Origin of the sequence: Roseivirga sp. UBA1976 (assembly GCF_002336325.1) — a bacterium.
Taxonomy (GTDB): domain Bacteria; phylum Bacteroidota; class Bacteroidia; order Cytophagales; family Cyclobacteriaceae; genus Roseivirga; species Roseivirga thermotolerans.
In genome coordinates, this window is the sequence record NZ_DDDQ01000125.1 from 1 (window position 1) to 46,184 (window position 46,184).

Consider the following 46,184-nt stretch of genomic DNA (forward strand, 5'->3'; position numbering starts at 1 on the left):
GTGCCTGACGGTGCAGCTCCGGTTATACTGCTTATCAGTGCGGAAAGTATTGTGGCATTGTTTACGCTTCCATTGTCTGTGTAGCCTCCCTGATGGTAGGCAAATACTTCCATGGACAGGGTGTCTCCTACCATCACCTGCATTAGCTTGCCGGGCCCTGTCTGCCTGTTGCTGTCATTGCCGCGTAGCCGCACTACTTCATTAGCGTCTATGGTGTTGTCTACGGTGTAGTTGGCTGTGGCGTTGGGCTCTCTTAGGTTTGTATTGAGTAAGGTGTTTTCTTCAAAACTCTGGTACTCTGTTTCCACAGCGGCCAGGCAGACAACTCCCTCGTTTTCAACGGCAAAGGCAACCCTGGCATTGCCCAAGGTGGGACATCTATTTAAAATAATCCTGAAAAGCTAAGTTTTTATTTAAAGACGGATATAAGACAGATACCCTAGAAAGGAAGGCTTTTTTAAATGCATAAAACTCCTTAACAAAGGAATCGAATCTAAACCTTCTCCTTTGAAATATATCCTCGACAATAAGATATTTGTCTTCTTTCTCCAAGTCAATTTCATATAACTGCTCCATTTCATATATAGTATCAACAGGCTTTTCTTGAATCATTAGATCAAGTGCATTCTCAATTTGTAATATAAAATCAAAAACTCTAGCATCACTGAAAAAAGTAGCTCCCGTTTCATAGTCATGAATTAGTACGTCTCCGAAAAAATAATGATATCGAAGCTCTTCAATATCTAAAGAGCTTAAATTATAGTTAAACCCTTCTTCCCATTCTTCAAGAGAGTATCTAAATAAAACTCTTCCCATAAAAAGTTATTTAATAGGGTAATCTATTGTTATCCATCCATTTTTATATATAAATACATGAATCTTTTATGCTGCACTACCATCTCTAGCCACTCCAATAATTCTTTTGAAAACCAATTAAGCACTGCTTCCACCTCTTAAAAATTCTCCGCTGCTGCCAAGACCATCAGCCAACAACTCTTTTATCTTTTCAGGGGATGAAAACTCCTTACTAAATTTACTGACATTAGGGTGTGTAGTCCAATAGCTATGTCTATCCCATATATGCTCTAGGTTTGTCATTCTACCTCATCGCAAATATTTGAATCTTTTACCAAATTTGGGCAATCTTGGAGAAGTCAGAGTAAGGTCATCGTCATCACTAGATTCACCAGGATTCAAACCTAAAGGATCAGTTAACTCCGCTTCAAACATTCCAGACAATCCACGAAGTATTTTTTCTGGAGTATTAGCATCGAAGTGAACTTGATATACTTTGTTGCTATCTCCAGATATCCTAAAAATGGTAACGCCATCATCAGTTCTTATTCTCGCAACAATAGACCCTTCGTTCACTTGATAGTAGTCATGTGTCTTGTTTAAATAACCATATCCTCTAACGAAGTTATTAGTCCTCTCTCTAACGCATTTCTTGAGTTTCATGTCCATTAACTCCACTTCCAAAATCTCTATTCCAGTTTTTGTACTGTTGACTTGTAATCCACTCTTTTGTCACACCATTATACACTTGACCATTTTCATTCTCTTCTCCGTCATGGGGGTTTTCTGAACTCATCCCAGAAGGATCAACTAGACTAATAGGGTTATTATGAGCAAAGTGAAAAGGATTACAACTTTAATACATCATTGCCATTGGATCAATCCGCAAAACCTACCGAGAGCAACATCATACCCTCTGGGATTGAAGTCATAAAGGTTTAGGTCAAAATCCTCAGTCCTTTCCTGCCCCTGGAAGGTGTTGTACTTGTTGGGCTTGGACAATGGGGCACGGCTGTTCAGTGCATTTATCGAGAGTCCGAAAGGATAATAATGATCTTCCTGTAGAATCTTGCTCTTGGTGTGGGTAATCCTCAGGTCATCGAAGTAGACATTGTGATTGATATTGCTTTCATTGGAGAGGTAGATGTAGATGAAGCCAAAGACCAGAAGATACTTCCTCTCGTCCTAATGAGGAAAAAGACTGACTCTGGAGGGTTGTTGATGCACTGCATGGGGTTTTAAAGCTAAACAGGCGTATTCATGAAAAAACCCTCCGAAGAGGGCTTTGTGTTTTTAACAGATAATTGATAGAACTACCTAAAAAATCATTTTCAATAAATGGTGGCTTGTTCTAGAGTAATCATTTTCACATCATATTTTTTTGACTCTCCATTCATTATTTTCACTTGTTGTTCCTTCTCAACATAGCCTCTTTTTTTAATTCTGAAACTAAACATTCCATCATTTATGTTTTTGAACACTGCTATTCCAAAGCTATTTGTTTTTTCTTTGTCAATTATCTCTCCGTTCTGAATAAGCATAACTCTTACTCCTGCAAAGACTTTTATTGTATCTGAATAGGTACAAAGAACCGTAATCTCTCCTTCGCCTGTTGTAGCTACATTGTTTAAAGAAGCACAGCAAACTATGAAAAAACCACTAAAGAGAACTGAAAGTATTTTTAATCTTCTACTCATTTCTTTTTTGACTTATTGAGGCTTTTAATGTGAATAGCCTCGTTTTCATAGGCTTTCTGATGATCTGCATTCGACAAAGGCCTACCAGTGGCCATTGCTTTTTTATCTGTTCCTTGTGTCGCATGTGAAATTTCATAAACACCTACAGCACCGATCTTTTGCTCACTTGTGAGATAGTTTTCATTCCATAATTTTCTTGTCTCTTTGGATTTACTATCCAAATCTGGATAATTATTTGGATCAAGACCTGACAGATCCTTAATACTACCATTGTAGATTGTGACCATAATATCCATTGTCCTATTTCCATCACCATCTGTTTTAACCTTTGTTGCTCGTGTACTCCCTAGTTGCAATGCACCACCTGTACTAGCCGTGGATGAGCTTATTTCTATTGAAATATTGTCACCTGAGTCTAAAGCATCATATATTTTTTCCAGACCTTTTTCAGTCTGTACTGCTTGCGAAATAACCCTACCTGCATTGTTTTTAAATTTACGCATGACTTTTTTACTCGTCCCCTCAGCAAAAGTGTAACTAGCAACTCTATTTCCATCTTCATCTTCCTCAATATCAACAGCAACTTCATTACCATTAGCATCTACTATTTTTCTCCCATCAGGGTCTCTGAAATTCAATGGATTGTTATAAGAATAGTGATACGGTGATTGTTCTAAATATACGTACGCCAAAGGATCAACGTTGAACCATCTTCCCAACTGAGCATCATAATTCCTAGCACCATAATCATACCAGTTTAGATCAAACTCTTCATTAAGCTCCTTCCCATTATACTTGAACTGATTGGGCTTGCTCAATGGCCCTGTGCTGCTCAGTGCACTTATCGAGAGTCCAAAAGGATAATAATGATCTTCCTGTAGTACCTTGCTCTTGGTGTGGGTAATTCTCAGGCCATCGAAGTACACATTGTGATTGGTATTGCTTTCATTGGAGAGGTAGATGTAGATGAAGCCAAAGACCAGAAGATACTTCCTCTCTTCCTAATAAGGAAAAAGACTGACTCTGGAGGGTTGTTGATGCACTGCATGGGGTTTTAAAGCTAAACAGGCGTATTCATGAAAAAACCCTCCGAAGAGGGCTTTATGTTTTAACAGATAATTGATAGCATTATCAAAACACAGTAATCTGAGGATTATTCTATACAGTCATTACATGCAACAAAAGTAAAATCAATATTATTTTGAAGAAGTATTTCATTCGCCCCTTTACAATCAATTTTCACTCTTGGCCCGTTTCCATAAACATAAAAACTAAAGCATTTCTCATGATAACGAAAGTAACTTGTAAGAGTGAGCTTTTTGCCTGTACTATCAATAAACACAAAACTATCACTTTCAGTTTTTGGTTTTTTTCCAGAAAACTGCAACTCTTTTAGAGAATGTTGAGGATAACTCGTGCTTTTACCAACCCAAATTCCAAAAGTCTCTGTTTTTTCAAGCGATTGAGTAATTGGTGGTAATCCAAAATTTGCCCTTTGTTCATTAAACAATGAGCTATTGTAAAAATCTCTTTGTCGTGGCGTAAGGACCAAACGATCTATCCAGTAAAAAATTCCAAAACTTACAAAGAGTAGTATCAGAACTCTAAAAATATATTTATTAGTCATATCATGGATCTCTTTTTATAGAATACGTCAAATCAATAGGAAATGGTCTAACATAATGAGCACCCGAATTCTGGTTTATCAAATAGTTTGCTCTCAATCCTTTGGAGTCTGATACCCCTTGGTAAGAAACCATATTGATCGGACTTTTCCCTGCTAAATCGGTAGAATATGAATTCCCAGCACTCAAAAAATCTTTTCCCAAATAACTACCTATTTTGGTCATTAACGACATACTCTGAAAAGTGGCTCCAAATGATCCGTCTATAACAGACCTATATGGCTTTTGAAACTGAGTTGATAACTCCGCGGTCTTCTTAGAGGTAAACTCTAAATCATTTAAAGCTCCAGGCCCATATTTTTCTTTAAATTCTGTTTGTGATGCTTTACTTGGCGTTATAACTCCATTATCAATTACATTAAAGTCAGAATCCAACTGTTGAGTTTGAGAAGTAATATTTACCTCACCTTCTTCAACCACCCATTTGTAGCTTCCGTCATCATTCTTTACCGCTCTTATACTATTTGTGACTTGAGCAGTTTCGATCGTTCTAGAATAGGTAACATTTCCTTCATCATCCGTTTGCTTCGAAGTTGTAATAACTTCAGTATATGAAGAAACCTGCTGAACACCATCTGGATCTGTATAAAGGTCCACAGAATGTGTTTTTACCACCTCAGTATCTTCAACTTTATCCTCAGGATTCATCCCATCAGGATCAATAAACCTGATAGGGTTATCAAAAGCATAGTTATACGGTGAGTGTCTTCTCATTAAATCTGCCATTGGATCAATGGAGAGGAACCTTCCTAATTGTGGGTCATACTGCCGGGCTAAATAGTCATACCAACCTAAATCAAAATCCGTTTGCTCTTCAAATCCATTGTACTTGAAGTTGTTTGGTTTGCTGAGCGGAGCATTTGAAGACAATGCATTTATGTTCATCCCAAAAGGATAATAATGATCTTCCTGTAGTACCTTGCTCTTGGTGTGGGTAACCCTCAGGTCATCGAAGTAGACATCGTGAGAGGTGTTGCTCTCATTGGAGAGGTAGATGTAGGTGAAGCCGGCTTGTTCTACTGGTTTGGTAATCATTAGCTGCTGATGGACTCCTGAGGTGTTGCCTACCTGCTTATACCCTGCATCTACAAATCTAAAATCTTTAATCCTCGTTACAAACGAGGGTTAGGGGGAGGTTATTGGAAGCACGAAAAAGAAGGAAGGCTGTCACAGGAAGACCTCGCACAGTTTCTGGGAACAAAAGGGTCGGCCATCGGCCGCTATGAGCGTGATGAGATGAAGCCTTCCATAGAGGTAGCTCCGAAGATGGCGGATTACCTGGTGGGCAAGACGGACATAGAGCTCGACCCAAAGACCCTCAGCCGCATTCTGGAGGTGAGCAGGTTCAGTGAACAGGACAGGGAGCATATCCTATACACCCTCGATGCAATGATCAAGTCGGTGAAGCTCAAAAGCCTGTAAATGAAAAAAGCCCCACTAGGGGGCTTTGATTCATGCTATGTCTTAAGGACTAGTAAGGACTATATTGAACTCTGCCAAATGATCGTCTATCATTATACTTGTATACCAAACATGTGATAAACCCCGCAAAGGCACTGGGTTGTGATCCCCGTCATTTAGATCATCCAACATTCTTTGCTTATAGTCACCCTCCATTCCAAAAACAGTTTTTACTTCTAGTTGCTGAATAAACTCAACACAAGCAGACATAGGGTCTTTAGTGTAGAACTGATTTATATATGTTCCTAATCTAAACTCTAGAACAACTGTATATAGATTCATTGTTAGTTTCCTTTTTTCTTTTGACTATGGTTCTCTCCTGAAAAATCAGCCTGCTTTTTTAGAGTCTTCACTTGCTTTTCCTTCTTCGTAATTAACTCTTTCATCTCTGGGGTTTTATTAGGAGTACTTTTCATCTCTTCTCTTCCAACTCCTTTTTAGCCTTTTCATATTTCTCTTTAGCTATCAACTTCCTTTGTTGATTCGCATGCTTGGCATTCTTGCCACCTCCATTCTTTGCTCCTATATTTTAGTAGCAACCATACTCCCTCCTTTAAGCGTAAACTTCCTTGGCTGGGTCAGAACATCATAAACAGGATAGACCGGAGTAAGAGCCCCACTTTGCAATGGCGGAGTTCCCCATTCAACCCTAATAATAGGTCATTGTACTGCTCTTGACACAAATGTTCGAAGACAGGGGATTCATCCATGGAAGCTAATTCAGACCTTCTCTCCTCTGAAATCTCATCTAGATAAGCACTGCGGACAATCTCATTCTGATTGAATACAGTCAATAGGCCTTCTTGTACATGATAATAGTTTTCGCCAATATTTGAACAAGTGACCCCATCAACAGTCGCTGCATTTCCCTCTTGCCATAACACAGATTGGTTACCATTTTCATCGGTAAATCTATACCAATCCTGTCCGGATGGATCAATATTTATAACCGGATTGTTTCCAGCCCAATGATAAGGTGACCATTCATAAAACAGTTCGGCTAATGGGTCATGCGTAAGCGTCTTCCATAACCATGGATCATACATCCTTGCCTCAAAATTCAATAAATTCAGACCAAACTCTGCCTGTTCTTCTTTGCCCTGGTATTTAAAGCGATTTGGCTTGCTTAAAGGAGCGGATGAACTGAGGGCAGATATTGTCGCACCACCAGGATAATAATGATCTTCCTGTAGAATCTTGCTCTTGGTGTGGGTAATCCTCAGGTCATCGAAGTATACATCGTGAGTGGTGTTGCTCTCATTGGAGAGGTAGATGTAGATGAAGCCGGTTTGTTCTCTGGTTTGGTAATCATAAGCTGCTGATGGGCTCCTGAGGTGTTGCCTACCTGGTTATACCCCGCATCTACAAATTTAAAATCTTTATCGAAAAGAATGTAGTTGAGGTAGGCCCGGGGTTGGCTGGAATTGCCACTACTGCCTACAAAAATACTTGTGGCGTTGTTGTTAATGGCCCTGGAAATGTTGCTGGCTTCCGTGCCTGACGGTGCAGCTCCGGTTATACTGCTTATCAGTGTGGAGAGGGCTTAATGTTTTTAACTGATAATTGATAGCACTACCTAGCACTACCCAAATAAGATACTTGGAGTCTTAAATCTTGACACAACTTTTTCCATGTTAGAAGTACCTCTTCTGAAATCTCGATATTGAAATATGGCTTAAAGTTCAAAATCCAATTAGAAAATGTAATAAAACCTTCTTTCTTATTATCCTCTGGTAAATAGTTCCATGGATAAGTAGGGCTAACCTCAAGGTACTTCTTTGACCCCAGATTATAGAAAAACAAATTAGTCTCTCTTGACAAGAAGAGAAACCTAGTCAAATCTTCCAAGTTAGAATCACCTATTTCGATTTGCTCACTATATACTTTATCTCTTTCCAATTGAAAAGAGTAGCTCAGTGATTTTTTCAAAAACTCTGGTTCAGCTTCCAATTTATGTTTAAACAACTCGTCAATAAGCCTTTCTGAATCAACTACGAACTCTAGAATATTTGTTTCACCAACGAAGAGATTCATATTTTTATGATTGATCGTTACCTTAATCACGTCTCTAAAATCCAGATCTTTGATTTCAGGCACAAACTCAAGATTAAGCCTTGTTTCAGAGTCTAAAGGAACACTAATCATTGTCTAGCAATTTTGTCGTGTGGTTTCTCTAATTTATTTCAAATTAAAACATTTCCTTAATGATAATGTAACCCTTCCCAATTAGTCTTGAACCTATGATAAGCCCCTGGAAGATGCTCCATAAAACTACAAACCCGTTACTCTCAATAGCTATTCTTTGACCTTCTTTTCCTGCGACAGAATTATTTAAGGCTAACCGAGGGTTCAAGAAATTCAAGACGGTTCAATCTTTGTTGTTCTTCATGTTCCCATGTGTTATAAACTTTTTGCCCCGAATTAACAGGGGTAAAAACGCCTACAATAGTGGCAAAAAATGCCCCAAACCCAAATCTAACCTCTTTTTTAAAAGTTTGTCCGATAGCCCGATCTTTAATCTCTAAAAGAGTCATGGCAGTTATAAGGGTATTCCCTCCGCATGTCATAATACCCTCTTCATTCTTTGATCTTTGTATTAGATTTTACCAATTATCATATTGTTCTCAAGTCATCCAAGACTTCAAATCTGCACTGTAGATATCTCCCACATCCTGACCATTGGCTTCTATTGCTTTGGCATTGGGAATATTGGGCAAATGGGAGTTGGCTTTGATAAATTCTTCCACCTCACTTAAAGACATCAAGTTATAGTCTATAGCAAATACATAATCAGGAACTGACCCCGGAGTGGCAGTGACTTTTACTTTTTTGGATTCTATATATCCTTTAGCCAAGACATTTCCTCCAACTGATAATTTAAAGTTCGCGGAAGGTGTAACTCCTACACCAAGATTACCATCCTTATTTAATCCCATTCTCTCACTGCTTCTTCCAGCTCGAAATACTAAATCATGGTTGGTAGTAGTTCCCATTCACCCATCAGTACCAGCAAAAACAATTTCATTGTGATCCAGCCCCAAACCAGAGTCAGTGCTTCCAACCAGCAACCAAGCACCTGATAAATTTGGGGCTCCTGCAATGGTCAAGTTGCTACTCAAGTTTAATTGGCCATTGGATGCCTTAGTTACCACTTGTTTCCAATTCTGCCAACTGCCATTGTAATTATACCTCAACCATAAATCCTGTTGATTTAGCCCGAAGGCCAATTGAGCATCGTACCTTACATCTCCAAATTGTGTTTGAAGAATCGACCACCAGTTTTGTTGATTAGGATAATTGTTGGACGCAGGAGGAGCCATAGTGGTATTTATCCAGAACTTGGTGACCGCACCAATTGCATTATTAGCATTGTTAGAAGGTATTCCACGTTCTGTAGTAACATTGGTCTGAGACAAAAGAGTTGAAGAGGTCAATAGCCAAATCAAAGTCATTAATTTTTTATGATTTTTTATGCGTAAAATATCATTCAAAAAATGAAAACCAATATAAAAGCCTCTTCCAGAAATCTGAAAGAGGCTCTAACTTTTAATGCGAACCCAATATTAGGGTTTGAGATTTGAGACTTTAAAGAAACTATTCCCCTTTTAAGGTAGCGTTCAAATACTCCCTGTTCATTCGGGCAATATTCTCAATAGAAATTCCTTTAGGGCATTCCACTTCGCAGGCTCCGGTATTGGAGCAGTTTCCGAAACCTTCTTCGTCCATTACTTTCACCATATTTCTTACCCGCTCCTTGGCTTCTACTCTCCCTTGAGGAAGAAGAGCAAACTGCGATACCTTAGCTGAAACAAAAAGCATGGCTGAGGCATTCTTACATGAAGCCACGCAGGCTCCGCAGCCTATACAAGTGGCCGCATCGAAAGCTTTGTCTGCATTTGCCTTTTCTATAGGAATAGCATTGGCATCTTGTGTATTCCCTGAAGTGTTTACACTTATAAAACCACCGGCAGCCATAATACGATCGAAAGCAGAACGGTCTACTACCAAATCTTTTATGACAGGGAAAGCCTTAGCTCTCCAAGGTTCAATGTAAATGGTATCTCCATTCTTAAACTCTCTCATATGTAACTGACAGGTAGTAATTTCTCTACCCGGCCCATGTGCTTCTCCGTTAATGTACATTGAACAGCTACCACAAATACCCTCACGGCAGTCATGATCGAAGGCTACCGGTTCTTTACCTTCCTCAATAAGCTGCTCGTTCAATATATCCATCATCTCAAGGAAAGAGCTATCTGGTGAAATATCAGAGACCTGATAAGTTTCCATCTGGCCTTTTTCCTTTTGACTTTTCTGTCTCCAGACTTTTAGTGTAAGGTTTAATCCTTTATTGGCTGACATATTTCGTATATCTAGGTTCTAAATAATTATTTGTAGGAACGCGTTTTGAGCTCAATATTCTCATAAACCAATGGTTCCTTATGCAGTACAGCCTCAGAAGGCTCTCCTTTATATTCCCATGCAGAAACATAGGTGAAGTTGGCATCGTCTCTCATGGCTTCTCCATCTTCTGTGCTATACTCTTCTCTGAAGTGACCACCGCACGACTCATTTCTGAGTAGAGCATCTCTGGCAAACAGTTCACCCAATTCCAGGAAATCTGCCACACGGCCTGCTTTTTCAAGCTCCTGATTTATACCATCGGGCGAACCTGGTACTTTCACGTCTTTCCAGAACTCTTCTCGAATTTCCTTTATTTCTTCTATGGCTTCTTTAAGTCCTTTTTCGTTTCTGGCCATACCTACCTTATTCCACATTACCTTTCCGAGTCTCTTGTGGAAGTGATCGACCGACTTAGTGCCTTTGTTGTTTACAAAGAAGTCTATCCTGTCTTTCACAGCCTTTTCAGCTTCATCGAACTCTGGAGTGTCAGTCGGAATTGGACCGGTCCTAATATCATCGGCCAAATAGTCGCCAATGGTATAAGGCAGCACAAAGTAACCATCAGCCAAGCCCTGCATAAGTGCAGAAGCCCCCAAACGGTTGGCTCCGTGATCGGAGAAGTTGGCTTCTCCTATAGCATAGCACCCCGGAATAGTGGTCATCAGATTGTAGTCTACCCAAACGCCTCCCATGGTGTAGTGTACAGCCGGGTAGATCTTCATTGGGGTTTTGTACGGGTTGTCGGCCGTAATCTTCTCATACATCTGGAACAGGTTTCCATATTTCTTTTCAACTACCTGCTCGCCCATTTGTCTTATCTGCTCTTGGCTGGCATCGTGAAGTCCCTTTACATTGGCCTCCTCTTGTCCATAACGCATAATAGCCGAAGAGAAGTCCAAAAACACAGCCTCACCGGTTTCATTGGTACCTACACCATAGCCGGCATCGCATCTTTCTTTGGCAGCTCGCGAAGCCACATCTCTGGGTACAAGGTTACCGAATGAAGGATATCTGCGCTCCAGGTAGTAATCTCTATCTTCCTCAGCTATCTTAGTCGGGTCCAGTTTACCTGCTCTAATCGCCTCTGCGTCTTCCTTCTTCTTAGGCACCCAAATTCTTCCATCGTTTCGTAGCGATTCAGACATAAGGGTTAACTTAGACTGTTGGTCCCCATGCTGGGGTATACAGGTAGGGTGAATTTGTGTAAAGCAAGGGTTAGCGAAAAATGCTCCCTTCTTATGCACCTTCCAGCTGGCCGATACATTAGAACCCATGGCATTGGTGGAGAGGAAAAAAACGTTTCCGTAACCTCCTGAGGCTATTACAACAGCATGAGCCGAATGCCTTTCAATTTCTCCGGTCACCAGATTTCTGGCAATAATTCCCCGGGCTTTTCCATTCACAATCACCAGATCCAGCATTTCATGGCGATTGTACATTTTTATCTTTCCTTTACCAATCTGCCGCGACATGGCCGAATAGCACCCCAACAGCAACTGCTGGCCTGTCTGACCTTTGGCATAAAATGTTCTGGAGACTTGTACTCCACCAAACGATCGGTTGTCCAACAGCCCACCATAATCGCGGGCAAAAGGAACCCCTTGCGCGACACATTGGTCTATAATATTGGTTGAAACTTCGGCCAAACGATACACATTAGCCTCTCTTGAACGATAATCTCCCCCCTTTACCGTGTCGTAGAACAATCGGTATATTGAGTCTCCATCGCCCTGATAGTTTTTAGCGGCATTAATACCTCCCTGAGCAGCAATAGAGTGTGCTCTTCGGGGCGAATCCTGATAGCAAAATGCTTTTACATTGTATCCCAACTCGGCCAAGGTAGCAGAGGCCGATCCTCCGGCCAAACCCGTTCCCACCACTATAACATCAATAAGTCTTTTGTTGGCAGGGTTTACCAGCCTGATATTATTCTTATGCTTGGTCCACTTTTCTGCTAAAGGACCTTCTGGAATTTTTGAATCTAGTTTAGTCATTCTTCCTTACTTAGTGTGAAGTTAAATGATGGAACAAGGCAATGAAGATAAAGCCTGCCGGAATGGCAATAGCATATATATTACCTAATTTCTTTATAGCGGGAGTATATTTGGCGTGTCTTGCTCCCATCGACTGGAAGGCCGAAGCAAAGCCATGTAGCAGATGCATAGAAAGCAACACAAAAGCCACTACATAAATACCCACTCTCACAGGGTCGACAAATTTGTGAACCAGCTCTTCGTAGTAGCGAAAACTACCATCGGCCAGCAAACCAGACATATCGCCCTGAACATATTTTACATTTATTTCCGGAATCCAGAAATCATAAAAATGTAGCCCCAAAAATGCCAGCACCACAGCTCCTGAAACAATCATATTTCTGGAGAACCAGGTCGAATTGGCAGAGCCTTTATTCATGGCATACTTTACTTCTCTGGCGTTACGATTTTTAATTTCCAACACAAAACCCATTACAAAGTGATACACCACCGCAAAAATCAGCACCGGCTGCAGTACAAACTGCACCAGAGCGTTGGTACCCATAAAATGAGATATCTCATTGAAGGTATCTTTGCTCAAAACCGAGATGAAATTGATTGTGAAGTGTTGTAACAAGAAGATCATGAGGAATAGGGCTGAAAGCGCCATGGCAAACTTTCTCCCCACTGAACTACTAAAGGTATTTTTTACCCAACTCATTTAATTTCAATGGTTAAAATTCCGGTCAAAATTACAGTTCAAACGTTACCAAACAAAAGCAAATATGCTTGGAACAATTCTAAATAACAGCAACAACCCGCTAACATAGTGTGATCATACTTTGTTTGCTACTTAAGAAAAAAGTGGAGAGAATTTGCCTTAAAACTTAAGCCTGGTGACATTGCACCCAAAACAAGTGGGGTTAAAGCCTTCCTTAGGTGTGATATTACAACCTAATGACAGTTTTTTGTGTTGGAAGATATAACTTAGTGACCCTGGCGCGTTAAACTTCTTAGGCCAATAGAATCTTATGCTACGAAAAATATTTGTGCTCCTATTGCTCACTTTCCTGGCTACGGAAGCCTGGGCAACTCATATTAGAGCTGGTGAACTAACAGCAGTAAGAATATCACAGTCCAGCTTAAGATATCGCTTTACCCTGGTTATTTACCGCGACACTGAATCGTCCATTCAAGTGGGGTCGAATGGCATAATGAACTTTGGCCAGGGTAGAATTATCAGAGACAAGCCCGCACTCGAAGCCGCCTCGGTAGAAGGCCGGTTCATTATTACGCCCATTGGCCATCAGACCGAAAAAGTTACCATTTCCTGGGAACACACCTTTGATGGACCGGGAGTGTTTGTGGTGAGCTATACCGAAGAAAACCGAAATGGAGGAATCATTAACCTTGGAGGAGCAACCTCCGACAGCATTCCTTTCCACATCGAAACCGTTATCCGTATCGATCCGGGATTGGATGTAAATGGCACCCCGCAACTAACCATTCCGCCAATAGATAGAGGCTGTGTGGGAGCACGATTTATCCACAACCCTGGGGCCTATGACCCGGACGGAGACAGCCTGGCCTACAAAATGGTTGTTCCCCTGCAAGATCGCGGCACGGAGGTTATTCCTTACCTTCCGCTAGACGACCCCAGCATAAGCAAAATCCGAGAAGATGGAGGCACCCCCACCAACTTTAGTATAGACCCAATAACGGGAGATATGATTTGGGATGCACCGGAGTTTGCCGGTGAATACAACATTGCCTTTATCATAGAAGAGTGGAGATATTCTGAACTCACCGGGCGCTACGAATTGCTGGGCTACGTAACCCGAGACATGCAGATTCTCATAGAAGATTGCGACAATGAAAGGCCATTGCTCGAAGTTCCGGCAGACACCTGTATTGAAGCAGGCCAGCTGTTAGAAGCTGTTATTCGTGGAACCGACCCTGACAATAACGACATCCTCGTAGAGTCTTTTGGTGGGCCATTTAGAGTAAATTCATCACCCGCTCAGTTTTTTAACCTGCCCGATATGTCTCAAGACAGAGACTTTAGGCCGCAACCTGCCGAATACCTTTTCAAATGGCAGACTAACCTTTCGCACGTTCGAAGAAGACCATACGAAGTACAGTTTAAAATTACTGACGATCCGTTTGACCCGGATGCCCCAAACCTGACCGACTTTAAACGTTGGAACGTTACTGTGGTGGCACCGGCACCCAAAGGCCTCACTGCCAATATTGTTACCGGGCAGTCTATAGAGTTAAATTGGGACAACTACGTTGGAGGCAACCTAAACCCGAGAATCGAAATTTACCGGAGGGTAGAGAGCTACGACTTTCAGCCCGAACATTGTAACGTGGGCATACCGGCCAATTCCGGCTACGAACTCATTGACGATGTAGCCGTAAGCGAGACTTCGTATCTGGACGACAATGACCTTCGGCCCGGAGTTAATTACTGCTACCGCATTGTGGCAGAATTCCCTTTGCCTGAAGGCGGAACGAGTTACGCCTCTGCAGAAGTGTGTGTAACCATACCGCTCGATGTGCCAACCATAACCAATGTTTCGGTAGAAGCCACAGACAACACCAACGGAGAAATGTATGTGCGCTGGACCTCGCCATTAGAAATAGACCAAACCCTTTTTCCCGGCCCCTATACCTATGAGCTAATCCGCTATACCGGCCAGAATGGAGGCAGCAACAGAACCCTGCTCACTTCTACACAAGACACCGTGTTTACCGACACCGGCTTAAACACCAAAGACCTACCCTATCACTATCAGGTAAGGTTCTATGATGCAGGAAACAACCTGATTGATAGTTCTTCTACGGCCTCTTCCGTATGGCTCGATGCCTTTGGCAATGTAAAATCCATAGACCTCTCCTGGACGGCCGATGTGCCCTGGTCCAATCAGGTGCAAAGCAGCCCCTACCACCTTATTTACAGAAACAGAACAGATGCCGCGGCAGAAGATGTAGACAACTTTGTGCTCATTGACAGCGCTCTGGTTACCTCACAAGGTTTGAAGTACCACGATGATGGCAGCTTTAATGGTATAGAATTAAAAGAAGACCGAGAGTACTGCTATTTTGTGACTACCCGGGGTAGCTACGGAAATCCCATTATTCCGGCTCCCCTCATTAACGACTCTCAAAAAATCTGTGTACAGCCCAATGATGAAGAGGCACCGGAAAAACCAATCATAGACAAAGACCCCGATAATGGCAAAGAAATCATTGGACCGGACGGACCTCTGCTGATTGTTGACAATGAGAACTGCGACAGGCTAAGTACTGAACCTTGTGGTTTTGCCAACTTTACCAATACGCTTAACTGGACTGTTCAAGACACACAAAACGATATTGCCCGCTATAACATTTATTATTCGCCAACCGGTGCCGAAGCCGACTATGAACTGGTGGGAACAAGTACTCAAACCACCTTCCGACACACCGGTCTTAACTCTATAAAAGGCTGTTACAAAATTTCGGCACTAGACCGAAGCAATAACGAAAGCGAACTGAGCGATCCTATTTGTTTTGACAACTGTCCATACTACGAACTACCCAACACCTTCACCCCTAACGGTGATGGTATCAATGATACTTTCAGGGCTTTTGACCAGCCTAATGGCAAATGTCCGCGATTTGTAAGCTCGGTAGAGTTCCGGGTATTCGACCGATGGGGGGGCACAGAAATATTCAATTATACCACCCGCGGAACAGGCGAGCCCAACCTATTTATTGACTGGGATGGACGCGACAAAAACGGTGTGGAACTGCCTAGCGGAACTTACTATTATACCGCCACTGTTACCTTTGACGTATTGGATCCTTCAAAAAGGAAACAAGAGTTTAAAAACTGGGTAAAAATTATTCGATAGTGCAAAAAGACATTCTGCTTTTTGATGGGGTATGCAACCTTTGCAACAGTTCGGTCAATTTCATTATCGACCACGATCCAAAAGGTCATTTTAGGTTTGCCGCACTACAATCAGATTTTGGTCAAAAAAAGCTGAAAGAATTAGGCTATGATCAGGCCGAATTTGATAGCCTTGTGTTGCTCTCAGGTGGCAAGGTTTACAAAAAAAGCTCTGCAGCCTTGCGCATTGCCAAAAAACTATCGGGCCTATATCCTCTGCTCTATATCTTCATAATCATTCCGCCATTTATAAGACACGGGGTTTACGACATAATTGCCAAAAATCGCTATAAATGGTGGGGTAAAAGAGACAGTTGCCGCATGCCCACCCCTGAGCTAAAAGCACGCTTTGTTGAGGCCTAAGGATTTATCCTTAATTTTGTCCCCCAAATTAAATCACAGTATATGAAAGCATATGTTTTCCCAGGTCAGGGAGCACAATTCCCCGGAATGGCGAAAGACTTATACGAGTCTTCTGAAGAAGCTAAGAGACTATTGGAAAAGGCCAACGAAATTCTAGGCTTCAGAATTACCGACATTATGTTTAACGGTACCGATGAAGAACTGAAACAAACCAAGGTAACCCAACCGGCCATTTTCTTACACTCCGTTGTATTGGCCAAAATCTCCGATTCATTTAAGCCCGATATGGTAGCCGGTCACTCTCTGGGAGAGTTTTCGGCACTTGTGGCCAGCGGAGTACTTTCTTTTGAAGACGGCCTAAAGCTGGTGTCGCAAAGAGCCATGGCCATGCAGAAGGCCTGTGAAACAAACCCTTCTACCATGGCGGCCATTCTGGGTCTTGAAGATGCCGTAGTAGAAAAAATATGTAATGATATTGACGAGGTTGTCGTTGCTGCCAACTACAACTGTCCGGGCCAATTGGTGATTTCCGGAAGCCACAAAGGTATAGAGCTAGCTTGTGAAGCGGCCAAAGAAGCAGGGGCAAAAAGAGCCCTTCCTTTACCTGTGGGGGGCGCGTTTCACTCACCCTTAATGGAACCCGCTCGCGAGGAGTTGGAAAAAGCCATCGATTCGACCGTGTTTAATAAAGGAATTTGCCCAATTTATCAGAACGTTACAGCCAAAGCTTCTACAGACATTGATGAGATCAAAGAAAATCTCAAAATTCAGTTGACTGCCCCAGTGCGCTGGACTCAATCTGTTCAGGCAATGGTGGCTGATGGAGCTACCCACTTTATTGAATCGGGACCGGGTAAAGTGCTGCAAGGTCTGGTGAAAAAAATCCACAGAGAGGCTGAGGTAGATAGCATCTAGTTTGACCTTAAGAAAAAAACCAGAGAGGGTGTCACAAAAATCGTTTTAGCTTCATTCTGAAGAGCTGTCAGCCAACCAGCAAATTTTGAATGATGTTTTCTTCGATCTTTGTGTCACCTTTTTTTTGTAAACCAATAGCCTCCCTCTGCCTTTCACTTCTCAAAGGCTTAACAAAAAAATCGGCCGGCTCTGCCCTTCCGCTCATAACATGTCTATTGTGATTGACTTGCCTTTTCTGGAAATTCCTGATCAGCCTGTGTGTTGTTTGTAAGAAAAAACTCCATTGGGAAAAATAGGCCGCATTTGAAGTTTGGCCCTCCCTTACAACGACCTCAGGTAAATCCATCAAAATTAAAACTTATGAAAACGCGCTTCATTATCATCCTCCTTTGCATTGCCGGATGCCTTTCGGCACAAACCGGCAAAGTATTCGACAACCTATCCATGAAAAGTGAAATACTTAAAATGGACCGAAAGTTTGCCATATACCTTCCTCCCGACTACGAAACTTCTGAAAGAAGCTACCCCGTATTGTATCTGCTTCACGGAGCAGGAGACGATCAGACGGGTTGGGTGCAGTTTGGCGAAGTATTGCGAATTACCGATCAGGCCATAAAAGACGGAACTGCCACTCCAATGATTATTGTAATGCCCGATGCAAAAACCGGCCAAATGGGCTACTTCAATGTACCTCAAACCGACTGGCGTTATGAAGATTTCTTTTTTGAAGAACTTATGCCTTATGTAGAAAACAACTATAGAATAAAGAAAGAAAAAAGATACAGGGCTATTTCCGGACTTTCTATGGGAGGCGGAGGCACTTTTATGTATGCGATGCATCGCCCGGACTTGTTCTCTTCTGCAGCACCCCTGAGTGCCTATGTGGGCCCATTATCTATAGAACAGTTTAAAGAGCAGGTAAAACGCATGAACCTCAAAACCTCTGATGAAGAAATAGAGGCCTATTTCAAAAGACACAATGCCATTTCTTTAATAGAAGATGGGGATCCTAAACAAATTAGTTCGGTGCGGTGGTTTATAGACTGTGGTGATGACGACTTTCTTTATGAAGGCAACAGCCTGGTGCACATTGCAATGAAGAAAAAAGAGATACCGCATGAATATAGAGTTCGCGATGGAGGACACACTTGGACCTATTGGCGCGAATCTTTGCCTGTTGTACTTAAGTTCGTTTCAGACGCATTTCATCAGTATTAGACACAAGGTCTTTAATCCTGACAAAACCCAACTTTGCAATGGCCACCCCTCAAATCTAGGATTGAAAGATATCCGATTCGATTCTTTAATTATTGAAAATCAAATGGTTAAACCAAGGCTAAAAAAGTGGCTTCACATCAAGTAGAAGACACTATTGATGCTGAAACACAAACATTTGCTTCAGGTCATAAATTTCAAAAAAAAACTAAATTTAATTTGTTTAATCATATATAGATAGCTAAACTTAAGGATCGGATAAAGGATTAAAACTCATTCTTTAACTGACATTGTTTGCAAACAATAGACGCACCAGGTACACTTTCCATTTTAAAGTGTCATTGTCCACTCAGGAATTCAAGTTATTTACTAAGCTTATTAAGTTAATCACTAGTTGGTAGTTCACACTTTGGCCGATCAGGTTGTACCCAATTGCATGAAGGTTTAACCCTGAAGCTTAGACCCTGAACTACCAACATAGTTAATACTTAAAGTCAAGCAATCTATAATTAAATATCGTTCAATTTTAAATTTAATGTTATGATTAAAAGAATCAAGATGATGTTCCTCATCATTGGAGTAATATCAATTTCAGCAACTACCTCTTATGCCTTCGAGTGTGAAACTGAAGAGTTTGAAGATGGCAGTTATGTCACATATTGTGATAATTACTACATAGTTCACTCCGCTCAAGTACCGGGAGGAGGATGCTATGGCCCCGAATCTGATTGTATCTCCATACATCCATGGTAGCAATTGAACAAATTCATTTACTGGAAGCTGCTAAACACAGCTTCCAGTAATTACGGGTATTCGACCTGCAACATTTACAGAGTATTACCTAAGCATATTTGCATTGAATTATTTAAAGGATTATTTGATTTCAATTACCAGTCCAAATTCAATCCGGAATTTACCAGTTAATCAGAAATTTCAGCCTAAAAACCTAACAGCCTAAGAGGCTTATACAAATGAAGAACATTCCTTTTATTCTTTTGTTGGTCTTTTGTTTTAGTTGCACCGAAAATCAGGGTTCTAAAAAAACAATAATAAAATACAATAGTACTTTAGTAAAGTCAGACTCCCTTTCTCTGAATCTAGATTCACAAACATCTTACGAGTTCTTCAATGTAGTTTATTTCGAAAACGATTCAATAGAAGTACTATTCAACATTAATAGCTCCATAAATGGGTTTAATGTTTACGACTTAAACACAGCAAACCTTATTAGCCAGGTATCAATACCTTTCGATGGACCATTCTCAGTCAGAGACATTCAAGGCATCACAGTAAAAAGCTTGGATTCCATTTACATTTTTGGGAAAAGAGAACTAAGAAAAATTGCAGTAATTGATTATTTAGGAAACTTCAAAAGGCAATTCTCTTCAAATCACATTATTAAACTAGATGGCACTTCAGAAGAAATATTGTTCATAAATCACCAATCAATAACCAGTGCTCCAACAATACTATTTGATAATAAACTCTTCTTTACGAAGTATGGACTATTCAATTATTATTTCAAGACCAATATCAACTCGTCATATTCCGAGGAATTCTTTCTTGATTTAAATTCTTTTGAATTGAAGGAGTTGCCTATCGGGTTTCCTAAATGGTTATTAGGAAAGAGTATGCATATGTATAAAATGACTAACAAAAAAACCATCAATAATAATGGAGAGATTGTCTTTGCTCTTGCTGGTGGTGACTCAATAAGGGTTTTCAATCCTAAGGATTATTCTTTTAAAGCATATTTTGCAAAATACGATCAAGACAATAAAGAGGATGAGTTTTATTCAAAACAGCCTTCTCAAGATAAAGCACTCGAGGATGGTTTAGGTAGCTACATTTATACTCAATTAATCTATGATAAATATCGAAATGTTTATTACCGGATTCTGGAACGGCCTATAAGGTATGACCCGAATATTCATAAGAATTATTTTTCCTACTACTACAAACCCGTTTCTTGCGTCATATTGAACTCGAAATTCGATAAAATAGGCGAGTTCGACTTTGAAGAAGATGTTCACAGAGCTTATGGTCTATTTGTAGGCCGTAAAGGTTTATATGTACCAAAACTCCATGCCAATTATAAAAATCTATCGGAAGACAGGGTTGAGTATTCAATTTATTCACTGGTATCAAAATGAAAGGTAAGCTATTCTCTTTTAAATTCTGGATTGTAGTACTGTTTCTCTTTGGCTGCAGTAATGATAGTGAACAGAAACAATTGAGCGACTTCCTTTCCAACTTTGGTAAAGACATATCCAACTATCAACAAATTATTATTGTTAATGTAGATGTTTGTAATTCATGTGATAACATAGTCAGAGACTTTCTGTATTTGAATCAGGATAATGACAAACTTCTCATTATCCTCTCCTCAAACTCACAAAAGAAGATCGATATAATTATTGACCAGTATGATAATCCCAATATCCTTAAGGATGGAAAACAAGATGCAATGATAAAATACGGTCTTATAGTCAACAAACCCGTGAGTTTCACATTACAAGATAGCAAGTTCACGAAACAAACTCTGATACTAAGTGATCTCGGAAAAGTATTCTAGTAAAGCAAAATACAACCAACATCTTTCACAGACAGACTCAGCTTAAAAATGGCCTCTACAAAATTTGCAAGAATAGTAATTCTCTTACTAGTAATTCTAGGGTGTAGTACAAAAAAAAAGGTCGACCCTTCTCTGCTCAAACTGATTAATTCACCTGATCTTGTTTATGATACTTTGGCACTAAAAACTAACGATCAGGTTTTTATTGACGCTGCCAAAGTAAGAATGAACAGCACATATATTGGATTATTAAACCCACTGTCAGCATCTTTTTCACTCTACGATCAAGAAGGGAATAAATTGAATTACTTCAACACTAACAAGGTTGAAAAAAGAGGAAGCAGCAGTTATATTATTGGAGGTCAACCGGTTGATTTTATGTTCTATAATGATACTTCAGTATCATTTTTCGAAAACTCTAATAGCAAAATCACTACCTATACCCTTTCTGGTAAAGAAATAGATAGAACTGAATTTTCGGATGATGGTCAAAACGTCAGTATACCTATCCAATCTTTACTTAATACATTCTCATTTGACACCAAACAATATTTTTTCTCAAAAAATGGAATCTCCATCAATTCAGGAAGAGATAGTATCCGATATAAAGATGCTACAGGTATTCTATATTCACTTGACAAAGGGACGGGATCGCTAAAAAAACTAATGACAATAAATGACGTCATTAAACATTTGACTGAGGAAAAATTGACCTTTTTTCAAATTGGAGTTTTTGAGGGTTATCAATACCTAATTTTCAACAATGACCCTACCATATATATTTTTGATGGAAAAAATAAGTTTGAGAACGCCATTAACTTAAACATTCCCGAAATCTCATTCATCAAGAGCCTAACACTAAGACAACAATCACAAGGCTTCGGAATATCAAACTTTAGTATCTCGGAGGCCGGCTTTCGCCTTTTTTTAAACGTTCCAGAAAAGCAAGGCATGGGACCTAGGGCATTAGTAATTGACATCGATCAGTCATTTACTGAATATAAATTATTCGAAGGCCCAATTAACTTTAAGTATGTAATCAGCGATTACTCCACTGACTTAGCGTTTTATGGAATGACAGATGATGATGTTATGGAAGTCCTCATAGGCCGGATTGAATAATCCCTTGTTGAATTTGTGATCTTTTCCTCTTGAAAAAATTCCAAGCACATTTGTTCGCGTTACTTTGTTCAGCCCACAAGGGTCACAAGTAAACCCTACACAAAACATAAAATAAGAATAGCCTGAATTAAACTTCCTGATGTTCGTAAACCTCCACGGCCAGAGCATCTGGGCATTCGGCCAATAGCTGAGCCTGTGTCTTTTCCAATTTAGGGTGAAGGAATTGAGGAGCAATTTCAACCAAGGGTGCCAGAGTAAATCGTCTGTTCTGAATTTCTGGATGAGGTATTAGCAGGTTATCTTCCTCAAATACAATGTCACCGAAGTAAAGAATGTCTATATCAATCAGCCTGCTACCCCATTTCTCGAATCGCTCCCTGCCCATTTCCTTTTCAATCATATTGACAATGAAGAGCACGCGTTGGGGAGATTTTCCGGTTTCTACTTCTATTACCTGATTGAGAAATGCCTCCTGGTCTTCTTTCCCCCAGGCCGCTGTTTCATAAATCTCCGACTCCTTTTTTATGGTAATCCCGTGGCTTACAATCATTTCCCTGGCTCTTTCCAGATTCTTAGCCCTTCTCCCAATATTTGATCCTAACAAGAGGTAAATTCCCGACATGGCTGCAAATATAGGGTTTGTTATTGGAGTTGAGGTTGCCCCTAACTATTTTGCCAACTCTTAAGCAAGAATACATGAGTGAACTAAGACACGACTGGACGAAAGAGGAAATTCTTGACATCTATAACAGACCACTGCTCGACCTGGTCTATGAAGCTGCCACTATCCACAGAAAATATCACAACCCAAACGAGGTACAGGTTAGTACCCTGCTATCCATTAAAACCGGAGGATGCCCCGAAGACTGTGCTTATTGCCCTCAGGCTGCCCGATACCATACCGATATTGAAACCAACGACCTGATGTCGGTAGAACAGGTGAAAGCCCAGGCACTACGAGCTAAAGCCTCAGGTTCTTCTCGGGTATGCATGGGAGCTGCGTGGAGAAACGTGGAAGACGGCCCTGAGTTTGATCAGGTTTTGGATATGGTGCGCACCATTAACTCCCTTGACATGGAGGTATGCTGCACCCTGGGCATGCTCACAGAAAATCAGGCACAACGATTGGCCGAAGCCGGTCTATATGCCTATAATCATAACCTGGACTCTTCTGAAGAGTATTACAAAGAGATTATTTCTACACGAGGGTGGGAAGACCGGCTGGAAACCCTTAAAAATGTTAGAAAAACTAATGTTACGGTATGCAGTGGCGGAATTATAGGCATGGGCGAGTCCATTGAAGACCGTGCAGGCATGCTGGTGGCTCTTTCATCGCTGAGCCCTCACCCGGAGTCGGTACCAATTAATGCCTTGGTTTCCGTAGAAGGCACCCCACTGGAGGAGCAGGAAGTTGTGCCTATTTGGGATATGATCCGCATGGTAGCTACCACACGAATTGTTCTACCTTCTACCACCGTGAGGCTTTCGGCCGGAAGAACGGAAATGAGTAAAGAGGGCCAGGCTTTCTGTTTCTTTGCCGGAGCAGGGTCTATCTTTGCCGGAGATAAACTACTTACCACTCCAAACCCAGATGTAAACGAAGACATGGAGCTCTTTAAAATTCTGGGCATTAACCCAATGAACCCCTATGCAAAAGGAGCCAAGCCGCAACCGCTACCTGTTGAGGAAACTACTCCTCCGGAGGGCGAAAAAGTAAAATGGAGCCGACCGGGTCACAGAATTGAGAAGAACGTAGAAGCCACCAAAAAGGCCAATAAAAAAAGAAAGGAAGCCATATAGGCTTCCTTTCTTTTTGGGTTCCTTTATAGGGTTTATTTCTTACCACTCACTAGTTTTAGGCCTACGGAAAACACCAACATCTTTTGGCGTTGATCTGACTCGAAGCCTAGTACACTTTGCTTATTAATATCTTGCAAAGCACCATCATACTTTAAGTCAAGTGCAAAAAGGTTGAGCAAGTCCATACCTACTCCCACCTGATAACCAACCGTTGCTTTACGGTAGTTGTCGCTAATGTCTTGAATGGTTCCATTCAGGTTGCTCTCTGCTTTAGTAATGAAATTGAACGAAGGCCCTGCCTGAAGTCTTAGGAAAAGCAGTTTTACACCAAAATTGAATGGCACATTAATTTGGTTAAAGTCAAGATCGGCCCGCTGATTATTATTAGAAATAGTTGCCTGGGTATCGGAGAATAGAATTTCCGGCATTAGCATAACCGACTTGCGAATACCAATACGCGCAAAAACCCCAAACTGATAGCCAAACTCTGCATCGCCAGACTGGGCATTGTTCACATTTTCAGAAAGTGAAAGTTCTGTAGATAGCAAACTGAACCTGGGGCCAAAGGCTCCATTTTGAGCCAGTACCAAATGAGAAATAAATGCTAAGGCGAAAATCAAAGTAAACTTCTTCATAGTCACAAATTTTATCGCAATTACGGTAGAATCTTCAAAAGGAAAAAGGCTACCCGAAAAGCCACAGATCTAAAACGCCATTATAAACTTCATAAACGATATTTATAGTAACCTTAATAAAGCAAACCCTCCATAGCTGTAGCTATGGAGGGTTTGCTGAATTCCGGGTTGGGGATGGCTTAGAAAAGCTTAAACCCAACGGCAAACACCCACTGTGAGGTTCGCTGATCTGTATTTACTGTGGTATTGCCTACACGGATGGTTTCTCCAAACTGGCTGAGGCTACCTTCATATTTTACATCGAACACAAATTTGAGAAGGTCCAAACCAATACCAGCCTGATAGCCCACACTTGTATCTTTATAGTTGTCTTTTATGTCTCCGGCTACATCGGAACGCGAGGCGTCTGTCAAAAAGCTCAACGAAGGACCTGCATTAATTCGCAAGGGGCCCACCTTACCGCCAATCATTATAGGCACATCAATTTTGTTAAACTCAAAACTTACATCCTGATTATTTACGCTCAGTACAGACTCCGCCTTACTAAAAAGTATTTCTGGCTGAACATACAAGCCAATAACCGGTACTTTAGCACGCATAAATATTCCAAACTGATAGCCAAATTCAGCATCGCCTTCCTCCACATTTGCCACCGCATCTTTGAGCGTGAGTTTTGAATTAACCAAAGTAACTCTCGGACCAAGAGAGAATTGAGCCGATGCACTAAATCCTAAAGCCATCAGCAAGCAGATCATTACGAGTTTTTTCATTTTAAGCATTTTTAGGTGACTGAAGGAGTGTTAACCACGCCTCCTCCAACTGATTATTTTCTAAATAATTCTGAGCTAAGTTATGTAAAGCATTTACAAAACCTTCTTCATTGTTTGAAAAACGCTCTCGAATTTGAACTATTTCATGCATTGAAGAAAACGCTTCTACGGCTTCATTATCAGGCAATTTTTCAACATTTCCTAATCTCCCCAAATTGTTGCCGGTAAGCACCGAACTATTGCGGATTGCATCAGGGATCTGGTCTATCCCAATGCCCAGATTTCTGTTGGGTTTAGGGATTTCGAACAGAGCCGTACCGTTGGCTCGACAATACCAGTCTCCCCCCATTCTTGCCACAAGATCGGTCTTTCGAGGGTCGGGCTTTCCGTCTTCACCCAGCACCTCGTCTTTTACATGACCCAACAGAATTTCGCAGATTATTAAATTACCTGCCCCCGGCTCATCTCCAAGATGCACCACTTGTTTTACCTTGCACTCATAAGAAGCAATGGCCTCTCCAACTCTGGGCGGCTTTACCTTTTCAGACTTCACCTGGGTCAGCCCTGCTTTCACAAACTCATTGGTTCCTTTTGGATATGCCGTACTACTGAGAGACATCTGCTCAACAACGGCATGGCTTACAATGTTAATGACCACCTCTTCTGTTTCCAGTACATTCAGTAGTGTGTCTTTACGCTGCCCTCCTCTGGGTATGGCGGGCGAAAAAATCAATGTGGGCGGCTTAGTGCCAAAAACATTGAAAAAGCTATATGGAGCTAAATTCACCCTTCCTTCCTTATCGATGGTACTTGCCCAGGCAATAGGACGCGGCCCAATGGTGCCCAGTAAGAAGGCGTGTAAATCCGGAACAGAAAGTAACTTTGGATCGAGTATCATTTTTTAATCGCAGAAAGTAATTGATTTTTAACTTCTTTAAAGTGGAGCAATATCAACAGGGTGCAGGCCATAAAAACGGTAAGGGCTAGAATAAATAGGTAGCCTCCATCGCCCTGCACCTCTATGCCCAAAACGGTCAGGTGAAAAAAGATAGCTCCGGTAATAGTACCCAACCCCACTATGGCACCCAAACCATACCAGCGGGTGAGCAATAAAATTCCGGCCAACAGCTCTGTAGTACCCACTACATACCGACCCCAGGGTTCCATACCAATGCGGGTGAAAATATAAACCGACTCTTCGGCTCCGGTAAACTTAAAATACAGTGTCTGAAGCATAATAATTGCCGGAATAAGCCTCAGAGCCCAGTTTAGTATATTTCTGGCGTTCAACTTGTTCATTTCTCATATGTTTCAATGCCCATACGCAGCAAACTCATCTCTGCCGTAGGTATTTATCGGCCAGATGACATTTACATAAAATGAAAAAGCCTTGAACCACTGTTCACCGTGCCGTATCACCCAAAGCAGGCTTCTTATTTGGCGGGCAATACTTTGGCTCTTACTTCTCCAAAACCAACACGCACACCATTTCTTTCCGCATGTCCGCGCATAATCACTGTATCATGATCTTGAATAAACTTGCGTTCCCCTCCGCCTTTCAGGGCAATAGGTTTAGTGCCTCTCCAGGCCAGTTCCAGCATAGAACCATACTCTTCAGGAGTTGGCCCCGAAATGGTACCTGATGCGTACATGTCGCCTACCTGCATATTACAGCCGTTTACGGTATGATGGGCCAACTGCTGCAGGCAGTTCCAATACATGTATTTGAAATTGGAGTTGGTTACCACCGTCTCATCTTGTCCTTCGGGTTGAATAGCCACCTGTAAATTCAGGTCGAAGTGGTAATTTCCCTCATACTCAAGATAAGGTAAGACTTTAGGCTCTTGCTTAGGCCCAGGCACTCTAAAAGGCTCCAGCGCATCCATGGTGACGATCCATGGTGAAATGTGTGAAGCGAAGTTCTTTGCCAAAAATGGCCCTAGCGGCACATACTCCCACTTTTGCATGTCTCTAGCCGACCAGTCGTTGAAAATAACGAAACCAAAAATGTATTCTTCGGCCTCACGGGTAGAAACCGGATTACCCAAACCGTTTTCTTTTCCCGTAATAAAGGCCATTTCCAGTTCGAAGTCTAACAATCGACAAGGGTTAAAGGAGGGCATTTGTGCGTCATCGGCCTTAGTCTGTCCTTTAGGTCGATGAAAGGGTGTTCCGCTTACCACAATGGATGAAGCTCTGCCGTGGTAACCCACCGGAAGGTGTTTCCAATTGGGCATCAATGCGTTGGCCGGATCGCGGAACATGCAGCCCACATTATAGGCATGTTGTTCCGATGAATAAAAATCGGTGTAGTTGGGCACGTGCACCGGCATGCACATTTCAACCTCAGATTGCTCAAAGAAAGCCAGGTCACATACCTTCGCATCAGACCTGAGTTCCTCATTACCTGCTTCCAACAAATCGGATATTCTATTTCTTACCGCTCTGGTGGTTTCCTTTCCTAAACCAATAAAATCGTTGAGTACATGATTGGAAAAAACCTCCTCAGGAAGGTTTAGACCATCGAAATAGCCCTCTCGTTGCAATACAGAAAGGTCAAGTACTTTGTTGCCAATAGCCGTGGCAGCTCTGGGGCCAAGACTATCTGTTTTAAATATACCAAATGGTATATTTTGTATTGAAAAGTCTGAATCGGAAGGTATTTCTACCCATGATTTTAGCTTTGGATCATTTGCTTTGATCATAGTTTCTCTCCTACCATCATGCCCCGCATAGATGGGGATCTCCAACTCACTTGGGAGATTCCCGTCTTCACGGGAATGACGTTCTATTTAAGTTTATTAAAGTGTCTGTCTTAATTCCTGCTCTCTTTCAATGGCCTCGAAAAGGGCTTTAAAGTTCCCCTTACCGAAAGACTGTGCTCCTTTTCTCTGAATAATTTCGAAGAACATGGTGGGCCTGTCAAGTACCGGCTTGGTGAATATCTGCAACAAGTACCCTTCATCATCTCTATCGATCAAGATGTTCAGGTTTTTCAGTGGCTCCAGGTCTTCATCAATTTCGCCTACCCGGTCCAGCACATCGTCATAGTAAACCTCAGGAACCCGAAGAAACTCTACCCCTCTGGCTCTTAACTGAGCCACCGTCTCAATAATGTTGTTGGTAGCCACTGCTATGTGCTGTACTCCTGCACCATTGTAAAAGTCTATGTACTCTTCAATTTGCGACTTCTTCCTACCTTCGGCCGGCTCGTTGATTGGAAATTTGATTCTACCTGTTCCATTGCTCATTACCTTGCTCATCAGTGCGGTATACTCGGTAGAGATGTCTTTGTCATCGAATGAAACCAACTGAGTGAAACCCATCACTTTAGCATAGAATTCACACCATTTGTTCATTTCTCCCCAACCTACATTACCCACCATGTGGTCAATATATTTCAAGCCAACTTCCGTAGGATTGTAATCAGACTTCCACTCTTTGAAGCCGGGCATAAAGGCCCCATGATAGTTCTTTCTTTCTACAAAAATATGAACCGTTTCTCCGTAGGTATGAATACCACTTTTCACTACATAACCGTGTTCATCTTCTTCCTTTATAGGCTCCATGAATGACTCGGCTCCACGGCTTGTAGTTTCTTGCCAGGCTTTGGTGGCATCGTCTACCCAAAGGGCTATTACCTTGACTCCGTCACCATGTTTGTTAATGTGTTCGTTTATTGGCCCATCCTGTTTGAGAGGCGAAGTAAGTACCAGGCGTATCCTATCTTGCTGTAGCACATATGAAACCCGGTCTTTCAACCCTGTTTCCAGACCGGCATAAGCTACCGACTGAAAACCAAAAGCTGTTTTGTAGAAGTGAGCCGACTGCTTGGCGTTGCCCACATATAGTTCTACATAATCCGTTCCGTTAATAGGCAGGAAGTCTTGAGCTTCCTTGAATATTTTTTCTCCTGAATAGGTTACGTTATCTGTTGCCATATTCTTTTATTTACTGTTTACTTTCCTTCTTTATTCCGATGGTGAGGACACCATCGGTGGCTGCAAAGCCCATTACTACTATTCGCCAGTCTTGGTGTCTCCAATGCTCAATCCAAATGCATCTCCACCCATTTCTCGTCAGCAGATATGTTTAACACATCCTCAAGATTTAAAGGAATACAATCTTCCAAACATTCATTTCTTGTTATTCTTTCCAGAGCTAGGACACCTAAAAAAATGGTCATGTCGAACTTTGTTTGTCCGTCTTGTCCAATCCATGCTGTGGTTTCAATAACCTTTTCGATTAACAACTTTTGAATGCTAATCTGATCAGGTAAGACACCATCACACCAAAAATCCTTTAAATCAGGATCATTGATTTTACGCAATGCTTTAGTTAAAGCATATTCAAGCTTATCGCAAAACGATTGATCAAAATGTTTATATGTAGCGATTACCTCCATTGAACTTTAAACCCCAAAACTTGAACTATTCCAACCACGACTTATGATAGTCCTTTGTCAGAATCTTCATTGCTTCTTCAGTGACCATTAGTGGTTTGAAGGTATCTACCATTACCGCCAATTCTTCCGTTGACTTTTTACCCAAACTGCGCTCCATAGCTCCCGGATGCGGGCCATGCGGTATACCGGCCGGATGAAGCGTAATCATTCCTCGCTCAATATTGTTTCGGCTCATAAAATCACCATCCACGTAGTACAACACCTCATCCGAATCAATGTTACTGTGGTTATAAGGGGCTGGTACTGCTTCAGGGTGGTAGTCATAAAGCCTGGGCACAAATGAGCAAACCACAAAAGCATCGGTTTCAAAAGTCTGATGCACGGGTGGCGGCTGATGTACTCGTCCTGTAATCGGTTCGAAGTCATGAATAGAGAAGGCATACGGATAGTTGTAGCCATCCCAGCCGACCACATCGAATGGATGCGTGGCATACACATATTCATGAATCATTCCCTGCTTCTTCACCTTAATGATGAAATCTCCTTTTTCATCATGCGTTTCCAGGTCGGTTGGTCTTCTCAGGTCGCGCTCACAATAAGGGGCATGCTCCAATAGCTGACCAAACCAGTTTCTGTAGCGCTTGGGTGTATAAATAGGCCTGTGTGACTCGACTATAAAGAGCCTGTTTTGCTCAGTTTCAAAGTCTATCTGATAAATCATTCCTCTAGGAACCATCAGGTAGTCTCCATAACTAAAGCTGAGGTTACCGAGTAAGGTTCTTAGGGTTCCTTTACCTTCATGAATGAAAATCAACTCATCGCAGTCGGCATTTTTATAGAAATAGTCTCGCAAAGACTTCTGTGGAGCAGCCAGTACAATATGGCAATCATTGTTGACCAACACCGGTGTCCTACTTTCCAGATAGTCGGCTTTTGGTTCTACAGAAAAACCTTTTATGCCCAGTGCCAGCATATTTTTCTCTACCGCAACCTTGGGCGAAACATCATATGACTTGACGACTTCTTTTACCTGAGTAGGGCGGTGTACATGATAGAGCAAGGAAGACATACCATCGAAACCAATGGTGCCGAATAACTGCTCGTAGTAATAACCTCCTTCCGGTTTTTTGAAAGTGGTGTGCCGCTTATGCGGTATTTTTCCAAGGTGATGATAAAATGGCATAGTTTACCTTTTATTGTTCTTTAACCATCGTTCCATCCCGATACTTATCGGGTTATTTCGGAATCTGTTGATCAGGATCCTGATCCCGAAGTCTCGGGACAGGATGACGTTCTGTATTATTACTCCCTACCAATTTCTCCCCTCCAAGGGAAGATATAGAGGGTGAAAGGGATTAAACAAGCTGCTTCAACGAATGCTCTAAAGCTCTTTTTGATATTCCTGTTTTCTTATCAGAAATACCATAGACATTCTGAAGCGCCTTTTCGATTACCTGCGAAGTATCACTAAAAATCGCTTCATCGGTAAGTGCTACTCCTCTCTCCATAAGATACGCAAAAACGCGCGCCATTCCACAGTTGGCAATAAAATCAGGAATTACAGAGAGGTTGTTATCGGCATACAAGCCGGTTTCACCAAAGAATATTTCAGGGTCGTTGAATGGAACATTGGCACCACACGAAACAACCTCGAGCTTGGTATTGATCATACGATTTACCTGTTCGCGAGTAATCAGCCTTGAGGCCGCAGCGGGAACAAAGATTTCAAAATCCAGATCCCAGATTTGCTCGTTTATCTGCTGATACGGGATCATGTCTTTGGCAACCAATTGATTTCCTTTTCTATTAAGAAAAAGCTTTCTGATTTCTTCGAAAGAGAAGCCTTCTTGCTTAAGCACTCCTCCTTCCCTGTCGATAATTCCTACTACAGAAACTCCCATTTGAGCCAGATAAAAGCCAGCCGCGGCTCCTACATTGCCCCAACCTTGAATTACTGCTCTTTTCTGCTTATAGTCTCCACCCCAAATGTTGTAGTAATGATGCACGGCTTCGGCCACTCCATAGCCAGTAATCATATCGGCAATTTTGTACTTGCGAGTCACATCGGGCGAAAAGAATGGGTTCTCGATTACCTTAACCACACCATTTCTCAGTTGGCCTATTCGGTTAATCTTTGAGGCCTCGTTGGGCTTGAAGTGCCCATTAAACACGCCTTCCTGAGGGTGCCATATTCCGGCCTCCTCTGTCATGGCTATTACTTCATGTACTTCATCCACATTAAGATCTCCACCGGTGCCATAGTAAAACTTAAGCAATGGACTAACAGCACTAAACCACCTGCGCAACACTCCTTCTTTTCGCGGATCGTTAGGATCGAAATTGATCCCTGATTTAGCTCCACCTATCGGAGGACCTGAAACGGTAAACTTCACCTCCATGGTTTTGGCCAGCGACTCAACTTCACGCTTGTTCAACCCCTTCCTCATCCGGGTGCCTCCACCGGCAGCTCCGCCTCGCAGTGAGTTTATAACCACCCAACCTTCGGCCTCAGTTTCCGGGTCTTGCCATTCAAAAACGATCTCCGGTCTTTTCTCCTCAAATCTTTTTAATAAATCTTCCATAGGTTTCTTCTCCACGTCATCTCCGCTTAGGTGAAAACCCTCATTAATTGACGAGCCTCCTGTTTTCACGGGAATGACGAAAACATAATCCGCACAAATCTATGCAGAAGTTAATCTGTTAATACCAATCAACCAATCAGATTTAAATCTTTGGAAAATTATTCTTCTAAAAGACTGATTAAAAGAAAAAGTCAATTATGATTTTCTAAATTCGCGTGTATTCCAGAATAAAATTCTATGCTTAAACTTGACGCAGTAGACATCAAAATTTTAGAAACCCTCCAAACGGATGCACGAATTACTACCAAAGCCCTGGCCGATCAACTCAACCTTTCGACAACACCTGTATTTGAACGGGTTAAGCGACTGGAAAGGGAAGGCCTCATAAAACGATATGTTGCTCTGGTAGACAACAAAAAATTGGGGCTACGACTAATTGCCTTTATTTCAATTAGCCTTACCAAGCACTCACGTTCTTACCTGGAAAAATTTGTAAACGAGGTCAGTCAATATCCGGAAGTTATGGAGTGTTATCACATTGCGGGAAATTTCGACTTTTTGCTGAAAGTGGTAGTCAAAAGCATGGATGTGTATGAGTCTTTTATACTTACCAAACTCTCTACTATAGCCAATCTTGGGCATGTTCAAAGTTCTTTCGTACTTTCAGAGAATCTGCACTCTACTGCTTATAGAGTATCGGCCCATTAACATGAACCCAAATGCTTGCTTTCTTACGCTCTATTAGACGCAAAAACCTGAAAGATTCGAAACTTAGGGGATATCTTGTTTATGCTATTGGCGAAATTGTTCTGGTGGTTTTAGGTATTCTAATTGCCCTAAGCATTAATAACTACAATGAAGGGCTCAAAAGGAAAGACAAAGAACTTGAGATTCTCAAGCAGTTAAAAGATGAATTCAAGCTCAACCAGTCTCAGCTCGAAGAGAAAATCTTGATGAGAAATGAAGGACTGGAAGCAGCATCTCAAATTCTGTCGTATTTCGACAACAAACAGACGTTTGATGAAGCCGGTTTCTACCAAGCGCTCTGGAAGCTGGTCAGAGATCCCACATTCGACCCCATTGAAAATGACATCGTTGGAACTGAAAACCTGCGCATGCTAACCAATGCCGAAATTATACAGCAACTTTCCAGATGGTCTTCTGATGTCTATCAGGTTCAAGAGCTGGAACTAGAGTATCAAAAGTTCAGGAGTTCACAACTTAGCCCTAAGCTCAATGCCCTGGGTTTAGGCAGAAACCTACAAAATGAGCTCTGGAAAAATGGGTACACACCTTTGGAGGCCTTAGACAAAAGTGCCAACTACAAGCAAAATATTGGCGAAAGCCATTCCAAAATAAATTACGACAAGGTATTGAGGGATGTTGAACTGGAAGGAATGGTTGCTACCTCTATTACCTTCCATAGAATCACCAACCTTCAATCGGACTATCTGAGAAATGTCATTGCCAAAACCCTTGAATTGATCGACTCAGAAATTGAAAGGTTTTAGAAGGTCGAATGATATTCCTTCGTACTTTCAGAGAGCTTCATTCTTCGGCTTATATAGCAAACTAATGATAGACAACATCAATAAAGTCAACTGGGAAAATCCTGACCCTGTCATTTCTTATTTTGAGGAAAACCAAATCCAGGTTTTAAATCATATCTGGGGAATTTCAAGTCAGGATTTTGAAAACCTTAAATTTTGCGTGCATTACATAAACGCATTGTATCAGAAGGCACACTATTCAAAATGCATGGAGTTTATCGAAAAAACTGAATCCGCTGTTTCCAGAATAGACAATCATGATTTAGATGACCTAAAGCGTCAAATCCTATTTGTTAAGGGAATGATTCTTAACCGGACAAAAAAGTATAAAGAGGCCGAAGCTTTATTTATTAAGCTTGAAAAAGAAGACCCAGATCATCATTACTATTCTCAATGGAGAATAAATTCAAAGTCCAAGAGATATTCATGGCTTATAACCGCATGTTACATTCTTGTTGCTATCTTCTATCTCGCTGATGTTGTTTTTGACCCTGCAGGATTTTCACTGATACTAACAGCTTTTATACTTTTCATATTAGCATTTTCTCTGCCCTATATTTTAAAAAAGTATCTTAAGTAAATTGCCAAAATGACTGAAGTAAAATCTTCGTTTAGCGCATTGCCAGCATTTAATACAATATTTCACTACAGATATAAAGCCTTCAACTGGGTTATTAGGGCAGTCCTCCTTCGTTCTATTGGTCTCACAATTATCTCATTTGTGGTTCTTTTTATATTTCAAAATACCATAACCGTAGACCTAGTCTTTATAGCTATTCTTTCTGCATTTTTGGCCATATTCACCTTACCCTCCGTCCTACTAATCTCCCAACACCTCTCGCAAAGTGATATTAGGGAAATGCAAATCAATTTCAAGTCGAAAGAAGTTCAGTTTAGAACAAAAACCGGCCAAAGAATCCGTGTAGGGAAAGATGAAGTTAAGCACTCGATTTTCCACATGAACCTCTATCACAAAAATAAGATGGACGGCAATAGTAGAAGGCCAACCTTTCATGCAGACCTTGGCTATTGGGAATTGCAAACCATATCAGGGAATACCTATCTGATCTCTTCACTTCTTGGCGATTTTCTCACCTATACTCCAGTATATCCCACTAAATATACTTTCAGGCTCTTCCCTGTAATGCAAAAAGGTAAGTTTGAAAAGGCAGTTGAATTCACTGAGTATGAAAGGATAAAACCCAAAACCTCGGCTGAGAAGCTCAAGGGTAAATATATTATGAAATCAGATGTTGAACTGGAATTGATACTAGCCAACAAGAAAGATTACCAGAAGGAAGCTGTTTTAATTGCAGACAAAATATTGAAGAGTCGGAAATCCAATACCAATGCAAATACCTAATCAGTTTCTATCCCAAATTATAGAACTCCTACCCAACGAAGCTGAAGCATTCTTTCAGTCTTTAAATACTGATTCCCCCACAAGCATCCGCCTTAATCCATTAAAGGAGTATGCGGACCAATTGGAAGGTGACAGAATTCCATGGGCAGAAGATGGGATTTATCTACCGGAACGCCCTTCATTCACTCTAGACCCTGCCTTTCATGCCGGAGCTTATTATGTGCAGGAAGCCAGCTCTATGATTTTGGAGGAAATATTGAAACAAGCGGTTAATCTGAATGAGAATCTTTTGGCGCTCGACCTATGTGCTGCGCCTGGTGGAAAGAGCACCCATATTCAAAGTTTGTTGAGTGATGGCAGCCTGCTGGTGTCCAATGAGGTGATCAAAACCCGGGCAAATATTCTAGCTGAAAATCTCACCAAATGGGGCTTTCCTAACGTGGTGATCACCAATAATGACCCTTCTCATTTCGACAGGCTGAATGTGCAATTCGATGTAATTGTGGTAGATGCACCCTGTTCTGGCGAAGGGCTGTTCCGCAGAGAACCCGAAGCCATGAATGAATGGAGTCCTGAAGCCGTAAAACTTTGCGCGACCCGCCAGCAGCGAATTCTGGCCGATATTTGGCCGGCATTGAAACCAGGCGGTGTACTCATTTACTCCACCTGCACCTATAATTCGCTGGAAAATGAAGAAAATCTAGAGTGGTTAAGTGAGCAACTAGATGCCGAAGGTATTTCCATTAACCTAAACGATGACTGGGGGTTTGCCGAAACCGAAACTAGGGGCATTAAAGGTTTTCATGCCTATCCGCACAAAGTAAAAGGTGAGGGTTTCTTCATTGCTGCGGTAAGAAAAAACGATGGCTTTGAAAAGAAGCTCCGAAAGCAGAAGAAGCCCATGAATTTTGCTTCGAAACAGGAAATTGGAACTGTCAGCCAGTGGCTGAAGGAGCCTGAACAATTCGACTTCATCAAACACAACGACCTGTTCATTGCCCTTCCTAATCAATGGAAAGAGGTGATTCATGACATCAACTCCAACCTCTACATTATTTCAGAAGGCATAGACATTGGCCGATTGAAAGGGAAAAAACTAATCCCTAACGAAGGACTGGCATTTTCAACAGCATTGGATCACAATCAACTTTCAACCTTTGAGCTGAACCTGGAAGATGCCCTGAATTACCTTCGCAAAGAGAATTTCAACTTTGAAGCCATGAACAACGGCTGGAACCTGATTACTTTCCAAGGCCTGGGACTAGGCTGGGCCAACCGTATTCAGCAACGGGTGAATAACTACTACCCTACGAATTGGAGAATCAGAATCAGTTCATAACTGATGATTCATAGTTCATAGTCACCAAAGTTCACCATGAGCCATGAACTATGTGAACTATGAACTATGAACCAAAACGAACGAATCTTCCAGCTTCCAGCTTCCAGCTTCCAGCTTTTCCCCCTATTTTTGCACCTTCATTTTAAGCAGTACACTTTTATGTCACTTTCAAGCAAATACGAACCGCAAAAGGTAGAAGACAAATGGTACAAACATTGGATGGATAAAGGCTATTTCAAAGCCCGGGTCAATCCGAAAAAAGAGCCGTTTACCATAGTCATTCCGCCTCCAAACGTGACGGGTGTATTGCACATGGGCCACATGCTCAACAACACCATTCAGGATGTACTCATCCGCAAGGCCCGAATGGAAGGCAAAGAAGCCCTATGGGTACCGGGTACCGACCACGCTTCTATTGCTACCGAAGCCAAAGTGGTAAGAATGCTTCGCGAAAAAGGAATCAAGAAATCTGATCTGACCCGCGATGAATTCATGAAATACTCCTGGGAATGGAAAGAAAAGTATGGAGGAATTATCCTTGAGCAGCTAAAAAAACTGGGCGCTTCCTGCGACTGGGAACGAACTGCTTTTACCATGGATGATGCCTATTATAAGGCAGTTATTCGGGTTTTCGTAGACCTGTACAAAAAAGGCTACATCTACCGTGGATGGAGAATGGTGAACTGGGATGTTGAAGCCCAAACCACAGTTTCCAACGAAGAGGTGATTTATGCGGACAAAGAAGAAGTTTCTAAACTTTATAAGGTTCAATACAGCATTAAAGACTCTGATGAGAAGGTGATCATTGCCACCCAACGCCCTGAAACTATTTTGGGTGATACGGGTATTGCCGTAAACCCTAAAGACGAACGCTTTAAGCACCTAATCGGAAAAAAAGCTCTAGTGCCGTTTATTGGTAGAGAAATCCCCATTATTGGCGATGATTACGTAGAAATGGATTTTGGTACCGGATGCCTCAAGGTAACTCCGGCTCACGACCCTAACGACTACGAAATAGGTCTGCGCCATAACCTGGAGGTGATAGATACTATCAACCTTGATGGCACCCTGAATGAGAAGTGTGAAGTACCGGCTTACGTAGGCATGGATCGATTTGCCGTTCGCAAACAGATCATCAAAGACCTGGAAGAAGCCGGTTACCTTATGGGCTTTGAGGAATTTACCACCAAAATAGGTCGTTCAGAACGCACAAATACGGTGATTGAGCCTAAGCTCTCTTTGCAGTGGTTCATTAACATGAAGGAAATTTCCAAAACTGCTCACAAGGTGGTAATGGACGATGAAATTGAACTACTCCCATCTAAGTTTAAAAACACCTACAACCATTGGATGGAAAATGTAAAAGACTGGTGTATTTCGCGCCAGCTCTGGTGGGGACAAAGAATTCCTGCATACTTCTATGGCGAGGGCGATGACGATTTTGTGGTAGCAGAAAGCCTGGAGGAAGCTGTAGAATTGGCCAGAAAGAAATCGGGAACTAATGACCTGACTGCCTCAGACCTGCGTCAAGACGAGGATGTACTCGATACCTGGGCGTCTTCATGGCTATTTCCAATGGCTGTTTTCGATGGTTTTAATGACGACTGCTTCGACAAAGAAACGGGCAAAATCATCAAAGGAAAAAACGCTGATCTGGATTACTTCTATCCTACCTCTGTATTGGTTACAGCACCAGAGATTCTGTTTTTCTGGGTGGCCAGAATGATTATTGCCGGCTATGAATACATGGACGACAAGCCCTTCAAACATGTATACCTAACCGGTATTGTAAGAGACAAGCAGCGCAGAAAAATGTCTAAGTCACTAGGCAACTCTCCTGATCCGCTCGACCTGATTCGCGACTATGGAGCTGATGCCGTTCGCACGGGTATGCTGTTCTCTTCCCCAGCCGGAAACGACTTGCTATACGATGAAAAACTTGTTGAGCAAGGCAGAAACTTCGCCAATAAAATCTGGAATGCTTTCCGTTTAGTAAAGGGCTGGGAGGTAAAAGGCAATGCTACTCCGGGAGAAAATACCATAGCCATACAGTGGTTCGACTCAAGATTCAATGAAACATTGGCCGAAATTGAAGACCATTTCAGCAAGTTTAGAATCTCCGATGCCCTTATGGCCACCTACAAGCTCATCTGGAACGACTTCTGCTCTTGGTACCTCGAAATGATTAAACCCGCTTACGGGCAACCCATCGACCCGGCTACCTACGAGGTAACGCTCAACTTCTTCGAAAAAATCATGAAAATTCTGCATCCTTTCATGCCATTTATTTCTGAAGAAATATGGAGTGAATTGAGAGAAAGAGGTGAAGAGCAAGACATCATTGTTTCTGCATGGCCGGTAATGGGGGGCATCGATGCCCAACTCACCAAAAATGCTGAAACTGCATTTGAACTGATTTCGCAAATCAGAAACGCACGCAGCAGCAAAGGCATTTCTCCCAAAGAAACTCTCGACCTGTACATACGGGCCAAAGAGCAAGAAGCCTACCAGCGCTTTGCCGGGGTAATCACTAAACTTGGTAATATTGGCGAACTCCGATTTACCGAAGAAAAGGTAGACAACTTTCTGAGTTTTGTCATAAAGTCAGACGAGTTTTACCTGCCCCTACCGGAAGGCTCAATTGATGTTGAAGCCGAAAAAGCTGAAATAACCAAAGAACTGGAATATACCAGAGGGTTTCTGAACAGCGTAATGAAAAAACTCAGCAATGAGAAGTTCGTCAATGGAGCTCCTGAACAAGTAGTTGCCAATGAGAAGAAGAAGCAGGCCGATGCTGAATCTAAGATTAAAGTATTGGAAGAGAAACTGGCTTCCCTCAGTTAAAAAAGAAAAACTTGAGAGGTGGCTTCTGGAAGTCATCTCTCAAGTTCTAGTATATCCCTGCCTATTTAAAAATCACTGAGGGCTGTCCATATTTAAAGTGGAACGGAGCAACCTGCTTTTGAGCGTCTGTAGCATTCACCTGTCGGTTATCCCAATACTTCACAAACCTTAAGGCTTCTTGTGGACGTTCGAACACCATAATAATGTCGGACCCACCGAAAGCAAAATAGCCAAACTCATCGCCTTTGTGCACAATAGCACCATTTTGCAATTCCATGTGCACTGAAGACACCTGTGCCATTCCAATTGGAATAGTAGCAACTAAGCCTACATCACCAGCACCACTACCCGCAGTATCTACGATAATTACCCCTCTGGCTTGGGTAAACTCATAACCATCTCCGGCACCGTCAGGAGCATCAAACTGGTTGTCGGTAATCTCTACATTCAAGAAAACATTGCCATGCACTTTTTGAGAATCTACCACTTTACCAGCCACAGGAACATGAAAACGGTGGTAATCAAATGGATTCAAGAAGTAATGGACAAACGTACCTCCGTAAAAACGCTCAGCCAATGGACTGTTATTTAACAATTGCTGTACAGTACCAATGGTATGTGTATGCTTCAAAGTAATACCTTCCGCATTGGACAACGGCTCAACCACATTGCCCTGATCGTCAATGTTATAAATCGCCTTAAACGTGCAGTCAGCTGGCGAGCAGACAATGGTATTATCATCAGGTGCCGCTACCGGACGCATAGGCTGCAGATTAGGTTCAATTGAATTCAGTTGCCTGAAGAAAAACTTATTGAACGTAGTCCAATTGGGTTTGTCGTCCGAATAATCCGGAAGGTTATACATCACATCATCTTCAAAAGACTTAAGAGTTTCCGGAGTCATAGAAGCAGGAGTGTCCAGGAAGCTTCCCCAGGCATTGGCGTACTGATCTAACCATTCAGCAAAACTGAAATCATTAATTTTACTCTTATAGTCTTGTAAAGTAACTTTAGCACCACCTACTTCGGGGCCTTGATCGACCAACCAATAAAACTGGCAGAGTCTATCATATACCTGCTGGCTGTAACCGTTTTGTTGATCATTATTATTCCAGGCTGTGTAGCCAGGCACTTGGTTCTCTGAAGGAATCACTTCTGCAAACGTCTTGAGGTACTTTAAATAATCCTCTGATGTTGTCGGCCAAGCGTTGTTGTCATACAGCTTATTCAATGCATCATAAAGGTCTGCATTGAGTTTACCATCCGCAGCATTCTCTTTTGCGGCCTTGAGCGATAGAACAAGTGCTTGAGCAAAGATCTTGTCGTCACTGATTTGTTTTTTGAGGCTAGCAATAACCTCTAAAGATTGATATTCCATTTGTGTGTGTTTTAAGTTAATAACGAGATAAAGCTACGCAATGCTTTTTTTAAATAGACAGGCATAACTACTTGATTCCCAGATCAAGTAATACAACCTACTTTGGGAGTGAATCTGTAATTAATGAGTATAAACTAAGAAAAAGCAGCCTTCAAGAGCTGCTTTTCATATTTTCTTCCATTTCAATTTGAAACCTAGTTTTTAATTTATTATAATTATTCGATTTTTATTTTATCTAAAAATAATAAACATGCAAAAACTCATTCTATCATCACTCTTTACTTTTCTGCTAACTCCGGCCTTTTCGCAAATCAACTGGTACAAAGATTATGAACTTGCCAAGAGCCAGGCAAAAGCTCAGGGAAAACTTCTAATGATCGATTTTTGGGCTATTTGGTGCGGCCCTTGCAAGAACATGGACTCAAAGCTCTGGTCTTCTGAGGAAATGTTGAAAATGGCCGATAAGTTTATTGCTTATAAAGCGGATATAGATTTTGAGGTGTCTTTGGCCATGAAGTACCAGGTAAAGGGCATACCAAGGGTAATTTTTATTACGCCTGACGAAAAGATAGTTTGGGACAGAACGGGCTTTGCTTCCAGCGATGAATTTTTGACTTCCTTTGCACATTTACCCACAGACTTAAACGCCTTGTTTAGTGCGATCGAAGCCAACGAAAAAGAAGAGTCTCAGCTATCCTATCTGCGGCTGGGAGAAGCCTACAGCCAAGTGGCCAGGGAGATAGAGTCGGAACAAGTGGCCAACAACTTTTTTAAACTTAGCAACGAACACTTCAGAAAGGCAGAAAAAGGGGATGACGCAACTATTTCTCAGTTGGCCGAGCTGAATCAAATACTGAATGTGGCACTCGGGGGCAATACCAAAAGAGCATTAAAAAAACTGGAAAAGGTAGACAATCCGGAATCTGAAATTACCAGAGACTTTATTGCTTACGTGCGTGCCTACTGCTATAAGTGCAATGGGCAAAACGATGAGTTTCAAAGAGAAAAGTCACAGATAAAAGACGAAAAACTGGTTGCCGAGTTAGATAAGAATAATTAGCTCGCTTTATACCATTCTACTTCTTTGGCCAGGTCTTTAGAAAGCTCAATATCGGTTTCTAATGCTTTAACATTGCCGTCCATTCTAGCTTGTAAAGCTTCTTGAATCTCCTTCTTCACCATTTTACGATATGGGAGGAAGTGCTCCATAAAGACCGCAAAGGTGAAGAAATTGCCAATTCCTCCGGGGTTCTTCTTAAACATCAAGTAGAGATACTTCCAGAAAACAAAACGGGTGCTTCTTATAAAACCAAGCTTAAAGAGCATTTTTAACCCAAACAAAACCCCTTTAAAATCAAAGTCCGTCTTATGCCTATTTTTAAGCTGCGCCCTAAGCTCCGGATCGCTGTGAACCCTGGCCTGACCAACCATCATAAAGTGATCAAAAACCCGCTTAAGGTAAACCTTAGGATCGTATAACTTCCAAAAAGCCTCTACATATTCTTTGGCTATATCTTCAATCGGACGGGTAGGAACAAAATTCAGCAGGGTTGTCTGATTCAAATTAGCATCGTCCAGAAGCCTGCCATTCTCCTTCAGCCTGTCCCATAAAGCCGTTCCCGGAAGTGCCTGCAGCATACTGAAAGTTACTCCCGGAATAGCGTTTTCGGTAGCGAATTGAAAAACCCTTTCCCCGGCCCCCTTCTTTTCATCGTCAAAACCAATAATGAACCCGGCCATAATTCTCAGACCAGACTTAGCTATCTTCTCCAAAGATTCATTCATGGGCTGGCGATTATTCTGATGCTTGAGTGTAAGGGTTAAACTATCTGTATCGGGGGTTTCAATCCCAATAAAAACAGTGGAAAACTTACTCATTACCATTAGCTCCAATAACTCATCGTCATGAGCCATATCTATGGAAGCCTCGGTAGTAAAGCTAAACGGGTAGCCATTTGTAGTTTGCCAGTCTATCAGTTTTTCGAGAAAAGGTTTTACCGTGCGCTTGTTACCAATAAAGTTGTCATCCACAAAGAAGATTCCTCCACGCCACCCCAGTTCAAAAAGAATATCCAGCTCGGCCTGTACCTGACTGAACGTTTTGGTTCTGGGCTTTCTGCCATAAAGAATGATGATGTCGCAAAACTCACAGCGAAAAGGGCACCCTCTGGAATACTGTATGGCCATTAGAAAGTAAGCATCCAACTGCAACAAGTCATATCGGGGCACCGGGCTCAAAGTTACATCTGGCTTATCTTTAGACCTGAATATGCCGGAAGCCTCACCCCTGCTCAGAGCATCTACAAAAAGGCCTATCGTATACTCTCCCTCATCCAATACCAGAAAATCGGCACCAGCGTCAAGCATGTCGTTGGGCAGAGAAGTAGCGTAAGGGCCTCCAACTGCCACCGGCTTACCCCTTCTCTTAGCCTCTCTTATCTGCCCTAAAAAATCCTCCTTTTGAGCGATCATTCCGGAAAACATGACCATATCGGCCCACTCCCAGTCTTCTTCCGTCACAGATTCAATATTTCTGTCTCTCAATTTGAAATTCCATTCCTGAGGAAGCAGAGCCGCAACAGTAACTAAACTAAGGGGAGGCATAAAGGCTTTTTTACCCATGCCTTGCACAGCCTTTTCAAACGACCAGAAACTTGTGGGAAAAATAGGGTAGCTAAGCAGTACGTTCATAAGTATTATAAAGGTTGAAAGCGGACACCCCACTATACCTACCCTACTGACTGGCCCGATTTGAATATGCTAAATATTCACCTCTTAAAAAAGTATCAACCACTTATTTAGATCGAGCGGAAATGACCCCAACATCCCGGGCATGAGAGGTGTGCTCAGAACTTCTTACACCGGCTAATAGCAAATATCTAAGGAAGACAAAACATAAAACGCACCAGATGTTTATTGGTAAATAAGACAAAAGAAGCATCTGAAAACTAGATGCACATGGTTACATGCGATACTTAGCCCCCTTCACCTGTCTACTGTAAATATTGACCAACATTTTCTGGGGAGCTCCCAGGAAGAACAACACGAACACCAGCACATTGATTACATTGGTTTTGAAGTAGTTATTCTGCTCCATTTTACGAGCCGAGATAATTACCTTTTGAGGCATAATATGAATTTTGCCATACTTACGAGCCCTCAACAATATCTCATAATCTTCCATAATCACTATGGTTTCATCAAACCCTTCAATGTGCTTAAATAGCTCACGGGTTATATACAGAGTTTGGTCTCCCCCCTAAAAAAAATGCCCTGGTATTTAGAAAGACTACTATTGAACCTGAGTCCCTTCACGGGTCTATCGAAAGCCACTTGATAGCAACCGTAGCTAAATCCACCGGCCACAGCCTTTCTAATATCCTCAACAAAGGTATCCGGCACCGTCAGGTCGGCATGCACAAAGTAAAATACATCGCCCGTAGCCCTGGCCGCTCCGGCATTCATTTGTACCGATCGACCGGGAGCAGAATCAATCACCTGAGCACCGGCTTTTAAAGCAAGCTCTCGGGTATTATCCGAACTCCCCCCATCTACCACAATTACTTCCAAAGCAGAGTCGTTGCCTTTATGAAAGAGCGACTTCACCTGACTGTAAATAAGGTCTGCTTCGTTGAGTGCAGGAATGATTACACTAATTTTCTCTTGCATGGCTTAGATACGAAAGGCAGCCCCGGTTTAGATGAGGTTGAGTTCATGTTTTTAAATCTATATCTACAGGAACATTTCCTGTACTGACCTGTTCAATAAATATGATGAAAACCAACGAAAAAACACTTTCAACTGTCATGCAGAAGCTACATGAGCAAGGCTTCACGGCACAGTTTGCTTTACAAAAAGAAGAAGTAGAGGTATTAGGCCGGGGAGATAAATTTCTTCCAACCCAGTTAAAAATAGTAGCACGCTATCACTTTGACGGAATGACTAACCCGAGCGATGAAGCCGACTTATTCGCCATTAAGGCACAAGATGGCACTCAGGGTACACTTGTTGTTTCCGGCCAGACAGAACACCACTCCACTCTACAAAAAATTCCCATTGAAGAGGAGAATTAAGTAGATTAGGGTGTGAAAAAGATTGCGATACTACTGTTTGTAGCTCTTTTGAGTTGTGAACCGAAAGAGCCCTGGCTTACCGGTTTCGAAAAACCGGAAATGAACCCCATCTTAAAAGCCGATAGTACCTATACCTTTTTAGACCCACTAACCAACAGCCCGGTGGCCTGGCAAAAGGCCGATGTTTTTAACCCGGCTGCGGTAGTAAAAGACGATACGGTGTTTATGTTCTTTAGGGCCGAAGATAACCCCAAAGCCTATTTAGGCGGAAGAACCTCAAGAATTGGGCTTGCCTGGAGCACCGATGGGCTCAACTTTAACAAATTCGATTCTCCGGTTCTCTATCCGGACTCCACAGCCTTTATAGCCTACGACTATCCCGGGGGCTGTGAAGATCCTCGGGTGGTAAAAGCACCTGATGGGCGATACATCATGACCTACACCTCGTGGAATCAGGATGTAGCCCGCCTATCCATTGCCAGCAGCAAAGATTTAAGAAACTGGACCAAGCATGGCCCTGCTTTGCTTAATGCCCTTCAGGGAAAATTTGTAGACACCTGGAGTAAGTCTGGATCCATTGTGTGCAAGCAACAAGGCAATGAACTCATTGCCACCAAAATCAATGGCAAATACTGGATGTATTTTGGCGAAAGAGGAGTAAACCTGGCCTGGTCAGAAGACCTGATTAACTGGACTCCCTTAACCGATGGCAACCAGCTGGCCATAGTTATGGATACCCGCCCCGGCTATTTCGACAGTTTTCTCACCGAACCCGGACCTCCTGCCCTACTGACCAGTGAAGGCATTCTGCTCATATATAATGGTAAGAATGACGAAGGCGATATTGCAGACCCTGACATTGCCAAAGGCACCTATTGTGGTGGGCAAGCCTTGTTTAGTGCTGCCGATCCATCCAAGTTTATAAAGCGCATGGATGAGCCCTTTATTTGCCCAACACTGCCTCACGAAATTACCGGGCAGTATGCTGCAGGCACTACCTTTCTGGAAGCCCTGGTTCCTTATAAAGATCGGTGGTTTATGTACTACGGTACAGCCGACTCCTTTGTGGGAGTAGCCGTTGCCAATCAATAAATGCTGTAAAGGATTTGAAGGCAGATGAGCACGCACCTTACCGTTTGAAGACCCAAAAGCCTGGACTATACTCAACCCACTAAAATAAAGTGCATAAAAAAAGAGGTTACCTTGCGATAACCTCTTTTTTGTGGGCCCTGCTGGATTCGAACCAGCGACCCCCTGCTTGTAAGGCAGGTGCTCTGAACCAACTGAGCTAAGAGCCCTAAAA

At 42.0% G+C, this 46,184-nt stretch carries 49 protein-coding genes and 1 tRNA gene; 20 read left to right on the forward strand and 30 right to left on the reverse strand.

Going from position 1 to position 46,184, the window contains the following annotated elements; all coding sequences use genetic code 11:
• The 3 genes from B3763_RS12305 to B3763_RS12315 form a co-directional block, all read right to left on the reverse strand.
• Nucleotides 1–368, reverse strand: a 368-nt coding sequence (locus B3763_RS12305; protein ID WP_286746860.1) for a hypothetical protein, incomplete at its 3' end; no start/stop codon positions are given.
• 10 nt (nt 369–378) lie between these two features.
• The gene (locus tag B3763_RS12310) at nt 379–816 is read right to left on the reverse strand and encodes a hypothetical protein (RefSeq protein WP_286746862.1); all 438 of its coding nucleotides are present in this window, start codon (nt 814–816) and stop codon (nt 379–381) included.
• A gap of 288 nt (nt 817–1,104) precedes the next feature.
• Nucleotides 1,105–1,458, reverse strand: coding sequence for a hypothetical protein (locus B3763_RS12315; protein WP_286746864.1), 354 nt, complete (start codon nt 1,456–1,458; stop codon nt 1,105–1,107).
• Between the two features lie 417 nt (nt 1,459–1,875).
• Here B3763_RS12315 and B3763_RS12320 point away from each other — a divergent pair, with 417 nt between their 5' ends.
• Nucleotides 1,876–2,037 carry a hypothetical protein gene (locus B3763_RS12320; RefSeq protein WP_286746866.1) on the forward strand — a complete coding sequence of 54 codons (162 nt, stop codon included), beginning with the start codon at nt 1,876–1,878 and terminating at the stop codon, nt 2,035–2,037.
• Between the two features lie 89 nt (nt 2,038–2,126).
• On the opposite strand, the gene B3763_RS12325 is transcribed toward B3763_RS12320, so the two are convergent.
• Nucleotides 2,127–2,492, reverse strand: a complete 366-nt coding sequence (locus B3763_RS12325) for a hypothetical protein (protein WP_286746868.1) — start codon at nt 2,490–2,492, stop codon at nt 2,127–2,129.
• Nucleotides 2,489–3,418 (reverse strand): RHS repeat-associated core domain-containing protein, encoded by a 930-nt coding sequence (locus B3763_RS12330; RefSeq protein WP_286746870.1) that lies wholly within the window; start codon nt 3,416–3,418, stop codon nt 2,489–2,491. The genes B3763_RS12325 and B3763_RS12330 overlap by 4 nt, the downstream gene beginning before the upstream one ends.
• Here B3763_RS12330 and B3763_RS12335 point away from each other — a divergent pair.
• A complete protein-coding gene (locus B3763_RS12335) occupies nt 3,389–3,550 on the forward strand; it encodes a hypothetical protein (RefSeq protein ID WP_286746946.1) in 162 nt (53 codons plus the stop codon). The genes B3763_RS12330 and B3763_RS12335 overlap by 30 nt on opposite strands.
• A 95-nt stretch (nt 3,551–3,645) precedes the next feature.
• On the opposite strand, the gene B3763_RS12340 is transcribed toward B3763_RS12335, so the two are convergent.
• Nucleotides 3,646–4,119: a hypothetical protein gene (locus B3763_RS12340; protein ID WP_286746872.1), complete on the reverse strand. Its 474-nt coding sequence runs from the start codon at nt 4,117–4,119 to the stop codon at nt 3,646–3,648.
• Between the two features lies 1 nt (nt 4,120).
• Nucleotides 4,121–5,212, reverse strand: coding sequence for an RHS repeat-associated core domain-containing protein (locus B3763_RS12345; RefSeq protein ID WP_286746874.1), 1,092 nt, complete (start codon nt 5,210–5,212; stop codon nt 4,121–4,123).
• A gap of 129 nt (nt 5,213–5,341) precedes the next feature.
• Between B3763_RS12345 and B3763_RS12350 the strand changes: the two genes are divergently transcribed.
• Nucleotides 5,342–5,599, forward strand: coding sequence for a helix-turn-helix domain-containing protein (locus tag B3763_RS12350; RefSeq protein ID WP_286746942.1), 258 nt, complete (start codon nt 5,342–5,344; stop codon nt 5,597–5,599).
• A gap of 617 nt (nt 5,600–6,216) precedes the next feature.
• Here the strand turns inward: B3763_RS12350 and B3763_RS12355 are convergent.
• The 8 genes from B3763_RS12355 to B3763_RS12390 all read right to left on the reverse strand — a co-directional run bounded on the left by B3763_RS12355 (nt 6,217) and on the right by B3763_RS12390 (nt 12,736).
• Nucleotides 6,217–6,918, reverse strand: a complete 702-nt coding sequence (locus tag B3763_RS12355) for an RHS repeat-associated core domain-containing protein (RefSeq protein WP_349676577.1) — start codon at nt 6,916–6,918, stop codon at nt 6,217–6,219.
• Between the two features lie 292 nt (nt 6,919–7,210).
• The gene (locus B3763_RS12360) at nt 7,211–7,783 is read right to left on the reverse strand and encodes a hypothetical protein (protein ID WP_286746876.1); all 573 of its coding nucleotides are present in this window, start codon (nt 7,781–7,783) and stop codon (nt 7,211–7,213) included.
• Between the two features lie 182 nt (nt 7,784–7,965).
• The gene (locus B3763_RS12365) at nt 7,966–8,172 is read right to left on the reverse strand and encodes a hypothetical protein (protein ID WP_286746878.1); all 207 of its coding nucleotides are present in this window, start codon (nt 8,170–8,172) and stop codon (nt 7,966–7,968) included.
• Between the two features lie 90 nt (nt 8,173–8,262).
• Nucleotides 8,263–8,574 carry a hypothetical protein gene (locus tag B3763_RS12370; protein ID WP_286746880.1) on the reverse strand — a complete coding sequence of 104 codons (312 nt, stop codon included), beginning with the start codon at nt 8,572–8,574 and terminating at the stop codon, nt 8,263–8,265.
• Nucleotides 8,575–8,631: 57 nt separating this feature from the next.
• A complete protein-coding gene (locus tag B3763_RS12375) occupies nt 8,632–9,129 on the reverse strand; it encodes a pyocin knob domain-containing protein (protein WP_286746882.1) in 498 nt (165 codons plus the stop codon).
• A 103-nt stretch (nt 9,130–9,232) separates the two neighbouring features.
• Nucleotides 9,233–10,000, reverse strand: coding sequence for a succinate dehydrogenase/fumarate reductase iron-sulfur subunit (locus B3763_RS12380; RefSeq protein WP_189631694.1), 768 nt, complete (start codon nt 9,998–10,000; stop codon nt 9,233–9,235).
• A gap of 26 nt (nt 10,001–10,026) precedes the next feature.
• Nucleotides 10,027–12,036 (reverse strand): fumarate reductase/succinate dehydrogenase flavoprotein subunit, encoded by a 2,010-nt coding sequence (locus tag B3763_RS12385; RefSeq protein WP_286746887.1) that lies wholly within the window; start codon nt 12,034–12,036, stop codon nt 10,027–10,029.
• A gap of 10 nt (nt 12,037–12,046) precedes the next feature.
• Nucleotides 12,047–12,736, reverse strand: a complete 690-nt coding sequence (locus B3763_RS12390) for a succinate dehydrogenase cytochrome b subunit (RefSeq protein WP_189631692.1) — start codon at nt 12,734–12,736, stop codon at nt 12,047–12,049.
• 310 nt (nt 12,737–13,046) lie between these two features.
• Here B3763_RS12390 and B3763_RS12395 point away from each other — a divergent pair, with 310 nt between their 5' ends.
• The 7 genes from B3763_RS12395 to B3763_RS12425 all read left to right on the forward strand — a co-directional run bounded on the left by B3763_RS12395 (nt 13,047) and on the right by B3763_RS12425 (nt 22,142).
• Nucleotides 13,047–15,914, forward strand: coding sequence for a gliding motility-associated C-terminal domain-containing protein (locus tag B3763_RS12395; RefSeq protein ID WP_286746890.1), 2,868 nt, complete (start codon nt 13,047–13,049; stop codon nt 15,912–15,914).
• The gene (locus tag B3763_RS12400; RefSeq protein WP_189631690.1) at nt 15,914–16,315 is read left to right on the forward strand and encodes a thiol-disulfide oxidoreductase DCC family protein; all 402 of its coding nucleotides are present in this window, start codon (nt 15,914–15,916) and stop codon (nt 16,313–16,315) included. Before B3763_RS12395 ends, B3763_RS12400 begins: the two co-directional genes overlap by 1 nt.
• A 42-nt stretch (nt 16,316–16,357) precedes the next feature.
• The gene (gene fabD, locus B3763_RS12405; RefSeq protein ID WP_286746893.1) at nt 16,358–17,230 is read left to right on the forward strand and encodes an ACP S-malonyltransferase; all 873 of its coding nucleotides are present in this window, start codon (nt 16,358–16,360) and stop codon (nt 17,228–17,230) included.
• A 360-nt stretch (nt 17,231–17,590) separates the two neighbouring features.
• Nucleotides 17,591–18,448 carry an alpha/beta hydrolase gene (locus B3763_RS12410; RefSeq protein ID WP_286746895.1) on the forward strand — a complete coding sequence of 286 codons (858 nt, stop codon included), beginning with the start codon at nt 17,591–17,593 and terminating at the stop codon, nt 18,446–18,448.
• Between the two features lie 968 nt (nt 18,449–19,416).
• A complete protein-coding gene (locus B3763_RS12415) occupies nt 19,417–20,598 on the forward strand; it encodes a DUF4221 family protein (protein ID WP_286746896.1) in 1,182 nt (393 codons plus the stop codon).
• Nucleotides 20,595–21,020 carry a hypothetical protein gene (locus B3763_RS12420; RefSeq protein ID WP_286746898.1) on the forward strand — a complete coding sequence of 142 codons (426 nt, stop codon included), beginning with the start codon at nt 20,595–20,597 and terminating at the stop codon, nt 21,018–21,020. The genes B3763_RS12415 and B3763_RS12420 overlap by 4 nt, the downstream gene beginning before the upstream one ends.
• Nucleotides 21,021–21,068: 48 nt before the next feature.
• Entirely contained in the window at nt 21,069–22,142 is a 1,074-nt protein-coding gene (locus tag B3763_RS12425) for a hypothetical protein (RefSeq protein ID WP_286746899.1), read from the forward strand.
• A 127-nt stretch (nt 22,143–22,269) separates the two neighbouring features.
• On the opposite strand, the gene folK is transcribed toward B3763_RS12425, so the two are convergent.
• Nucleotides 22,270–22,764 (reverse strand): 2-amino-4-hydroxy-6-hydroxymethyldihydropteridine diphosphokinase, encoded by a 495-nt coding sequence (folK, locus tag B3763_RS12430; RefSeq protein ID WP_286746901.1) that lies wholly within the window; start codon nt 22,762–22,764, stop codon nt 22,270–22,272.
• A gap of 74 nt (nt 22,765–22,838) precedes the next feature.
• On the opposite strand from folK, the gene bioB reads away from it, so the two are divergent.
• A complete protein-coding gene (bioB, locus tag B3763_RS12435; RefSeq protein ID WP_286746903.1) occupies nt 22,839–23,942 on the forward strand; it encodes a biotin synthase BioB in 1,104 nt (367 codons plus the stop codon).
• Nucleotides 23,943–23,974: 32 nt separating this feature from the next.
• Here the strand turns inward: bioB and B3763_RS12440 are convergent, their stop codons facing one another.
• From B3763_RS12440 to B3763_RS12480, 9 genes are all read right to left on the reverse strand, one after another.
• On the reverse strand, nt 23,975–24,577 hold the full coding sequence (locus B3763_RS12440) for an outer membrane beta-barrel protein (RefSeq protein ID WP_286746905.1): 603 nt from the start codon (nt 24,575–24,577) through the stop codon (nt 23,975–23,977).
• Nucleotides 24,578–24,756: 179 nt separating this feature from the next.
• On the reverse strand, nt 24,757–25,347 hold the full coding sequence (locus B3763_RS12445) for an outer membrane beta-barrel protein (protein WP_189631684.1): 591 nt from the start codon (nt 25,345–25,347) through the stop codon (nt 24,757–24,759).
• 1 nt (nt 25,348) lies between these two features.
• A complete protein-coding gene (locus B3763_RS12450) occupies nt 25,349–26,245 on the reverse strand; it encodes a flavin reductase family protein (protein WP_286746908.1) in 897 nt (298 codons plus the stop codon).
• On the reverse strand, nt 26,242–26,646 hold the full coding sequence (locus tag B3763_RS12455) for a DoxX family protein (protein ID WP_286746910.1): 405 nt from the start codon (nt 26,644–26,646) through the stop codon (nt 26,242–26,244). Before B3763_RS12455 ends, B3763_RS12450 begins: the two co-directional genes overlap by 4 nt.
• A gap of 134 nt (nt 26,647–26,780) precedes the next feature.
• Complete coding sequence (gene fahA, locus B3763_RS12460) at nt 26,781–28,052, reverse strand: fumarylacetoacetase (RefSeq protein ID WP_286746911.1); 1,272 nt, start codon at nt 28,050–28,052, stop codon at nt 26,781–26,783.
• A gap of 96 nt (nt 28,053–28,148) precedes the next feature.
• Nucleotides 28,149–29,288: a 4-hydroxyphenylpyruvate dioxygenase gene (gene hppD / locus B3763_RS12465; RefSeq protein ID WP_286746912.1), complete on the reverse strand. Its 1,140-nt coding sequence runs from the start codon at nt 29,286–29,288 to the stop codon at nt 28,149–28,151.
• 107 nt (nt 29,289–29,395) lie between these two features.
• Complete coding sequence (locus B3763_RS12470; protein WP_189631679.1) at nt 29,396–29,752, reverse strand: hypothetical protein; 357 nt, start codon at nt 29,750–29,752, stop codon at nt 29,396–29,398.
• 25 nt (nt 29,753–29,777) lie between these two features.
• The gene (locus tag B3763_RS12475; RefSeq protein WP_189631678.1) at nt 29,778–30,935 is read right to left on the reverse strand and encodes a homogentisate 1,2-dioxygenase; all 1,158 of its coding nucleotides are present in this window, start codon (nt 30,933–30,935) and stop codon (nt 29,778–29,780) included.
• Nucleotides 30,936–31,107: 172 nt separating this feature from the next.
• The gene (locus B3763_RS12480; RefSeq protein ID WP_286746916.1) at nt 31,108–32,334 is read right to left on the reverse strand and encodes a Glu/Leu/Phe/Val dehydrogenase dimerization domain-containing protein; all 1,227 of its coding nucleotides are present in this window, start codon (nt 32,332–32,334) and stop codon (nt 31,108–31,110) included.
• A gap of 237 nt (nt 32,335–32,571) precedes the next feature.
• On the opposite strand from B3763_RS12480, the gene B3763_RS12485 reads away from it, so the two are divergent.
• The 6 genes from B3763_RS12485 (at nt 32,572) to B3763_RS12510 (ending at nt 39,430) form a co-directional block, all read left to right on the forward strand.
• Nucleotides 32,572–33,042, forward strand: coding sequence for an Lrp/AsnC family transcriptional regulator (locus tag B3763_RS12485; protein WP_189631676.1), 471 nt, complete (start codon nt 32,572–32,574; stop codon nt 33,040–33,042).
• A gap of 11 nt (nt 33,043–33,053) precedes the next feature.
• Nucleotides 33,054–33,845, forward strand: a complete 792-nt coding sequence (locus tag B3763_RS12490; protein WP_286746919.1) for a DUF6090 family protein — start codon at nt 33,054–33,056, stop codon at nt 33,843–33,845.
• A 64-nt stretch (nt 33,846–33,909) separates the two neighbouring features.
• Nucleotides 33,910–34,464 (forward strand): hypothetical protein, encoded by a 555-nt coding sequence (locus B3763_RS12495; protein ID WP_286746921.1) that lies wholly within the window; start codon nt 33,910–33,912, stop codon nt 34,462–34,464.
• A gap of 9 nt (nt 34,465–34,473) precedes the next feature.
• The gene (locus B3763_RS12500) at nt 34,474–35,247 is read left to right on the forward strand and encodes a hypothetical protein (RefSeq protein ID WP_286746923.1); all 774 of its coding nucleotides are present in this window, start codon (nt 34,474–34,476) and stop codon (nt 35,245–35,247) included.
• Nucleotides 35,234–36,586: a methyltransferase RsmF C-terminal domain-like protein gene (locus B3763_RS12505; protein WP_286746925.1), complete on the forward strand. Its 1,353-nt coding sequence runs from the start codon at nt 35,234–35,236 to the stop codon at nt 36,584–36,586. Before B3763_RS12500 ends, B3763_RS12505 begins: the two co-directional genes overlap by 14 nt.
• A gap of 159 nt (nt 36,587–36,745) precedes the next feature.
• A complete protein-coding gene (locus B3763_RS12510) occupies nt 36,746–39,430 on the forward strand; it encodes a valine--tRNA ligase (RefSeq protein WP_286746927.1) in 2,685 nt (894 codons plus the stop codon).
• Nucleotides 39,431–39,491: 61 nt separating this feature from the next.
• On the opposite strand, the gene B3763_RS12515 is transcribed toward B3763_RS12510, so the two are convergent.
• Nucleotides 39,492–40,808: a phosphatidylserine decarboxylase gene (locus B3763_RS12515; protein ID WP_286746930.1), complete on the reverse strand. Its 1,317-nt coding sequence runs from the start codon at nt 40,806–40,808 to the stop codon at nt 39,492–39,494.
• A 250-nt stretch (nt 40,809–41,058) separates the two neighbouring features.
• On the opposite strand from B3763_RS12515, the gene B3763_RS12520 reads away from it, so the two are divergent.
• The gene (locus B3763_RS12520; RefSeq protein WP_286746932.1) at nt 41,059–41,868 is read left to right on the forward strand and encodes a thioredoxin family protein; all 810 of its coding nucleotides are present in this window, start codon (nt 41,059–41,061) and stop codon (nt 41,866–41,868) included.
• On the opposite strand, the gene B3763_RS12525 is transcribed toward B3763_RS12520, so the two are convergent.
• From B3763_RS12525 to B3763_RS12535, 3 genes are all read right to left on the reverse strand, one after another.
• Nucleotides 41,865–43,499 (reverse strand): B12-binding domain-containing radical SAM protein, encoded by a 1,635-nt coding sequence (locus tag B3763_RS12525; protein WP_286746934.1) that lies wholly within the window; start codon nt 43,497–43,499, stop codon nt 41,865–41,867. The genes B3763_RS12520 and B3763_RS12525 overlap by 4 nt on opposite strands.
• 271 nt (nt 43,500–43,770) lie before the next feature.
• The gene (locus tag B3763_RS12530) at nt 43,771–43,992 is read right to left on the reverse strand and encodes a hypothetical protein (protein ID WP_286746936.1); all 222 of its coding nucleotides are present in this window, start codon (nt 43,990–43,992) and stop codon (nt 43,771–43,773) included.
• Between the two features lie 50 nt (nt 43,993–44,042).
• A complete protein-coding gene (locus B3763_RS12535; RefSeq protein ID WP_286746937.1) occupies nt 44,043–44,477 on the reverse strand; it encodes a glycosyltransferase in 435 nt (144 codons plus the stop codon).
• A 137-nt stretch (nt 44,478–44,614) separates the two neighbouring features.
• On the opposite strand from B3763_RS12535, the gene B3763_RS12540 reads away from it, so the two are divergent.
• The gene (locus tag B3763_RS12540; protein WP_189631668.1) at nt 44,615–44,881 is read left to right on the forward strand and encodes a phosphoribosylpyrophosphate synthetase; all 267 of its coding nucleotides are present in this window, start codon (nt 44,615–44,617) and stop codon (nt 44,879–44,881) included.
• A 12-nt stretch (nt 44,882–44,893) separates the two neighbouring features.
• Nucleotides 44,894–45,973: a glycoside hydrolase family 130 protein gene (locus B3763_RS12545; RefSeq protein WP_286746940.1), complete on the forward strand. Its 1,080-nt coding sequence runs from the start codon at nt 44,894–44,896 to the stop codon at nt 45,971–45,973.
• A 131-nt stretch (nt 45,974–46,104) separates the two neighbouring features.
• Here the strand turns inward: B3763_RS12545 and B3763_RS12550 are convergent.
• Nucleotides 46,105–46,179 (reverse strand) — tRNA-Val (locus B3763_RS12550).
• Nucleotides 46,180–46,184: the final 5 nt, after the last annotated feature.

Bases quoted from the DNA above. Each gene is read 5' to 3' on its own strand.
- B3763_RS12380 (WP_189631694.1), bottom strand. From the start codon at position 10,000: ATGTCAGCCAATAAAGGATTAAACCTTACACTAAAAGTCTGGAGACAG.
- B3763_RS12500 (WP_286746923.1), top strand. From the start codon at position 34,474: ATGACTGAAGTAAAATCTTCGTTTAGCGCATTGCCAGCATTTAATACA.
- fabD (WP_286746893.1), top strand. From the start codon at position 16,358: ATGAAAGCATATGTTTTCCCAGGTCAGGGAGCACAATTCCCCGGAATG.
- fahA (WP_286746911.1), bottom strand. From the start codon at position 28,052: ATGATCAAAGCAAATGATCCAAAGCTAAAATCATGGGTAGAAATACCT.
- B3763_RS12540 (WP_189631668.1), top strand. From the start codon at position 44,615: ATGCAGAAGCTACATGAGCAAGGCTTCACGGCACAGTTTGCTTTACAA.
- B3763_RS12530 (WP_286746936.1), bottom strand. From the start codon at position 43,992: ATGGAAGATTATGAGATATTGTTGAGGGCTCGTAAGTATGGCAAAATT.
- B3763_RS12310 (WP_286746862.1), bottom strand. From the start codon at position 816: ATGGGAAGAGTTTTATTTAGATACTCTCTTGAAGAATGGGAAGAAGGG.
- B3763_RS12410 (WP_286746895.1), top strand. From the start codon at position 17,591: ATGAAAACGCGCTTCATTATCATCCTCCTTTGCATTGCCGGATGCCTT.
- hppD (WP_286746912.1), bottom strand. From the start codon at position 29,288: ATGGCAACAGATAACGTAACCTATTCAGGAGAAAAAATATTCAAGGAA.
- B3763_RS12385 (WP_286746887.1), bottom strand. From the start codon at position 12,036: ATGACTAAACTAGATTCAAAAATTCCAGAAGGTCCTTTAGCAGAAAAG.
- B3763_RS12535 (WP_286746937.1), bottom strand. From the start codon at position 44,477: ATGCAAGAGAAAATTAGTGTAATCATTCCTGCACTCAACGAAGCAGAC.
- B3763_RS12395 (WP_286746890.1), top strand. From the start codon at position 13,047: ATGCTACGAAAAATATTTGTGCTCCTATTGCTCACTTTCCTGGCTACG.
- B3763_RS12515 (WP_286746930.1), bottom strand. From the start codon at position 40,808: ATGGAATATCAATCTTTAGAGGTTATTGCTAGCCTCAAAAAACAAATC.
- B3763_RS12505 (WP_286746925.1), top strand. From the start codon at position 35,234: ATGCAAATACCTAATCAGTTTCTATCCCAAATTATAGAACTCCTACCC.
- B3763_RS12480 (WP_286746916.1), bottom strand. From the start codon at position 32,334: ATGGAAGATTTATTAAAAAGATTTGAGGAGAAAAGACCGGAGATCGTT.
- B3763_RS12325 (WP_286746868.1), bottom strand. From the start codon at position 2,492: ATGAGTAGAAGATTAAAAATACTTTCAGTTCTCTTTAGTGGTTTTTTC.
- B3763_RS12455 (WP_286746910.1), bottom strand. From the start codon at position 26,646: ATGAACAAGTTGAACGCCAGAAATATACTAAACTGGGCTCTGAGGCTT.
- bioB (WP_286746903.1), top strand. From the start codon at position 22,839: ATGAGTGAACTAAGACACGACTGGACGAAAGAGGAAATTCTTGACATC.
- B3763_RS12345 (WP_286746874.1), bottom strand. From the start codon at position 5,212: ATGATTACCAAACCAGTAGAACAAGCCGGCTTCACCTACATCTACCTC.
- B3763_RS12485 (WP_189631676.1), top strand. From the start codon at position 32,572: ATGCTTAAACTTGACGCAGTAGACATCAAAATTTTAGAAACCCTCCAA.
- B3763_RS12510 (WP_286746927.1), top strand. From the start codon at position 36,746: ATGTCACTTTCAAGCAAATACGAACCGCAAAAGGTAGAAGACAAATGG.
- B3763_RS12365 (WP_286746878.1), bottom strand. From the start codon at position 8,172: ATGACTCTTTTAGAGATTAAAGATCGGGCTATCGGACAAACTTTTAAA.
- B3763_RS12470 (WP_189631679.1), bottom strand. From the start codon at position 29,752: ATGGAGGTAATCGCTACATATAAACATTTTGATCAATCGTTTTGCGAT.
- B3763_RS12490 (WP_286746919.1), top strand. From the start codon at position 33,054: ATGCTTGCTTTCTTACGCTCTATTAGACGCAAAAACCTGAAAGATTCG.
- B3763_RS12475 (WP_189631678.1), bottom strand. From the start codon at position 30,935: ATGCCATTTTATCATCACCTTGGAAAAATACCGCATAAGCGGCACACC.
- B3763_RS12420 (WP_286746898.1), top strand. From the start codon at position 20,595: ATGAAAGGTAAGCTATTCTCTTTTAAATTCTGGATTGTAGTACTGTTT.
- B3763_RS12315 (WP_286746864.1), bottom strand. From the start codon at position 1,458: ATGAAACTCAAGAAATGCGTTAGAGAGAGGACTAATAACTTCGTTAGA.
- B3763_RS12415 (WP_286746896.1), top strand. From the start codon at position 19,417: ATGAAGAACATTCCTTTTATTCTTTTGTTGGTCTTTTGTTTTAGTTGC.
- B3763_RS12495 (WP_286746921.1), top strand. From the start codon at position 33,910: ATGATAGACAACATCAATAAAGTCAACTGGGAAAATCCTGACCCTGTC.
- B3763_RS12520 (WP_286746932.1), top strand. From the start codon at position 41,059: ATGCAAAAACTCATTCTATCATCACTCTTTACTTTTCTGCTAACTCCG.
- folK (WP_286746901.1), bottom strand. From the start codon at position 22,764: ATGTCGGGAATTTACCTCTTGTTAGGATCAAATATTGGGAGAAGGGCT.
- B3763_RS12340 (WP_286746872.1), bottom strand. From the start codon at position 4,119: ATGACTAATAAATATATTTTTAGAGTTCTGATACTACTCTTTGTAAGT.
- B3763_RS12525 (WP_286746934.1), bottom strand. From the start codon at position 43,499: ATGAACGTACTGCTTAGCTACCCTATTTTTCCCACAAGTTTCTGGTCG.
- B3763_RS12425 (WP_286746899.1), top strand. From the start codon at position 21,069: ATGGCCTCTACAAAATTTGCAAGAATAGTAATTCTCTTACTAGTAATT.
- B3763_RS12360 (WP_286746876.1), bottom strand. From the start codon at position 7,783: ATGATTAGTGTTCCTTTAGACTCTGAAACAAGGCTTAATCTTGAGTTT.
- B3763_RS12370 (WP_286746880.1), bottom strand. From the start codon at position 8,574: ATGGGATTAAATAAGGATGGTAATCTTGGTGTAGGAGTTACACCTTCC.
- B3763_RS12445 (WP_189631684.1), bottom strand. From the start codon at position 25,347: ATGAAAAAACTCGTAATGATCTGCTTGCTGATGGCTTTAGGATTTAGT.
- B3763_RS12440 (WP_286746905.1), bottom strand. From the start codon at position 24,577: ATGAAGAAGTTTACTTTGATTTTCGCCTTAGCATTTATTTCTCATTTG.
- B3763_RS12390 (WP_189631692.1), bottom strand. From the start codon at position 12,736: ATGAGTTGGGTAAAAAATACCTTTAGTAGTTCAGTGGGGAGAAAGTTT.
- B3763_RS12450 (WP_286746908.1), bottom strand. From the start codon at position 26,245: ATGATACTCGATCCAAAGTTACTTTCTGTTCCGGATTTACACGCCTTC.